Consider the following 57,431-nt stretch of genomic DNA (forward strand, 5'->3'; position numbering starts at 1 on the left):
CAGACATAAAGGCGATGATCACTGTCACTATTGCAACAAGGTAATCGCCCAAAATAGCTTGGATAGATTTAGCAAGGACGGCAACTGGAATGGTTAAGTCACCTTGGTAGCTAATTGGCGCCATAAACAAAAATAGACCAATTAACGAAGGGATGAAAAACATCCAAAAGCTACTTTGTGTTGGTGCTACAGGAGCTTCAATAGTTTGAGCGTTATCTTGCATGTCGTGTCTCGTATTACTGCGGGTCAATAGTCACCAACTGGTGGCATAAAAATGCACTAAATAGCTCTATTTAGTCATTGCAGGCAAGAATATCTATTTTTAAGATGGCTTGCAATACTATTCATTAATCAAGGTTAAGTATTCAAACAAAAGCGCTGTTATTCTCAGATAACATGGTCATTTGTTTTGTTATTGTTGCATTGGTTAATAATCTGTTAGTGATTGAGGCGTGCGTTTTAAAAAGAGTTAAGGAGGGCTGCGGAAAATTGGGCGGTTAAGGTAAGAGGGACGGGTCAGTCAAAGGCCTTTAACCGTAGGCTAAAGGCCAAAAATGTATAGGTCCAATGAGCTTTATTGAGCTGTACTGATATTCAAACGTTGTAGGCTAACGCTGAGCGCATCATCGAATTGACTAAAGAAATTATCTTCACCGACCAAATCAACAATCCCCGCTTTTTTCAGTTTCATTGCAACACGAGTATTTGCACCAGAGATCAACACTTGCACATTCTTTTTATGGAAGTTTTCGATCATTTCCTCAATGGATTGCAGGCCAGTAATGTCCATAAATGGAACCCATTTAAGGCGAATAATTAAAATTTCTGGCTGCTCTTGAATGCTGCTCATCACACGCTCAAAGGTTTCAGCCGCAGCAAAGAAAAATGGGCCTTCTAAGGCATAAACGGCGAGCTCTCTTGGTAACTGAGTTTGCCCATGACGAAGCAGCTCAGCACTGAGCTCATGGTGTGTACTGGCTTTTACCTCAACACTAGATGCCATACGTTTTACAAAGTGAAGGGTAGCGATGATCACCCCGATGTTGACGGCGACAACTAAGTCAGCAAACACGGTTAATCCAAATGTTAGCAACAAAATAACCACATCGGCTTTGGGTGCACGTTTAACCAATTTAATAAAGTGGGGAACTTCACTCATGTTCCATGCTACGACGAACAAAATCGCACTGAGTACTGCCAGTGGAATATTGACGGCTAATGGTGCAAGTGCAATAAGGATAATGACCAGAGTGAGCGAGTGCACCACGCCCGAAAGTGGGCTTGTCCCCCCGTTGCGTATATTGGTTGCAGTACGTGCAATGGCGCCTGTTGCTGCAATACCACCGAAGAGAGGAGCAACGATATTAGCGATACCTTGGCCGACTAATTCTTGGTTTGAGTTGTGTTTGGTGCCCGCCATACCATCAGCGACCACCGCCGAAAGTAATGATTCAATCGCACCTAGCATGGCAATCGCAAAAGCAGGGCCAATCAATAGAATAATTTGAGAGAAGCTAACTTCTGGAAGCGAAAACTCTGGCAGTCCTTGAGGTATGCCTCCAAAAGCCGATCCAATCGTGCGGATCCCTTCAAAGCCAACAAAATATTGCAACACGGTAACGGTGACGAGAGCAAGCAGCGGCCCTGGTACTTTCGAGAGCTTCGGGATCTTAGGACCGAAGATAACCAGCGCGAGTGAAAATAACGAAAGGCCTGTTGTGGCCCAATCCATCTGCGGAAAGGCATGGAAAATAGACACTAATTTTTGATGAAAATGCTCACCTTCGATCTTGGGGAGGCCGAAGAATTCTTGCCATTGCCCAACCCAGATGATGACACCGATACCGCTGGTGAAGCCGACGATTACGGGGTCAGGAATATAGCGGATGATGCTACCGAGTTTTGCGACCCCCAGAACCAATAGAATCACACCGGCCATCATAGTGGCTATCTGCAGCCCACTGACCCCATACTGGCTAACAATTCCAGCGAGTATCACGATGAAAGCGCCCGTTGGGCCGGCTATCTGCACTCGCGAGCCGCCAAACAGTGAAACGATAACGCCTGCAATAATGGCGGTGTATATCCCTTGCTCCGGTTTCACGCCAGAAGCAATAGCGAATGCCATCGCCAGTGGCAGAGCGACAACCCCTACAATCAAACCTGCACTGATATTATTTAGCCACTGTTTTGGTCGTAGCAGACCGGCTTTATAGGATTCATATACGGCAAACATAATTGATAACCTTATTGAAAATAGGGGAAAATAGAAAGCGCGGTGGATTCTACGCTCATTTAAAATGCTGTAAAGAGGGGTGAATATTCAACGGAGGTTATAAATATAGTGGTTCGGCGGCGGAATTTTTACTATTTAGAGTTGTGGATGTGAGTCTATTTTCTTATGATTCACTAGGTAGGATGTTTTTTATACAGAGATGGAGTTTGTGATGATTAATAAACGTTTTTTTAAAACAAAAGAAGAAGTCGAAGTGACCTTTGAAGTGGACGTCCCAGATACGGCTGGCAATGTTGCGATAGTAGCGGACTTTCTTGACTGGCAACCAGAACCAATGAAAAAGGTGGCGAAAAGTAATAGTTTTAAATTTAAAACCCGTTTACCTAAAGATGCTGAATTTCAATTTCGTTACTTGTTGGATGACCAACAATGGGTTAACGATCCTAGCGCTGACCAGTACATTGCCAATGGTTTTGGCGAGGAAAATAGCCTAGTAACGACTTATCAATAGGTTGTTGATAAATCTTGTGAAAGCGTGAAACATGATTAGGACAGTACTCATTTTTACGTGTAATTGTTGATTTGTTATAAGGCACTCCGGTGCCTTTTTTGACCATAGAATCACACGATATAGGTGACTTTTGAAACAGAAAGTCTTAATCTTGAGGCTCTTTTGACTTAATCCACAGGATAGATAGTGCTTCCTCGTTCTCTCATTCTGCGCTTTTCTGAGCTTTCACTTCCAAAAAAAGCGTCGATTATTGGCCTACCGATTGTCGCGGCCATCGCATTTTCCTCGTCTATTCAGGATAGCTCCTTACAGCGCCAAATTGAGCTCTCTATTACCGAAACTCAAATTGTTCAGTCGATTTTATCTGATGCTATTGAGGTAAAAAATCTTCCGGATTTTGAATATGAGATTAAATCTGGTGACAATTTAAGTACTATCTTTAATCAACTTGGCTTTGGTTACCAAGACTTGATGAAGATTATGGAAACCGATTTAAACTACCTCGCATTGGATACGTTAAAACCTGGCAACATCCTCAGGTTTTGGAAAGCGCAAAATGGAAATGCGCTTTCCAAAATGGAGCTAGAATTTAGCCTAGTCGAGCGCGCGGTATATTCACGTTTAGATGATGGTACCTATGAGTTTCAAGATGTTAAAATACCGGGTGTATGGAAAGAGTTCGCCATGGTTGGCGAGATCCAAGGCAGCTTTTCTCAGTCGGTCAATTCGATAGGGTTAGGCAGCGCTGAGATAGAACAGATCGTCTCTTTACTTAAAGATAAACTCAATTTCTCTCGTGATCTTAGGGTTGGCGATCGATTTGAAGTGGTTCAATCTCGTCAATTTGTCGGTGAGAAATTGACGGGTAACCGTGAAATCCAAGCGATTAAAATCTACAGTCGAGGCAAAGACGTTTCTGCTTATTTACACCGTGATGGGCAGTACTATGACAAAAATGGCGATAGTTTACAGCGCGCATTTCAACGCTATCCGACGACAAATAAACGCATTACCTCCAACTTTGATGCGCATCGCCTGCACCCAGTCACAAAAAGAGTGGCTCCGCACAATGGTACTGATTTTGGTGTACCAGTCGGTACTCCGGTATTCTCGACTGGCGATGGTACGGTGATCATGACGCGTAAGCACCCTTATGCGGGTAATTACGTGGTGATACAACATGGCAGTACTTACAAAACACGCTATTTGCATTTGAGTAAAATTTTAGTGCGTAAAGGTCAGAAAGTATCGCGAGGTGAGCGGATCGGTTTATCTGGGCAATCGGGCCGAGTCACTGGACCTCATCTGCATTATGAGCTGATGGTTCGAGATCGCGCAGTGAATGCCATGACAGCCAACATACCAATGGCAAACTCAGTGCCTAAAAAAGAGATGGCGGGGTTTGTTGCAAGGCGTAATGAACTCGATTCTATGCTTCAGCAGCAAGAACTGCGGTATGCCACCAGTGAGTCTTCGGCTGACCAAGAGTCTTAATGTGATAGCATAATGGATATTAGTAATCCCTCACTTTCAGAGTGAGGGTTTTTTATGCGCGCCGTACATGGCTCATGTTGTTCCAGTGAGTCACGATAGAGTGCGGTGTTTCTGGCTTTGAAAAATAGTAACCTTGGATCTGTTCACAGCCCATAGCATAGAGTTTTTCCAGAGCTTCTTGGTTCTCCACCCCTTCTGCGACGAGATCAACTCGAAGTTGATTTGCCAATTGAATAATCAACCAAACTACGCGCTCCGCTGTTTCGTTACACACCATGTTTTTGATAAAAGTGGCATCAATTTTAATGCAATCGATGGGGTAGCTATGGATGTAATTCAAGCTCGAGTAGCCAGTGCCAAAGTCATCAAGCGCGATGGTAAAACCAAGTAGTCTGAGCTTATCTAAGATGTATCTAACTTCACTGGTTTGTGAAAGTAGTACTGTTTCAGTGAGCTCAATTGTGAATTCATTGGGCTCAAAGCCGTATTGAGTAATGGTTTGCATTAAGTGTTCGAGATAGCGCTTGGAGTTGATCAGTTCATGTGCCGAACAGTTAAGCCCTAATTTTACCTTGTAGCCTAAGCCCTCCTCTAGCTCAACTTTTGCTAGGCATGCCAGCTCAACAATGCGTTCTCCTAATTCCACAATTAAACCTGACTGCTCAGCAGTATCGATAAACTCAATCGGTGAAATCGCACCCAGAGTTTCGCTATTCCAGCGAGTGAGAATCTCAAAATAGTTCCACTGTTCTTGGTGACGACTGACGATCGGTTGCGCCACCACAAATAGCTCACTATTTTTACTGGTTAACTTATTGAGTTCACGGCGTAGAGCTTCTGTGATTTGGGTTTGACGATGGTATTGGTCACTCAGATGGGTATCATAGCAACGGATATTACTGCCGCGAGTTTGCTTACACTCTTTGAGTGCTAAACAGGCATTGAGTATCAGTTGATCGGCCGTGATTGTCTCTTGAGTTTTCCTTGAAATGCCAATGCTTAAGCTAATTTTAATGCGATGTGATGCATCGACATAACCTGTATTTAGCTTATCCAATATACAGCGGCAGATTTGCAACGGATCATTAGAGAAGGTGATAAACGCATATTCATCCCCTGCGATTCGAAATGCCAAATTCTCTTCCGGAACGCTTTTAATGATGGCATTAGCCACAAACTTAATGATTTGGTCGCCAATATAGTGCCCATATAAGTCATTGATCGATTTAAAATTATCGATGTCTAAATAAGCAAGAGTGAACGGTTCATTGGTTGTTTCAACTAAGCGTTCTAATTTGTCAGCTAGATAACTGCGGTTCATTAAATCAGTCAGGTTGTCGTGAGAAACTTCATAGCTAAGTTGATTAACCAAGCTGTCAGAGCGTTCGCTCAACCACTTATTACGCAGGCTGTGAACGACTATGTTCGCAATGATTCGGTGGTAGCCAATCACGAATTCCTCATCTTCGATGGGAGAATAGAAGGTAGACACGAGCATTCCGAGTATTTCGCCATTCTTGGCACGTAGGGGAATACCGATATAGGCATCAATCTTATTTTCAATTAGAAACTTGTCATCAGGAAAAATTTTGGTCACTTGTGATGGAAACAGACAGTATTCCTGTTTTGATTTCCACACTTGCTCACACGGTGTTCCCCTGAGCGGATAGCCCGTGTCGTTGTTGTCTGGCGTCTCACCAGCATGAGATAAGGTGTGAGCTCTGTAATGCCATTTGTCTAACTCGACGATGCATGTACAGCAGGTTTGAAAATGTGTATGCAGCACCAATGTGGCTCGATCATGTAACTCAGAGCCATCGAGCAGCATGAGCTCGTTAATGGTGTTTAGACTAACTGCATCCCTAGCCAATGATGTTTTAGTCATATGTCGTACTCTGTTTTTTTAGAATATGCACTTAGTGACTATGGTCGACATTGCGCAGTTTTGCCACTCGCAATGATGGGTACTTGAGACGTAAAAAAGTAAAATATTGGTTATTCAGCGGCTTAGTTGCAGAGTTTTATGAGTACTTTTTTGTCTAGGGTAAATTTGCTCTGGTGGACAATTTTGTGATGGAAATAGACGTAACCCCAATTTAGTTACCTAGCTTCATTCGTTAATTTTTCTTTTAAGTAGTTGAGAAATAAATGAGTTCGAGTGTGTTGATAATCAAGTTTAGGGTAATAAGCGTAAACCGTTGCTTGATCAACGGTGATATCGGGTAGCAAACGTACCAGATTGCCCAAACGTAGCTCTTCTTTGACCATCACGTCGTTGGTGACAATCACTCCCATGCCATTTTTGCCTGCATAGAAAAGTGCTTCTGGATTGGTTGTCGCGAAATTACCCGATAACGATAGGCGTTTGCCCGTTGAGGTTTTTAATTCGCGCGTTGTGTGTTCTCCCCAAATCAAGACATTGTGCTGCTGAAGCTGTTCGGCAGATTTGGGCATACCATATTTTTCAATATAGTTAGGAGAAGCATAAAAGCCGGCCCTATGTTCAAATAGGGGTGAGGCTTTAAAACTGAGGGAGTTGAGTTGGTCAATTTCTCGGCTGATGAATAAATCAAGGTGAAGTCCGGGCAATTGCCCCGGAGTTGTTGTGGTCAGTTGGATTCGAATGTCAGGGTAGCGCTGTAGAAATTCATCTAAATACTGCACCAAAAATTTTGAGCCCACAGAGAGTGTCGCCCCAATTTTTAGCAGGCCAGCGGGAGTTTGGCTGACAGATCGTGTTTCATCAACCACCGATTGCCAACTTTCAAGTTGTGCTTTTGCTCGCTCATAAAAGAGAGCACCCGCTTCGGTTTGTGTCACCGTTCGTGTGGTGCGCTTAAGTAACTGCACGCCAATTTTCTCTTCCAGCCAATGTACTCGTTTACTGATGGCTGAGCTGGTAGTATTGAGCTTACGTGCCGCGCCGTTAAAGCTGCCTTCTTCAACCACTCGCATGTATGTTTTAACATTTTGTATCCAATCCATCGTTACCCTACTCATTCCTCATTGGAACTAATTCATTTCCTGAGTGCTTTATTATCAAATCTGAGTTGCCAATATATACTGAAAACGTATTTTGACACCACATCTACCGACGATAAGAGCTCACTTAGCAACCCATGAAAACTCTCGCTAGCACACCATTTAAAAAGACGCCGATGTTATTGGCGATGATGATCATTGCCACGGGCCAAGTTGGGGTGAGCATCTATTTACCTGCACTGCCGTTGATCAGCCGAGACTTAATGGTTGACCAAGCCAGTATTCAATGGCTCGTCACGCTCTTTTTAGTGGCGTTTGGAATGTCACAGCTTTTTTACGGGCCATTGTCTGATGCGGTTGGTAGACGCCCGACATTTTTACTCGGGCAGGGGATCTACTTGGCCGGTACAGTATTGTGTGTCTGTTTTTCGGATAATTTTCATGCGTTGGCTGCTGGTCGCCTACTGCAAGGGCTTGGCGCGGGAAGTGCTTCTGTTCTTGGCCGCAGTGTGCTGCGTGACAGTTATGATGGTCTGCAATTAACAAAGGCGCTTTCTTACATCGCCATCACCGCCTCAATTATGCCAATTATTGCCCCTGTGCTCGGTGGGTGGCTTGCCTTTCATTTAAGTTGGCAGTCCGTGTTTGTGTTCGTATTAGTGTATATCTGTACCATTTTTATTTTAGGTTGGTGGATATTGCCAGAAACGTTGCCATACGCGAAACATCGGTTTCAACCGAAGGCCGTATTGCATAACTACTTGCTACTCTTGAAAAATTCCCAAGTGCTGACAAGCGCCAGTTACAACTGGATCAGCTATTTATCTAGTTTAGTGACTCTGTCGGTGCTGCCTTTTCTCTTGCAAAACAAGCTGGGGTTAACGGCCGCCGATTATGGAACCGTAATGATCGTCCCTTCCGCGGGTTTGATGATAGGCAGTATTGCCGTTAACTTACTCAATGATCGTTTTTCATCCCAACGTTTACTTGCTTTGGCGATTGTCATTATGGCTTTTGCCGGTGTTTGGTTACTGATAACACCGATGAGCGTGTTCAATTTAGTGTGGGGATTTACTTGGTTAACGATTGCGCAAGGTATCTCATTTCCATTATCCACCAGCATGCTGCTCGGGCCACACAAAACTCAAGCGGGCTCCGTTGCGGCTCTATCTGGCTCCATTCAAATGTGTTTAGCTGGATTTTTAGGGGGATACTTGGTGGAAAGATGGATCACGAGTCAGATGTCGCTAGGCTGGTTCTATTTAGTAACCAGTTGCGCTATGTTTTTGGTGTTGTGTTCTTCCTATCGCTTACGTCAAACCAAATTCGCTTAATGCTGTTTATACCCTTCCGGTTTGAAGCGGTTTAAGTCTAGTGGTGCATTTACATCGTACATGTCGGCACAAGAGAAATAATTTGAGGTATAATCTCGGCGACATTAATTCGACGGAAAAATCAATGCAACAAGATGAATTTCAAGCATTAGTCAAAAGCTTGTGCGAGCAAAAAACACTTCCTCAAGCGTTAGATATGCTGAAAGTATTTGAAGATCAAGATATTGCTGAAGCAGCCTTATCGTTAGTGGGTCAGTTTGCTTTAGCCGAAGTGGATGGGGAGCAACGCATTTACCACGTCGTGTTGCAAGAAAATGAGCAAGGTGAAGAAGAAGAGTTTGTCGAACACATTATGAATGAAGGCGATGACGTTATTAAGTTTGTTGCTTGGTTTTTTGAAACCATGTTTGAAGTTAAGCAGAAAGAAACTTACTTGGCTGCTGGTAAAACCTATAAGCAGCCTAAACGCGGTTAACTGAAAATCAATTACTTTATTTTGTGACTCAAGTCTTGTTTTTGTTCTTTTTTGGACTAATATACACCTCGTCAGGTAAATAAATTACATGTTGAGGTGATTCATGGGTTATGAATTAGGTGGTGCTTACGTTGGTCAATTGATCGCAAAAAAAGCGATGTATGATGCAATGCATGGCAAACCACAAGCAAAGAAAAAGTCTTTCATTAAAACGCTAGTGAAGAAATTCAGCAAATAGTGAATGCCTAAGAATCAAAAAGCCCTAGCTTGGTAACAAGCTGGGGCTTTGCTTTATTTACTGGGGTAAAAATGACTGTGCAAATTCGTCCACCATTCGTCCACAAAGAGCCCGTATACCATTACTGACTAAAGAGTCGGCGGTTTCTGAGGCGTCAGTACTTTTTCTTCTAAAGTAACCAGATGCTCTGGGGCACTACTGACTTTTTTTGGTTAGCCAATCTTCCAATTTATCACACCCGCCGATATAGCGGCTTTCTAGCCAAATTTGTGGCACAGTGACGGGCGTTTTTTGACCGATTATAGCTTTAACTTCTGGGATCATCCGGTACAGCGCCGCACTTTCTTTGACGACATCATGATAGGTGTATTGAATTCCCGCTTCATCCAGCAATTTCTTTGCTTTTACGCAGTACGGGCAAGTGGCTTTTCCATACACAATATTGCCAGTTAACTCGTCACGTTGTGCCCACTCTTTGATCACCGATTGAACCAAAACACCTCGATTTAACGCTTCTCCTTGGCTGATCACTTTACCTTCAACGACCAATATTGGGGCGTGCCATGCGCCCAATTTCAAGGGTTCCCACCAGTACGATAGCCAGTCTTTGACTTCTAACTCGATGGGAATGCCCTCCAGTTCATTATTGAAGGTGTCAGTCAAAATGTCCTTGGTGAGCGTACACTCGCCGCAAGGGATGGTGACTTTAAATGGACCCCAACTTCCAGCCCATCGGTATAGTGTGATTTTTATCGGTTTTGCCATAGTGTTTTCCTCAAGAAGCATTGCTTAGAGAATAGGAAAGAGTTGAGTGACTTTTTATTTCAACGCGAAGATTTTTTTGTTTCCCAGTGAGTAATAAAGGCCACTGAAGCGATAATGATGGCAGCGCCAAGCCATAATCGCCCGGGTGGTGCCCAGCCAAACACTAACCAACCCGCCAAAACATTCAGTGGCAGCTTCGCGTGATCAAAAGGTTGCACAAAAGACGCATCTGCCACCGCATAGGCTTTAACGATCGCCCATTGAGCCAGTGCTGTCATCGCACCCGCAAAAAGCAATATGAGCCATAGAGTGCTCCCTTGAGGTGTTTGCCAATCTGGTAAAGCGAGCAGTAGATTGAACGGTGTGATCAGTACCAAAAGGTAGACCACCATAGTAGACGGTGAGTCATGGGCAGACAGTTTTTTCACCATCAAAGAGTAACAAGCCCAAAAAAATGCCGCGCCAACAGGCAGCAACGATGCCCAGTTGAAATCGTCAGCCCAAGGTTCAAGGATGATCATCGCCCCGACAAAGCCAGTTAATGTTGCTCCCCAGCGCGCTGTACCCACTTTCTCTTTTAAAAAAAGGCCTGAGCCAATCGTGGCAAACAGAGGAGAGGTCATCAGCAGTGCAATACCTTGCCAAATGGGTACGGGATAGGCGAGTGCCCATAACCAGAGTTGTATGCCAATCACAGATAAAAACACACGGAAAATATGCATGCTTAAATGCTCGGTGCGCAGCGAGTAGCGGATCCCTAACGTTGATAAATACGGCAAAATAACGACTAACGCGATGGCATATTGAACCAGTGCCACCGTGGTAGATGACAGGCCATAATTGATACTGGCGACTTGAGCAAGGCTATTGACTATCGCAAAGGCGAGGCCTGCGATTAGCATCCAACTTGCCCCTTGGATTGGGTGGTGAAGTATTTTGGTCATAGAGAAGAGGGTTATAGAAAAAGTCGTTGAATCATACTGACTTATCAGCGTTAAACCAATCTCTGAAATGAATGGAGTGGTTCAATAAATTTGAGCAAGTGTTATCCCTGCTGATTTCCACTTGTCTGAAACGCCAAACATTTTGCGTATGGGCTGTGGTGATGGGATAAAAAAAGCCCCCTAAAAAGAGGGCGAAAGAACATGAACGGCCAGTGCTCTGCCTTAGCACTGAAAAGAAGCACAAACGCTGCCATGCATTTGTACTTATTACATAGCAGGTTGTGTGCCACATTTAACTTATTGAAAAATAGTGAAATTATATTTTTGGCTCTATGAGGGATGGTCTAGCCTAGTGCGATGTGTTTCATTGTGGTGCAATGCCGTCAAATAAAAAAGGCCAAGCGAGTGCTTGGCCAAAAGGATGATATCCTTAGGGAGTATATGCGTTCGTATAATTGAAATTAGAAGTTGTAACGTAGGCCTAGGCGAATAGAATCTTTTGCATCATACGCAGTGTTGAGGTCTTTTTTATCTAGGTTGTTCATTTTGTAGGCAACGTAAGTGTAGATTGATTTATTGAAATCATAACGCCCTGTCAACTCAGCAAAATCACTTTTCGTCGTTGTGACGTTTGCAGTTTCATTTTCCGTTTTTTGATACACCCCAATCAAGCGGAAGTTACTTGTGATTTTGTATTGCGCAGCAAATTCAATCCCGTTGAATTCGCTCTTCGCTTTATCGTCCAAATCCCCTTGTGTATAGGTCAGGCCTAAGTACAAATCGTCCAACGTGTAATTTACACCGGCAATAATTTGATTCGCCGCACCTTGGCCTGTGCCATTATCGTTGCTTGCGTAGCCCAAACCGAAACTAAGGCCGATAGGTAAGTTATAAATTGCAGAAAGACCAAAGCCATCGGTGTCTTTTTCGTCGCCTGCAATAAAGCTTGCTTTCACATTGAGGGCATCAAATGTAGCTGCGTAGAGGAAGGTGTTGTTGATTTGCTCATTACCTGCGTTGATGAACTCTTTTTGAGCGCCAGTATAAGTACCGATGTCTGACATTTGAGAAATTTGCACGCCAGCTGTATCTTGGCGGCCGACAGAAATAGCACCAAAATCAGCTTGTAAACCTGCAAATAGGTAACGTTGGTTGAAATCAGAATTCTTATCGTTGCTGGCGGAGGAATTAACCGTTTGCTCTGCTTCATAGGTTGCAAAACCTTTCAAAGAGTCAGAGATTTCTGTTGAGCCTGTAATATTCAAACGCGCACGGCTTTTGTTTTTCATCGTGCCTTCAATTTCTTTGCCTTTGTCATCACCACCGAAATCGCCACGAAATTCTGCACGTCCACCAACTTTAAGCTCATTTCCATCCGCTTTGTAAACGGTCGCAGCAAAAGAAGAACCTGATACCAATGCTGTAAGAATTGCGGTTGCGATTGTTGCTTTTTTCATTTTATTTACCTTATCCATAATCAATGAGCTTCAGTGCTCGAACGGTTTGATGTGAGTAAAGTAGATGTTTTAAATGAATGTTTAATTACTGATTCATGATGTTTACATGTTGTTTTTATTGATGATTTATTAAAAAGAATGTTATTTAGTGATGTTCAAAATAGTCAAGGTGCCATGAATTTTGAGTCGAAGATCTTACTTTTATCTAATGAAGATGCAAATCCATTCACTCGCGCTGTAGATGAGGTAAACTCGACGATCTTAGTCATCTCAAGGAAGAGTATATGTATTCGGTTCGTTTGGATAAACAGAAGATAACCCCTTCTAAAGTGTTGTGTGTTGGACGGAACTATATTGAACATATTCAAGAGCTTAATAACACAATGCCAGAACAAATGGTGGTATTTAATAAACCCAATACGAGCATCACAACCACTCTATCCTCGTTTCACCAAGAGACGCTTCACTATGAAGCTGAAATTTGTTTTTTGATCAAAAAAGGTCAATATAGCGCGGTTGGTTTGGGGTTAGATCTGACTAAGCGGGTACTGCAATCTCAGCTTAAAGCAAAAGGTTTACCTTGGGAGAGGGCGAAAGCATTTGATGGTTCGGCTGTACTTAGCCGATTTGTGCCACTGCATGGTATCGATATCAATAAGTTGCAGTTAGAGCTATTCATCAACTGTGTTCGGGTTCAGTGCGGCGGTGTAAACCAAATGATCTATTCACCCGCCATCATTTTAGAAGAGCTGAAATCTTACACATCGCTGTGTGATGGTGACGTTGTGATGACCGGAACGCCACAAGGAGTTGGAGAAGTGCATTGTGGCGATCTCTTTTTAGGGCGTCTTAAATGTGGAGAGCAGACCTTAATCGAGATTGAATGGCTAGCGCAATAAAACTGATTTGCGCGATTCGGGCTGCGGTTATTATCAGTATTCACCGCAGCCTCTGTCTTTAATGGGCTAAGAGCGTTAAATTTAGCAAAAAGAAAGTCGCCATGCTGATGATCGTGGTCAGCAGGACATTCTTGGTTTTCCATGCAATCAGTCCCGCTAATGCTGCGGCCCACAAGTAGGGATTATGGCGATCAAGCCAAAGTGTTTGCTCTGGCAGGAACACAATCGGAGCCCAACTAGCAGTTAATACAGCAGGGCTAGAATAAGTGAGTAAGCGCTGGATAACTGGGTTGAGACGCAGCGGTAATTTAGGCTCTAAGAACAGATAACGGCTCATAAAGACCAAAGCGGTCATGGCGAGGATAGAAAGCAGAATCATCGTTGGTTCCTCCTGCTCGAACAGAGTAAAACTTCAGAAACATAACCTGCACACATTGCGCCAATGCTTGCTAGCATTAAGCTACCTTCAACTTGCCAAAGAGTCAGGCTTACCGATAACACTAGGGCACTGATGACAGCAACGAGTATCGGTATGTTTTTAATGTTCGGAATGACAATGGCGATAAAAGTAGCCGCGACTGCAAATTCCAACCCCAACTCGTTTAAAGCGGGGATGTAGCTGCCCGCAATAATGCCGACCAGTGTGGCCAAATTCCAAACTAAATAGAAGCTTAAACCTGCACCAAGCGCGTACCAACGGTTAAACTGTTTTTCATTTTGTTGTCCGCAGACCGCAAACAGCTCATCAGTGAGCAGAAAACCCAGAATTAAACGCCAACGTGTCGGGAGTGGGCTGATTTTGCTGCGCATGGAAACGCTGTAGAGAAAATGGCGAGAAGTGATGAAAAATGTGGTGATCAGCAGAGTCAACAGCCCTGCACCTGTTTTAAACATCCCCGTGGCGACGAGTTGCGCTGAGCCTGCAAATAAAACCGCAGAGAGTGCTTGGCTCTCTAATATGGTCAGGCCACTTTCAATCGCAAATGATCCTGCCAATAAGCCCCATGGTAAAACGGCAATGCTCAGCGGTAGCATGGCCAGTGCGCCTTGCCCAAAGAGGCGACGACCTCTAGGTTCCAAATGTACGTGGTTCAATAGTGTGCTATCCATAGTAATTCCTTTGCTGGAAGTGATGAATCTATCAAGCCACAAGGTTGGGTCAAGCGATTGTACAAAATTGCGCTTGCTATTTGGCTAAGAACTGTTTTGGCGTTAAGCCCATTGCACGCTTAAAGTGGCGATGTAGATGACTTTGGTCATGAAACCCAGATTCTTGCGCAGCATCTGAAATGGGATGACCACTTCTCAATAGTGTTTTAGCATAACGCAACCGCGCTTGAATTTGATAGGCATGCGGTGGGAAGCCATACATTTTTTGAAATGAACGAACCAAATGATAGGGGCTAACTCCAGCTAGTTTTGATAAATCTTCTAATGAGACATCGGCCTGAGGGAAGTCATCTAAGAATTCTTTAACCGTATAGAGCGACTGCTGAATTTTAGTTTTAGGTAGTGAGACAGGAGGACTTTTGGCATGACGTGCTACCAGTTTGGTTAGGGTCGCGTACACTAATGTTTCGCGTAATAGACGGTTACTCGACTGCTCTAACGTATCAAAAACTAAACGAAATTGGTTTGCTAATTCAGGATCGTAGACTACGGGTTCTGGAAAATAAGGAGCGCATGAGTTAAAAGAACCTAACTCTTGAAGCACGGTACTAAATTGTTCTGGAAGTGGGTACATGGCTTTATAGGCCCAACCACCTTCTACAGCAGAATGGCCATTATGGACTTCTTCGGCATTAACCAAAATAATGCTGTCTTGTGGAGCAATATGATGACCACCGGTGCGGTAAAATCGTTGAGCACCGCGTTCAATAACTCCCACCGTGTACCCTTCGTGGCTGTGGCGCGAAAAGTTTTGTGTTTCGTATTGTGCATCGAGAAGCTCAATTCCGCCAAGTTCATTAGCGATATGAAACTTGGCTAGTTCTCTCTTTTTGCTTTTCTGCTTGGGCATTTCATATCCTACCTTTTTGCAACAACCAGTGTAGCCGATTTATTCAGAATGGTTTTGTACAAAATTGCGCATACAACTGTCATCCATTGGAGGGAAAAGAGCGTTGTAGTCGCAGGCATTGTTCACCTAAACAGATGAAATAAAAATGCCGCCAACAATGAACTGAAGACGGCCTGTTATTTCGTTGTGCTTGTCCGGTAATGAGCGCTACAAGCTGTGTTGGTGTTCTGCGATGAGCATCGCCATTTGCTCGCCAGCTTTTTTCTCGGCGCTGGCGAAATCTTCTTCTGCTTCGAAGGCTCCGACGACCTCGTAATAGCATTTCAATTTAGGCTCGGTGCCCGACGGGCGCACAATCACTCTCGCTCCACCTTTCAAGTGATAGGTCAATACATCGCTAGCAGGAAGTTGAATCGCTTGCGTTGTTCCATCGGCAATATAACGTGTTAGTGATTTGAGATCGTCGGTCATGAGCACTTTTCTACCGGCGATTTCCGTTGGCGGTGTGGCGCGAAGCTTGTCACCGATAGGCGGTGAGTTAGGGTCTAACTTAATGCTACGTTGTGCATTAATGTAAAAACCGTGCTGGCGGTAAATGGTTTCGAGTTGATCCCAAATAGTCTTACCTTGGCTGTATAATTCGGCCGCTAGTTGTGCAAATGCCACCATGGCCGAAAGGCCATCTTTATCCCAAACGGTTTGCCCTATGGTGTAACCCAATGCTTCTTCATAGGCGAATAAGAACTGCTGTTCATCGCTTTGTTGTTGCATCGCCACGTTGGTCAACCATTTAAAGCCAGTCAAGGTTTGGTAGTATTTTGCACCTTTCGCCTGCGCAATATTACCGAGTAAACTGGATGAGACGATGGTGTTGCCAACCAACTGCTTTGAGGCATCGGTTTTGGAGAGCAAATAGTCCCCAAATAGTGTGCCAACTTGATCGCCAGTCAGCATTTGGTATTGACCATCCGCTCGTTGTACGGCAACGGCAAATCGGTCGGCATCTGGGTCGTTGGCGCAGGCCAGTTGTGCATTTTCAGCATGGGCTAACGCGATAACCATATCCATCGCCCCCGGCTCTTCAGGGTTCGGGAAGTTGACGGTCGGGAAACGGCCATCTGGTTCGCGTTGTTCCTTTACACTGATGACATGGGTAAACCCAGCGTCATGCAGCAAAGTTTCAGCCATCTCAGCGCCGACACCATGCATCGCGGTATACGCAATGGTAAGGCATTGCGGATCAGTGTGGTGGTTCAACAATGGGCTTTGATTGAGGGTACGACGGTAAGTTTGGTAATACTCTTCTGTTAGCCATTGCAAAAGGCCTTGTTTGTGCGCGTTGTCTAACGGCATCAGAGAAATAGCTCGCGTTGCCGCTAAGTCGATTTCTGCTGCAATACCTGAATCGTGAGGTGGGATAATCTGGGCACCATTTTCCCAGTACACCTTGAAGCCATTGTATTCGGGTGGGTTGTGACTGGCGGTGACTACGACTGCGGCGGCGGCATTAAAGTGTTTTACCCCAAAAGCGACTACTGGGGTCGGTGCCACTTTATGCGTGAGATACACTTTGATCCCCAGCGCGGCGAGTACTGAGGCGGTATCGTGTGCAAATTGCTGAGAATCTGGCCGGCCATCATAGCCAATCACCACCCCACGTGTTTTGGCATTGCTGACTTGTTGAATGAGATAGTGTCCTAAACCCGTCGCCGTTTCTTGAATTACCAGGCGGTTCATACGATTAGGGCCGCATCCCACCATGCCGCGTAAACCCGCGGTGCCGAACTCAAGGCGTGATTGAAAGCGAGCTTTTATCTCATCTAACTGATGCTGATCGACTAGTGCTTGTAGTTCTTGGCGAGTTTTAGGATCGGGATCTTTTTCTAACCATTCGGAAACGTGTTGCATCATGGTTTCACCTTCTTACATTCATGTTGAATTAATTCTAACTGATATTCATTCTCAATAATGGGGGCGCAATCGCTAAACATCGTTCTTATTTTGTTTCTCATCACGTGTTGATTCTCTTTGATTGGTTGCGTAACTGACGCTGACAAATTCCGTGTTATCTAGTTAGAGTGATGAAGCGAGAGATGGCGTAAACTGCGTAGCTCGAGCCGCCTAAACAGTAAAGAGAGGCTTAAACATAAACCCAAGTATGCACCGCCCACTAACAACCATATTTCAAAAATAAGCCCAGAAGAGTTAGCGATTTCTGTGCCAACAAACGTCATTTCTTGAATTGAAATTAGCGATACAATCGAAGAATCTTTGACCAAAGAAATCGCTTGCCCAGCTAAAGCCGGCGTGATCGCCGCCAATACTTGAGGGGCAATGACGTATCGGTATTTTACCCATCGAGACAGCCCTAAAGAGTGCGCTGCTTCCCACTGACCTTGAGCGATTCCGGCCAAACCTGAACGAACAACTTCAGCGATGTAGGCCGATGAAAGCATCCCAATACACACAATTCCAGAGAACAAATTTTCCCATAGATGAGAAGGACCAAACAGCCAATGCTGAATGACATTGGTTGGCTCATGGTGTTCCCGTAGTAGGTTTTCTAGGCCCAACAACGGGATCAGTTGATTGGAGACAAAAAAATAAAAAATGAACACGAAAACCAGCGGCGGAATGTTCCTAACTAATTGCACAAAAGCGTTAGCCGGAATTCTGAACCACGAAAACTGAGAGTGGCGTGCTACGCCAAGCAGTGTGCCTAACACAAGGGCCAGCACCATCGCCCAGACACTTAAGCGCAAAGTAGCAACTAACCCCTGAAAGAAATAAGGGATAGCACCATGGCTCGTTGGGGTGAAAATCAGAGCAAAAGCTTCTTGCCAACGCCAATTATAATTCACCCCAAGCTCGGCTCGGTGCGTTAACCAAATAACAAAGCCTAACAGTGCTACGAGTAACGCATAATCGAGCTTATTGAGCGATAATTGTAGCCATGGTTTAAGGTTCCGTTTTTCATACAGCACAGTTTTTGTTCTATTCACATCCGCCCCTCAGGCTATTGCCCTGAGACGATTTGGTTTTGCCAATCTAGCGTTGAGAACCAATATTCGTAGCGTTCACTTAACCAGCCGTCATTGGTTCGTTCAATAATCCATTGATCAAAAAAGGCTTTTTTGTCCTCTTCACCTAAGCGAACGGCAAACGCTTCGTTTCCTTTGGACAACCGTTCATTGAAAGGAATGAACAGTTTGTCACTGTGTTTCACTGTTTCATGTTCAGGTTTAGGGCTTGACGCAATCACGGCGTGTGCTTGGCCGTTTAATACTTCTTGAAAGGCTTGTGCATCGTCATCAAATTGCAGAATTTTGGCTTTGGGGAAGGTTTCACGAGCGACTTGAACGGTAAATGCTCCGCGTCGCGCTGCGATAGTCACTCGACGAGAGTTGAAGTCTTCAATGGTGGAAAAGCCATTAGCTAAGGATTGATTGGCAGCAAGCTGCACGCCTGAATGTGAGTAGGGGGTGGTAAAGAGCACGCTTTTCGAGCGTTCTGGCGTGATAGACATGCCGCCGATAATGACATCAAATTTCTGTGCTAAGAGTGCTGGAATAATGCCATCCCACGCGGTAGGTACAAATTCCACTTTCCAACCTGAATCTTCAGCAAGACGTTTGGCAACATCAATTTCAAAGCCAATTAGGTCGCCTTGCTTGTCGCGCATTGCCCAAGGCACAAACGTAGACATACCCACACGCAATGTGCCTCGTTCAGTGATTTTATCAAGGCTAGGCGTTTCACTGGCAAAGGCGGGTATGGAAATGGTTATCCCTAGTAACATGGTCAACCCGAGCGATAGAGCGGCGATAGCCTTCAACCCAGCGCGTTGCCACGCTTTTGGTGCAGATTGCTGCATGATGTTCTCCTTTTAAGGATGATTATTGAGCGCGCCATTGCGCCCCGAGTTTGTGTTCTAACCATGCTGAAAACCCTGATAAAGACAGAGTTAACAGTAAATAAATTGCAGCGACGGTAAACCATATTTCAAATGGCATCGCCGTTTCTGAGACAATATTTCTACCTTGAGTGGTTAAGTCAAAAATAGCCATCACACTGACGATAGACGAGTTTTTAATTAATGACACGACTTCATTGGTCAGTGGAGGTAATGTACGTTGGATAAGTTGCGGTAAGATCACATCAACATAGGTATAAAAACGAGAAAGCCCTAATGTTCGTGCCGCTTCAAACTGTCCCTTCGGAATGCTGTTTAAACCACCACGAAACACTTCGGCAGTATAAGCGCCTTGAAACAGTGCCAAAGCTAAAATGGCGGTAGAGAAGCGATCTAAGCCCAGCACTGGGCCAAACACAAAATAGAGCAGGTATATCTGCACCAGTAGCGGCGTGTTGCGGATAAGCTCAATATAAATATTGGCCAGCCAACGCCCTACCACTGAATTGGAAAGCTTCAACAAAGCGGTTGTTAAGCCAATGACTAGCGTAAAAAATAGGCTGACCGTTGAGATTTGCACCGTAACGGCTAACCCTTCGAGCAGTTCCGCGGGCCACCATTCCCCCTCGTCGTAAAAAGCGATGAAATCAGGCACACGATACCATTGCCACTGGTAACCCATAGCATGTGCGCCAGAATCAAGTAGCCATACCATCCCCGCAAGCAGTAGAACTATCTGTACTAGAGCGGAGAAGATTGGTTTTATCAGTACTTTTATCATCAATGGCTCAATATTTGGTTGAGAAACTGTTGAGTTCTTGGGTGTTTTGGCTGACGAAATATCTCTTCCGGCGTAGCGATCTCGAGAATTCTTCCTTCATCCATAAAAATGACGCGATCCGCTACTTTTCGGGCAAAACCCATTTCATGAGTGACGCACATCATGGTGATGCCATCTTGAGCAAGATCTACCATGACATCCAGCACTTCCTGGATGGTTTCAGGATCGAGAGCTGAAGTGGGTTCATCAAACAATAAAATTTCTGGTTGCATACAGAGTGAGCGTGCAATGGCAACACGCTGTTGCTGACCGCCAGATAATTGCACCGGATATTTGTCAGCTTGGTCAAGAATATTCACTCGCTGTAAAAAATGGCTCGCTCTTTGTCTTGCGGCTTGCTTACTCAATTTCAGTGTACGAATTGGAGCTAAAATAAGGTTTTCAATCACCGTCAAGTGAGGGAAAAGGTTGAAATGCTGGAAAACCATACCGATTTTTCCCGCAGGCTGTGTGATGTCGGAATGGTTAGAGTTCAGGGTGATCTTGCCCGCGGTGATAGCTTCTAACCCATTGACCGTTCGGATTAATGTTGATTTTCCTGAGCCTGAAGGGCCACAAACGACTAAGATTTCCCCTCGACGAACCTGAAGAGTAATGTCTTTCAAAGCGTGAAAATTATTGTACCACTTGTTTACTTTTTCAAACTCTATCGCATTCATGGTTGAATATCTTGTTGCTATTTTGTTATCACCTACCTTAGCAATATCAACGAGATAATGCACCTACGAAGCTCATATTAGCGTTAATTTGTGGGTTCCAGCTCAAGAGTGTAACTATTTTTTTACGCAATGATAATTTTGTAAAAAAGTAGCCAATATTGCCTTTTTTTGAAAATAATGATTGAAGTTGTGGTTTTTAGTAGATAAGTTACAGGGGAGAGCCGAAAGCAAGGCTGCGTATAGATCCAACCTGTCCGTTGTTCGGTAGGCAGTAGAAAAGAATAAGGAAGAAGTAAGCAATGTTTCAGACTGATGATGTAAAAATTAAACGAGTTAAAGAGTTATTACCTCCTGTTGCGGTTCTAGAAAAGTTTCCGGCAACAGAAGTTGCTTCTTCAACCACATTTCAGGCTCGAGAAGCCATTCATAATATTCTACAAGATAAAGATGATCGCTTATTGGTGATCATTGGCCCATGTTCAATTCATGATCCTCAAGCGGCTGTTGAATATGGAAAACGTCTTAAAGTGTTGCGCGATGAACTAGGTGATCGCCTTGAAATTGTCATGCGTGTCTATTTTGAAAAACCTCGTACGACCGTCGGATGGAAAGGGCTCATTAACGACCCTCATTTAAATGATACCTATAAAATTAACGATGGTTTACGCATGGCGCGTAAGTTACTGCTTGATTTGACCGATATGGGGATGCCGACAGCGAGCGAATTTTTGGATATGATCACACCGCAGTATGTGGCTGACCTTATCAGTTGGGGTGCTATTGGTGCTCGTACAACAGAATCTCAAGTTCACCGTGAGCTCGCATCGGGTCTATCTTGTCCGGTTGGGTTTAAAAATGGGACAGATGGCAATATCAAAATCGCTTCTGATGCGATTCGCTCTGCCAGTGCATCGCACCATTTCTTGTCGGTCACTAAGTATGGTCATTCGGCCATCATTCAAACGGCAGGCAACCCTGATTGCCATATCATTCTACGAGGTGGTAAAGAGCCAAACTACAACGCTCAACATGTCGCGGCTATCAAGCAGGAACTAGAAATCTCCGGTTTACCACAAAAAGTGATGATTGACTTTAGCCACGCAAACAGCTCTAAACAGTACCAGCGTCAACTGGTGGTATCACAGGATGTGAGCGAGCAGATTGCATCGGGTGAACATGCTATTTTTGGTGTGATGATTGAGTCTCATCTCGTTGAAGGACGTCAGGATCTCGTGGATGGTTGTGCGGCCACTTATGGTCAATCGATTACGGATGCATGTATTGGCTGGGATGACACTGAAGTGGTATTGCGTCAGTTGGCTGATGCGGTAGAGGCTCGTCGCGCACGCTAAATATGGCGTCACTCTATAATATAAAGTATCAACAGAGCTCCCGATTTGGGGGCTTTTCTATTTAGGCTTAGACTCAGCCCTGATCGCGTCACTTTAAGCACTATGGTTGTGAAAAGTGCTCAGATAATGCTGAACGACGATTTTTACTTGGGTCGCCGTTTTCATCGTTTTCCACCGTGCTTTCATAGCCTTGTTTGATAAAGCGTTGTAAAGGCATGACAGGTTCAATGCGCTTGAGTTGGGGGGAGTTTGTTGTCCCAGCAAGTTGGTAAATGGTCACGCCACTACCAGTGTTAATCACAATTTTATCCCCATCATATTCAAACTGAGTGCTGACTAAGCGATTATTTCGAAACACGCCATTTGAATTGAGAGTTAGGACCTCAGTGCTATAGCTGGGTGTACCGATTTCGATCCATGAACCATAGACATTTTTGGGGCTTGTATACTCTTGATAGCTCACTAAAAGTAAAGTGGCAAAACCAGCTGCGATAGTGAACAGCACTATCCAAAAAACACTTTTTAATACCCACTTTTTTTTCATAGGGTGACCTGAAGAGGCTTTATTTGCATGCGTGAAACCCTTAACTGCCATTCCCACTCCATAACGTAATCAATCAGCGACTAGTACCGGTAAGGCTAACCAATTAAAACAAGGTTAGAGAGTGGAATATGTCGTGTGGTTTAGCAAATGTCACACTGGAAAATATGATCTTTTTTCCAAAACTAGTACTAATGGATGACAAGATGAACATTGCATCATGAATTTTGTTGACTTACTGATCAGTATAGGTCGCGTTTCACTATTTGTTTAATCCCAATTGCTACTTGTGTATTTTTACGATTTCAGATAAAACGGCTTACAAACGTGTTATTCACCATATTTTGGTGGTTTATTTTACAAGGAAGAGAAATGATCAAAGAAAACACATACTTCGACGGGGCTGTTAAATCTTTAGGTTTTGCTCACCAAAGTGGTGACAGTTCGGTGGGCGTAATGGCTCCTGGCGAATACACCTTTGGCACGGCGGCTCCTGAGCGTATGACAGTCATCAAAGGTTCGTTAACGATAAAGCGTTTAGGGGATGAACATTGGTCTACATTTAAAGCGAATGAATCTTTTGAAGTCGCTGAGAATTCGTCCTTTGATTTGAAAGTTGCCGAAGCAACAGCTTATTTGTGCGAATATTTGTAGTTGAAATAGGGCTTAAAAGCCCTATTTCTTATTGAGCTGTTAAGCCAAATTTTGCATAGATGGCTTCGATCCTTCCACTTTTTACCATTTCAGACAGAGCGTTTTGTAATGCATCCGCTTGTGGATGGCTTTTAGGCATACCGTAATAGTTGCCGATAGTGTTTGGATAGTAGTAGGTTGCTACTTGGTAGTTACTAAAATTGATTGTTTTTAATTCCACTTCTAGCGCAGGTAAATCCAATACGATAACGGTATCTATTCTCTTTGCCTCTAGCATTCTTGCTAGGTTGAAGTCATCATTAACAACCGTTCTATTTATCTCTTTGTCTTGATCAAACGCTTCGAAATAAGCGGTACCTCTTTTCACACCGACATTCAGCTCTCGTAAATCTTGATAATTGTTGATTGCTGGCCCATCACTGCGAGTGACAAAAACAATATTCCGTGTTTGCTCACTTATAGGACCGATAAAGCGAACAAATGCTTCTCTGTCTGCTGTTCGTATGACACGTGGAACAATGTCAACAGTACCATTTTCTAAAGTAGCAAGGCTGCGAGGAAATGGAATGTTTCGCCACTCGATATCGAAGCCTATATTTTTTGCTGCTTCTTCAATGATTTCCTTTAATGGACCGCTGATTTTTTGACCATCTGGACTGATCACCATTTCTGGTGGTCGATGCCTAAAATCAGCTTTAAGGGTGTTAGCAAAAAGCGTTGAGCTGATCAGCACTGCTGCCAATGAAATGAGAATATTTCTAGTCAATACCCACATATTTCGTGCCTCTCGTCAAATTTACTACTTGAGTATAGGCAAACTTTCTGAGAACCCCAAAATGACACTTAAGATCAGCCGGATGGCTACCCTATGATTAATACTGTTCAAACAGACCTGAGTTGTAGTCTTTAATTGCTTGTTCTATCTCAGAAAATGAGTTCATTACAAACGGCCCATAATGCACTACAGGTTCATCAATGGGTTGCCCCATTAGCAACAATACTCCGCTCGTATCATTGGCTTTTAATGTTAAGAACTCACCTTTTGAGAGCAACGCTAGCTCGCCTTGCTTCAACACTTTACTGCCTAGCTGTGCATTGCCTTTGTAGGTAAATGCCATGACATTAAAGTGATTTGGAGTGGCGATCTCTAATTGGCTACCCGGTGTTGCTTGCCAGTCGGCTACACTCAATTTAACGCCCGTTTTTGTTAATGGGCCAGTTACTATCTGGTTGCCACAAGTGACATCACCCGCAAGTACTCTCAGCAGGCCAGCCTCTTGGGAGTGGTATTCGGTAATGGTTTCGGGTTGAAAGTCGTGGTATTGCGCTGGCGCCATTTTTTGGCTAGCAGGCTGATTGATCCAAATCTGAAAACCGTGCAACTGACCTTCAGTCATGATTGGCATCTCGCTATGAATAACACCTCTTCCTGCGGCCGTCCATTGGGCACCTCCAGAGCGTAATTCACCGACATTACCCATATGATCTTGATGTTGGAAATGCCCATTTAGCATATAAGTGAGAGTTTCGATTCCTCGGTGTGGATGAGGAGGGAATCCGCCAATATAATCGGCTTTTTGATCAGATTTAAATTCATCGAGCATTAAAAATGGTGAAAAATTAGCGTTATTAAAGCCAGCAACGCGGCTAATTTTTACGCCATCTCCATCCGAAGTGGGTTGTGCGGGGATTATCTGTTTTATTTCACGTTGCGTTAGCATAATGATTCTCCTTGTCGGTATAACATCAGTCTAAGACAAGGTGCTGATAAAGAAGAGCGCTGTGTTTTGAAGGTCTTCGTCGAGAAATTCGAACATATCTTGAGGGGGGCTATAATTAAAGTAGGTTGGATCACGAGGAGGATGCCCAATGTCTATGTTGCCCAAACATGAAGATCAGAATCCGCATTATGATCCCAAAGAGGATTTTACGCTTGAGCAGATGCACCGATTTACCAAGGTGGCTAATCAAGCGCAGAAAAATCGCGATACGCTTGAACAGCTCAGTGATAAAGACGTTTCCATTGTTGAAGCAGCAAGGCGTGCGGCAATGAGGCCAGTGATTCACCCTAAACCAAATAAACCTAATACAGCACGCTACGCCGCATGGATGGTGGTGGTATGTGCAGTAGGTTTGTGGATTATGTATATGACTCGCTAGCTTTCTTTATTGGTGTCACTGTTGCTGAATGGGTTGCAGTAGATGCTTCAGTATGGTCAAGTGAAATATGTTGGTAATACTGATATTGATTTTTGCCGTTGTGTTTTGCTGCGTACATCGCTTTGTCTGCGCACCGAGTCAGCTCGGCCAAGTTATCAGCATCAGAAGGAAACAAAGCAGCGCCGATGCTGACGGTGAGGTTATTGATCATTTCTGACCCTTGATATTTATCCTCAAACAGATAACAAATCCGGTTGAGAACACCATCCAAATCCTTAACCGTTTTGATATCGTAAAGTAGTAGCACGAACTCATCTCCGGCAAATCTCGCGATGGAGTAATCGTGTTTATCGGTCTTCCGGTCTTTATTTCGGACGTTGTTTTTTAAACGATTGGCGAAATATTGCAAGACTCGATCCCCGACCTCATGTCCGTAGCTGTCATTAATGGACTTGAAATTATCAATGTCTAGAAAGACGAGTGCGGTGATGGTTTTTTTATCAGTCTGCTGGGAGAGTTTTTCACGTGCCCAAGTTTCGAAACTCCAACGATTGGCGAGCCCAGTCAGTTGGTCGGTGTAGGCAAGGTCTTCAATTCCCTCTTGATAAAGATGCTGGATATAGCAAACCGCTTTGTTGTAGTAGTAAGAGGAAATATGACACATGCAACAGAGTGCGATGAGACTGAGAAAAAACCGATCTATGGGGAGATATTGAGGAAGAATATCGGCACCGGAGAGTTGTACTGAGACGCCAATTAGCATAAAGAAACTACAGCTAAAAACTAAGCCTATTCGAAAGTCATTAATGAAGATCACCGCCGCAATAATTGGAAACAACCACAGCACATTGCCGACCATATGCTGTCCATATAGTAGTAATATGACCCCTTTTGTTAACAAGATGGCACTGAGGAATAAATCGGCATAGGAGGTGTTATCAGAGTGATGGTAGAAATAAAGGTAATTAGAGGCAATGGCGATCAAGCATAATAAATTAAAAATGCTCAGGTAATATTGCTGTTCAAGAAAATGAAGAATGCCATAAAAGGCGAAAAGTAGCACAGACACAAATGAGCATAAGGCAACGACCCTACGCTTGCGTGACGCTCGCATATTGGCCATCTCTTCTAAATGTCTACCTACCAGTTCAGTCATACTCGATCTCGATGCTATCCTAAAGTATTAGATACCGAGTTAAGTCTAGAATAAATAACAGAGTTTTGCGGACGAAGTGCATGGAGTCAGTTAAAAAATACAATGGCTAATCATTTGGCGTTTTCGTTAAGTCATTAGGCTATTAATAATCGGTGATCAATGGTCTTATAACTTATTGTATTATCAGCATGTTTTGTCGATTATTTTAACGTTGTTCAAATAAGTCATTATTTAAGCCATTATTTTTTTATAAAAAAATGAATATAAGCAAATGTGGATATAGCAAAAAAATCTAAGCCGTCCTGTAGTTACATTACAAATTTAGTTACATCGCAAATTCTTTTTTGATCCAACTTCTTAACACTAAGATACTCTCTTGTTTCAGTTGCTCTTTGGCACAAACGAAGTAGTAGTCTTGATAGGGATTAGTCACTGCGGAACCGAGTTCTTGTAGTAGGCCTAACTTGATGTCATCTTTTACAAAGAGGCGATGGGTAACGAAAATACCTAATTGGCGGATAGTTGCTTGTACGGCTTGTGCTGAAGAGACAAATGATAGGTTTTTGCGACTTGCTGGCATGGTAAGTTGATAAGCATCGCACCAAATTTGCCAGTCTTTTTTGCGGCGCTCGTTCACAGCGATAATCGCTGGGTGGCATTTAAGTATGGATGAAAGCGTCTGCTTATCACCTTGCTTTATGAGGTCAGGTTTTATGAGTTCAGGGCTGCATACCAGCACCAATTCATCTTCGGCAAGTTTCTCACAATAGTAGTCTTGCCACTCATCTTGTTTACCATGAACAATCGCGATATCAACGTTCTCTGATGTTAGAGAAAAAGTGCCTGTTAAACTCGATATTCTCACGTCTATATGTGGCGCATGCTCTTGAAAGCGGTTAACTCGTGGTATCCACCAGTGCAGCGCTAATGAGTTGACCATGTTGAGTGTCAGTCGGTTATGGCGCTCATCTCTCATAAGCACTTCAGTTGCTTCAACGATTTGCTCCAAAGCAGGCGCAATTCTCCGATAGTATTTTTGACCAGCATTATTGAGTACGACGTGACGCCCAACGCGATTGAATAGCGGCTGGTTTAGCTGGTTCTCTAATGCTTTTATTGATTGACTGATGGCTGAATGACTAACATTAAGGTGCTTTGCTGCATCTGTCATGCTGCCTGTTTCTGCTACGGCAATAAATGAGTAGAGTGACTTGAGCGGAGGTAGTTTTCGCATTGGTAAGTTTCTCTTACAGGTTTGGTTAATATTACTCGTTATTTTTCCTTTCGTCATTGTTCTATGATGGCTGTACTAGAGGAGAGTTGTATGAACCCACGAATTTTGGCCCCATTATTTATGTTGTCCTCCACATTTAGCTTGTCATTGACAGGGCTACTGTCTAAGTTTCTTGCACATGAGATACCGCTACAAAGTCTCAGTTTTCTCCGATTTTTAGTCCCCGCGCTTATATTGTTGGGAGTAATGAGCTTGACTCATTTCCGTTTTCCTCCCAAAGGTATGAAACGGGCTCTGTGGGTTCGCTCAGTATGCATTGCAGGCTGTCAGCTCTGTTTTATTTACTCACTTCAGCACCTTTCTTTGGTGGAAAGTGTCGTATTGTTCAGCACTGGTCCACTGTTTATTCCTTTGTTAGAAAAATTAATATTTGGTGTAGTGATGAAAGCAGGCACGGTTGTGAGCTTGGCCATTACATTTATCGGTGTGTTACTGCTGGCTGGCGATGTTTCGGGCATCCATTTACGGATGGAGTTATTGGTCGGTTTACTTGCGGGAGCGCTGAATGCGGGATCGCAGTTAAGCTTATATCGAGCGACGAAAAGTGATATGCGATCTATTGATATCAATGCTTGGACGTTTGTATGTGCATCAATCTTATTACTACCTTTGTTATTTCTTCCTACCTCGGACGTGAATGTACTTCAACAAACCTGGGGCAGCTTGCAGCAGTTAGCTGTGGTTATTGCCTTGAGCGGAGTCTCTATATTAGTCATCAACACTCAAATTTTTCGAGCCAAAGCCTACCGTCTGGCACACTCTGGCTCGCAGCTCGCTCCGTTAATTTTTACCAATTTGCTTTTTACCGCTTTATGGCAACAGTTGTTTTTTAATGTGCAGTACTTGCCAACACAAATGGTAGGATTGGGCTTGATTGTGATGGCAACTTTTACCGGAATTCTTATCCCGAAGCTATTTAAATCCTCAGTATCGTCAAACCAGCTTAAATCAGCTTAACCCGCTTATTGCTACTGTCTGATGAGCCCATAAGGCAGGCTAGAAAATACCTTAGGATTATTTTTCACTGTGGGCGCTTGGTTGGTTTTCTGCCAGTCAAGTAACATAATGGCAAGTACATTGCGGTGCTCTCCGTCGGCAAGGTCAAACACACCTGAGGTAGAGGGGATCATCCCTTTCTTTTTATCAATCGCTTGTTGAATTGCGAGACGAGTTTTTTCTACAACAGGATCTTTTTCTAAACCTGCGAGTAGAAAAGTGATCCCAACTTCAGCAACCACATCTTCCTTCGCTCTTAGCAAAATGGTATCGATATTATTGCGAAAGTAGTCGAAGATCCATTGATGCTGCTGCTCTTTAATGGGATTTTGATAGTATTCCGAATCGGCAAAAATAATGTGTGTCATGCCATACAGTTTATTGCCATATTGTTGCGCGGAGAGTGCTTTATCAGCAGAATCTGGGTATGTTTTCCTAAAGCTATCAATGAATGGTTGTACGACATCTTGTTCACCTAACTGGCGTAACCAATAGACTTGGTTAGCAAGTTGTGCGGCCCACGCTTTAATCATTTCTTCATCAGTGGCGTACTTAGTAAAATCATAACGGCGGATCACTTGGCGCAAAAGCTGATCTTCTTTATGTTTCAAACCATATTCGTTGGCACGGGCCATAGAGCCTAATAGGTCGACGCCTAAGTAGAGGTATTCTGGCATATGTTTAGTGGCGATATAGCGTAATTGGCTGCGTTCATCTTCGTCATCGAGGTATCCAGCCAAACGTTGCTCAGAGTAGAGAAAAACCTGTTCAGCAGTTGAAACTTCTGCGGAAAATTGATTAAGTCGGCTCGCCACGCGAGCAAGATCACTCCACACCGCTGCTGAATATTTAGGGTCTAGAGTTTGGCGATACATCCGTAACCCATAGTGCCCCTCTTTGAATGCCGGCAATGTGAAAAGTTGCTCTTCATAGGTTTGACGAATAAGCTCCGCAGATTCAGAAAAAGTGTTATTCGTTGTTGACGCCGGCTCTGCATAGCCAGAGGCAGGCAACCACAATGTAATAGCTAATCCCAGAAATAGGCCACTCTTTTTTAATAACATGATGAAAACACACCTCTAAGCTAATATTCATAATAACATTAGCATTTCATAGATTTATTATTGTTGGTGATATGTCAGGTGTGCGTAAAATGACCGCTTTGAGCCGTCGTTAGGATAATGCGTTTAGCTGATTGTGCTTTTTACGCTATGCAAATTGATGAATTAAAATATGGCTATGTTAGCAAAAAGCTACGAGTTCATTTGGTTATATCAACAAATTTGTAATTAATTTGGGTATTCCCTCATTAATTACGTTAATCTTAAGTAAGAAGCACTATTCTAAATAGAGCAAGTAAAACCATACACATGTAGTGATCGCTACAGGCTAGTGAGGGAGAGTTGCATGAGACATATCTCAGGCAAACAGTGGTCTGTCAATTTGCTTCTCGTTGCCTTCATCATTTTTTGTGGAGGGTTGATCGAAATTATCAACTTCAATCAACGAAGTTTTATCCGAGATAATCTTCAAACCAGAGCAAAGGAAGAGCTTTCGATTATTCGAGCTCAGTTAGAAGCTGCCATTTTGTCTGACATCTATGTAGCAAATGGGCTAACCAGCTTAATTGCGATTAACGCCCATTCTCAGTTCGAAGATTGGGAAAAAATTGCGGCTAATATTTTACATGAAGGTAGACATTTGCGCGTGATTGGGCTTGCGCCTGATGATGTGATTCGTTACACCTATCCATTGAGCGGAAATCACAAAACGATAGGCTTAGATTACCGTACCGTTCCCAAACAATGGGCCACGATCTTAAAAGCAAGGGAGATCCAAGAGATCTTCATTGCAGGCCCTGTGAACCTGGTTCAAGGTGGGCGAGGCCTTGTTGCTCGGATTCCTATATTTACTGACCCTCCTGATAACCAACAATATTGGGGGGTATGCAGTGTCGTGATCGATTTAGATTCTCTACTACTTTCCACTGGCGTTGAACGTTTTACTCACCGCTTTAATTTGGCGATACGTGGGGTAGACAGTACTGGTTCGGAAGGCGAGGTATTTTTTGGTGAACAAGAGGTGTTCACGAAAGCTTTTGCAAAACAAAGTGTTCATTTTCCCTATGGCGGCTGGGAAATTGCTGTTGCGCAGAAAAGCGATGTTTTAGGTCAAGTGCCTTGGTATCAGGTTCACATTGTACGGTTGCTAGGCTATCCGATCTTAATCTTGTTGGTTGCGGCGTTTATTACGATATATCGCTTGTACTCTATTGCTAATGAAAGAGCACTTCATGACGAATTAACTCAGCTTCCTAACCGTCGGTACTTCATGTATACGCTTGATCGATATTTTGAGCAGGCTATCAAAATGGACCAATCGGCTGGTTTTGTGATCCTCAACATTGATATTGATAAGTTCAAATCGATCAATGACACCTATGGGCATGCGGCGGGTGACAAGGTGTTGATTGCTTGTGCGGAGCGAGTGAAAAGCGTATTGCGTTCTTCGGATTTAGTTGCACGCATTGGCGGTGATGAGTTTCTGGTTTTGCTGTCTCGAGTATCGGATAACGATGATATTGAGCGGATCAGTCTCAAAATAAAAAGTGCGTTGTGTAATGCGCCAGTCATTTATGAGCAGCACTTAATTAACCTACATGTCAGTGTAGGCGCAGCCGCATTTAGCCCAGAATTTGATAATGTGGATGCGATGTTGAAACTGGCTGATGAGCGGATGTATCAAGAAAAGAGGCAGCAGTACTACTAAATCGTTTATTCAGATTTGCATTTTGAAATTTAATTGCAAAATGCAAATTTATTATGCGACACGTTGTAATGAAACCGCTCATAAAGTAGACAGATAAGGTGTTTTTTGGCAGTTTTAAAGTTGGCATGCATCCTGCTATATAGTAAGTGACCCTTCTAAGCCGAGGGTCACCTAGCCAACTGACGTTGTTAGTGAACCTTATTTTTGTTCACACTTATTAATAGCCAATCATACTTTTTGTGATTGGCTTTTTTTATTTTTACGCTCTGCAACTAGCCAGCGCATTTCTCATAGCAGCTTGGTTTTCTTGGACAGACAGCACCGCGTGAGCAGATTAAGCGCGCATTATTTTCAATTCCGCGTTCAATCCAATTAATATTAAGAATTTTAGCAATAGTCGTGAGATCTTTTTTAATATGTCTTGGAATAAGAGAGCTTCCGCCGTTGCTGACGCATAACGCTTTGAGCTCCTCAGCAATTGAGTGAGCATCCCCACCTTGTGCATTGATGGCTGGATTCAAATCTATTCCAGCGCATAGCACTCGATTATTGCCTGCTGGATCGATCATATTGACGGATTCACAGCAATATATTCTCGGCTCATCACCTACATTCAAAATCGAAATTTGCGCAGAGCTGCCACTTTTCGGCTCTGAAAGACGTCTAAACACGGCCCAATGCTGGCAAGGGTCATTCACTTTACGCATATTCCCCCACGGTAGAGGGATCCCATTACCACGATAAACCGCTTTTAATTTGCCTTCACCATAAGCATCGAAATAGTGCCAATGCGGATAGGGTGACACGACCGTCATGCGTCTCATCGCAACGGAAGGAGAAACCCCTGCTTTCAAATGTACATCGATTTCGTAGCCGCTGCGATCAAGAAGTTGTCGATAAGGCACTTTGGGGCACAGTAGTGCGCCAGCAAAAAAACTCGATTCAAAATCTCGCCATGCCTGAAGGATATCTTGGGAATTTAATTCACAGGTGGCGGTGGCATCAGGCGTTTCCTCCCAACTGTTTGTGTGGCCAACCGTTAAGACACTTTTTAGTCCCTCTTTGCTGTGCAGAATATTGTGGCCAATATACACCGCGAGGTCGTACTTTAGGCGAGTTGGGTACTCACGTAGAATTTCATTGAGGTAGATCGTGCATGGTGGTTCAAAAAAAGAGGTAATAAGTTGTTTGGCGCTAACACCAAGCTCATCAACAACATCTTGCGGGGTTCTCGTGACCCAGCGGATAACCAAACCAAGGCTTTTGGCGATGTCGATCAGATCTTCAACAGCTAAGTTTAAGCGTTTTAAACCCACTTCTTCTGCTGCTCGCTCAAGATCTGGGAAGTGGTTTTGTAAACTCTCTTGGTGAGCACGGATCAATAGATGAGCAAACTGTTTGCCAGTGATCCCGGTTTGGGAAAGCATCTCTGGGATTGCGATTTGTAAAATATCATTTGAGAATAAAAAGCTAGGTTCAAGAGCCATACCGCTGATCCCACCTCTGTTACCCTTGTCAGGAGTAATATCCGTTTGACCTGGTTCATCATCTAAAAACCAAGCGGGATCTTTTTGGAAAACTTGGGCAATGACCTCCAACATATCAACACTAGGCACCCGTTTTCCACGCTCAATCATCGAAAGGTATGAAACGGAGGGGGCGTATTCTGGGTTGATACGAATACAGCGTGCCGATAAGTCTTCCATCGTTAGGTGATTGCGCTTTCTTAAGTTTCTGACTTTTGTCCCTAAGAAATGTGACTGACGAACTAAGCTTTTTGATAAGGCCATTTTGTAAAATTCACACTGTAAAATTTTTGTTGTGAAATTGTAGTAAAAAATTGGTTAATCTACCAAGTAAGCAAGGTCACAAATTTGCACAAAGGTTAAACGCAAGTTTGGAATAATTGCTCTAGAACACAAAATGTTGAGTTACCTATAAGGAAAAGACGATGAATATGCTGACATTCGATAAAACAGAAATCCAAAAACTAGATAAACCCTTTATCGCTGAAGCCGTCTTCGCCGTCGAGACTATCAGTGCTAATCAACAAAATGAAAAGCAGAGTAGAGCGAAGCAACTACTCGATAGATTGTTCCCTTTGGCGACGGGCTCTCATCAAGATGTGACCAGTTATGTGATCGATTACCGCCATGTGTTGGCTTATTTCAAGGATGGGCGTCATAGTGGTTTGAAGCATCCAAAACATTTTGTTGCCTTCAATGGTGAAAAGGAGTCACCATGTTCGATCTTGTTCCGTGATGGAAGTGGTAGCCATGTTGAAGTGATGTTAGGCTGCACTAAAGGGACTGGGCGCGTTGAACTGATAGAGATTAATGATATTCAGTTAGAAACGTGTACCACATTTACCCAATCGGTGGAAGAAATGCCCAGCGCCGCAATGCGCCACTGGATAAGCCTAGTCAAAGGTGATGAAAAGGGTAAGCCTCAAGCTTGTAGTGAAGATAAGGAGTACACCGCAAAAGATGGTGAAGACTACCACTTAAACTACAGTTTTAACCTTGCTTAGGTTATAGATGCGTATTGGGATTAAATGGGGCGTGGTGCCCCTTTTACTTTTCTATCCATAAATTGAGGTTTATGGAAATTGTGATTGCTTTTCAGCTACCCATAAGAGGTTGAAGCGATTAAAGCGGCATAACACGGTTGCGGCCTAATTGTTTTGCTTCATAGAGCAGTTTATCGGTTCTTTCTATCAAAGACTCGGGCGTATCACCTAGTTGTAATTCTGTCACACCAAAAGAGGCGGTAATATTACCAACTTGGTTTCCTGAGCGGCGATCCTTCACGCTCATTTTTTCTATCGAACGGCGCAGTGATTCTGCAAACTGTCTGGCAATGCGCAGTGTTTTATTTGGAACAATTAAAACGAACTCTTCGCCGCCAAATCGGTAGGCGGTAATGCCATCTCGACAGCTACTCTGAAGCTTTTTAGCGATGCCTTTGATGACGGTGTCACCAAATAGGTGGCCATAATTGTCATTAAAAGATTTGAAGTGATCGATATCTAATAAGATCAGGCTTATTGGTTGCTGCGCGCTTATTAGGGTAAAGAGATCATCATTGAACGAACGGCGGTTATATAAACCGGACAATCCATCGAATAAAGCCTCTTTTTGCACCTCGGCAAGCTGCTCTTTCAGTCGATGAATTTCTTTACTGGCACTATTAAGTTGACCATTTAGAAACTGAGTTGAATGGCGAATATCTCGCGATTCAGTGACCAATTGGCGAACCACTTTCATCACCTCTTCGATCGATAAATCATCGTTTTCGACTCGTTCTAATTCGCTAAAACTTTTATCAATCACTCTGGCAAATTCGCTGGTATCGGTTAGGGTATCTGACATTGAACTTGCGACTTCATTGACTAACACTTCAATGTTGTTGCGTAGCGTGCTTAAACTGGTTTCAGAGCGCGATGCGACATAGCTGTTATAGAGTTGAGAGCTTGCCGCGGGAGGACAAAGGCCAAAGTTTTCCAATACAGAATCGAGTTCTCGATTGAGTTGAGGTATGGCGTTGTCAACATAGGTATACCAAAGTGCATAGTTAGCAGGTGTTGCCGCCACATGATTTTTCATCATCAACGGTACTGCTTTTTTTAAATTGGCTGTAGATCTCTTAAAGTCGTCGCTGGTCATTATCGTAAAATTAATAGACAGTCACAGATATTCATACCGCTAAGATTAGCGGATATCCCAAAGTTATGCGCTAAAAAAATGCAACTAAAGTTTGAAGTTGAATTTTTATTTACAGTGAACAATCGATTCTTGATGTAGATCAAACACAACAGACAGACATAGTAGGGGGTTTTTTATATATTGAATCGCTGAATGATTAAAATAAGTTGGTTACTGAATCAAGGAGTAATAGATGGAGATGTATGATATTGAATCATTTTTGGATATTTTACCTCAGGTAGAAAGTAGCTATCCGTTTGGTCCTGACGCGTTGGTTTTCAAAATTCGCGGTAAAATGTTTGCCTATACTTCTCAGTCGAGAGAAGAGCCGTTTGTGACATTGAAGTGCACTCCCGAAGATGGTGAAGTTCTGACCAGTGCCTTTTCCGCTATTCGTCCTGGTTATCATATGAATAAAAGACACTGGATCTCCGTTAAGTTAAACGGAGATGTTGACCAGATGATGTTAGAGGAATTATGTGAACGCTCTTATCAGCTTGTAGTGAGTAAACTGAAAAAATCAGATAGAGAAGCGCTTCAGGCTCTGTTTGTGCAAGCAAAACTTGATTAAGCGGTATCCTTACGTTGTTCCAGTTTTTTTGCGCCACGCAGCATCGCTTCTATTAATTCTGTCGCGTTAAATTTTTCCAAAGCTTCGTGGGCTCCGACTTGGTGAGCTCTATCCAAACAGATCTCACTGGAAAGCGAGGTGTGAAGAATACAATAAGCATGGCTCAGCATTGGATCATTTTGAACCTCAAAGGCCAGTTCATATCCATCGAGGCCCGGCATTTCAATATCACTGACCAGCAAATCGATCGCACGTTGATGTTGAGCGTCTTGACGCATCAGTTCAATGGCATCAAGCCCATTTTTACAGATTTGGTAAGGGATGTTGATACTGTCTAAGGCATCTGACAATTGTTTACGTGCAATAGATGAATCATCCACCAGTAAAATACGCAGTGCTTTTAATCGCTCACGTTCAATATCAGTCAGCATCGGGATCTTAGTTGATTCATACTGTGGATAAATTTTTGAAAGTAATAATTCGACGTCAAGTAACTGCACAATCTGTTTTTGATAGCGGGTTATGCCAGTGATAAAAACGTCTTTTCCCGCCACTGCAGGTGAAGACTCGATTGTTCGCCAGTCACACTCGATGATTTTCTCAATGCTACGTACCATAAACGCAACTACAGTTCGCAGGCAGTCCGTCACGATTAAGTAGCATTGTTTATATTCGCTAGGTTGAATTGCTCTAAAGCCAATGGCGGCAGCCATATCAATGACAGGTACCGTCAAGTTACGGATAGTCACCGTTCCGATCACATGGTGATGAGAATATGGGATTTGTGTCATTGGCATGTAAGGGACAATCTCTCGTACTTTCAGAGTCCCGATAGCAAAAAGCTGTTTCTGAGCGTTCAATGTGAACATCAACATGCCTTGGGATTGGTTTGCCTTACTGGGGGTTTTAGCCATAACACCTTACTCAACGTTGTTTCTTATGCTTAATACTAAACGATCTCTTACTGACGGCAATGCGTTAAATGCAAATAAACAGTATAACCGTATGTTTATTGATCTTTTGCACTCTTACATTGGGGCTGGACTCTTGAAAAGCATCCGTTACACTATTTGCAGTAGCAAATTTATTGAGAAAAATGATGGCAAGAACGGCAGCGGCTCTTCACATTTTAGTGAAGCATAAAGAACAAGCTGAAGATATTATCGCTCAGTTAAAAAAAGGAGCGAAATTTCAAACATTAGCCAGAAAATATTCTACCTGCCCTTCGGGTAAAAAAGGGGGCGATCTGGGTGAGTTTCGTCAGGGGCAGATGGTACCTCAATTTGATAAAATCTGTTTCACTGGAGAGGTACTGACACCCCATTTGGTGAAAACCAAGTTTGGTTGGCATGTTGTAAAAGTTCTATATCGGACCTAGCCTCAATAGGGTGATTTTCTCATCGACGTTGATTTTTAAAGTAATGGCCAATGAGCAGTGAGTGCCACGCTTTTTCTCAAAACCAGAAGTGCGTGGTGCTTTTCATTCGTTAGGAATGACACTCGATTCTTTATCTTTTTATTCCATTACCTTTTATAGAATGGCCTACTACACCAAAACTACTTCAAGTAGTAAGGTATATAAATAAAACAGTCATTTGTTCTCATAAATAAGAATGCACAATAACTTCATGAATTAAATGGATTTATTCATGAGGTTTTTTATTAAAATGAGAGCGGGTTATTTTGAGATATTGACTTATAGTCGCTTAACGTTAGTTTTATCAAGTGAGCGGTATGATCTAGGAGTTTAAAATGAGTGAAGAAAAAAAAATTAACGTTCGATTGCTTTCTGATGTTTGTATGCAGTCTCGCTTACTTAAAGATTCGCTAGAGTCAAAGTTGCCGATTAGTATTGATATCTCTCCGCTTTGCGATACGTGGATGAATGATAACAGTCTATCATCCTATAAAATTCAATTGGTTATTATCGACTATTCTCGCGTTGATGAAAATAATTTTGCTGATTACTCAGCATTTAAACGCTTATCCTACCCTGATGCAAAAGAAGTGCTTATTAATTGCCCGCTAGATATTGAACCTAAAATGCTCTTTAAATGGCAGAATCTTGTGGGTGTATTTTATACCAATGATCAGCTTGAATCTTTAGTTAAGGGCATGGAAAAAGTGCTTGATGATGAAATGTGGTTTAATCGAAAATTGGCTCAGGAATATATACAGCATTATCGTGCAGGTAATTCATCTATTACCTCTCAAGCTTATGCTAAATTAACGAAAAGAGAGCAGCAAATAATTAAGCTACTTGGCTGTGGTGCATCTAATATGCAAATTGCAGATGAGTTGTTTGTAAGTGAAAATACAGTAAAAACACATTTACATAATGTATTTAAAAAGATAAATGCTAAAAATAGACTTCAGGCATTATTATGGGCAAAAGATAATATTGGCATTGAAGAGTTTAATTAAATTTTATTTATTTTTAAATAAGACAGCCCCTTTGATAGGGGCTGTCTTATTTTCTTAACTGAATTTCTTTTTATTCGGCTTCGATGCCTTTTTCTTTGTAAAGGCGGCGGCATGCACGTCCATCGCTGTGGAAGAGGTGGCAGCGATGCCCAGGAATACCAATTGTCAATGTATCACCTGTTTCAACGCCCAAAGTATCAGGCTGGCGGTAAATTACATCAGAATCAGAGCCTTTCAAGTTCATGTAGACTTGTGTTTCATTACCGAGTTTCTCAACCATCATCACCTTGCCTTCAATTTTCGCGTCGCCATCTTCAGCGCTCAGCAAGTGCTCTGGACGCACACCTAATGACATACGCTCGCCGCGAGTGATCGTGGTGCCATCGACCAAAATCCAAAATGAGGTTCCATTAGATAGTTGAACTTTCACGCGTTCGGCTTCGACATCTTCGATGAATACGCTCATGAAGTTCATTTTAGGAGAACCGATGAAGCCTGCGACGAAACGATTTTCTGGGTAATGATACAACTCAAGTGGTTTGCCTACTTGTGATACGAAACCAGCATCCAAGACCACGATTTTGTCAGCCATTGTCATTGCTTCGACTTGGTCATGGGTAACGTAAATCATAGTGCAGCCCAATTTGCGTTGCAGTTTGGTTATCTCTGAACGCATCTGTACGCGCAGCGCTGCATCTAGGTTAGACAGCGGCTCATCAAGCAAAAAGACATTCGGTTGTGAGACTAAAGTACGCCCAATCGCGACACGCTGACGTTGGCCACCTGAAAGAGACTTAGGTTGACGTTCAAGCAAATGGCTGAGCTGGAGAATATCGGCGGCGTGCTCAACACGTTGCTCGATCTCCTTTTTATCGGCTTTGGCCAACTTTAGGCCAAAAGACATGTTGTCGAAAAGATTAAGGTGCGGGTAGAGCGCATAGGATTGAAATACCATGCCGACGCCACGTTTAGAAGGTTCAACATCATTCATTCGCTTATCGCCAATAAACAAGTCACCCGAGGTGATATCTTCTAGGCCTGCGATGCAACGCAGTAGAGTGGATTTCCCACAACCTGACGGACCGACAAAGACGACAAATTCGCCTTCTTGAATTTCTAAGTCGACATTTTTAGAAATTAATACATCACCGTATGCTTTACATACATTTTTTAACGTGACACTCGCCATAGAGCTCGTCCTCGATCAATATTTTTTATAAATCACTGCCCATCATTATATGAGTTTTCTTGCAGGCAATGACAGCAGGAATTGGGTAAGGTGGTTAATAATGTAAGAAAAAGGGTGATGTCTTCAAATTAAGGGAGTTTGAAGAAAGCATCACCCATCCATGCCAATGATTTAGTTCACTTCCCCTGCACATTGAGCGTCTCCCCCGTTATAAAATCAATTACCACGAACGCTCATTTATGACAGCAAACCAATCTAGCGATGTAAGCCAGTAAACGATGAGTTACTGGAAAAGGCTCTTACTATCCACTCTGGGATGACTGTATTTTGTGTGATGTGTGTGTTTGATACATCCTCCTAATTGAGTTTTTTATAGGGGGGAGTAGCGATGGATGCGATGGAGGAGGGGTTTAAGGGCTGAGTTAGATCCAGTTCAAATAATTAATGGCTGTTAAGTGGAAGCATGTCACAAAAAGGTATTTTTTTGTGATTGAGCTCTCTAACCTTGAGCGATGATGATCACGAAAATAGTCCATAATATCGAGGGCGTAGGGCGTAGGAGGATGAGTCAAGTTAGGTTTTCTCTGATTATATATGACGAAATACGGCGAAACCTGTTGGTGAGCCCTACAACACAAAAATAAAAAGGATATGAACATGAAAAACGCCCTAAGCACAGTCGCGCTAAGTACTCTAGTTGCTCTTGGTTCGTTTGGTGCACATGCTGCTATTGAAGAAGGACAACTCACCATTTGGATTAATGGTGATAAAGGCTATAACGGTTTGGCTGAAGTGGGTAAGAAATTTGAGGCGGACACGGGCATCAAAGTGACCGTGGCTCACCCTGACGCACTTCAAGATAAATTCCCACAAACCGCAGCAACGGGTGATGGACCTGATATTGTGTTCTGGGCTCATGACCGTTTTGGTGGTTATGCAGAAGCTGGCTTGCTGGCTGAAATTAAACCTTCAAAAGCGATTCAAGAGGGTATCGTGGATTTTGCCTGGGATGCGGTGAAATACAACGGTAAAATCATCGGCTACCCAGTCGCGGTAGAATCCTTGTCTCTCATCTATAACAAAGATCTTGTGCCAAACCCACCGAAAAGCTGGGAAGAAGTGGAAGCGTTGAACGCCAAACTTAAGAAAGAGGGCAAAACGGCCATCATGTGGAATTTGAAAGAACCGTATTTCACATGGCCTCTTATGGCGGCTGATGGCGGTTACGCATTCAAATACACGATTGATGGCTATGATGTGAAAGATGCGGGTATCGCGAATAAAGGCGTAAAAGACGCGATGAACTTCGTGAAAGGCTTAGTGGACAAAGGCGTGATCTCTCCGGATATGGACTACTCTGTTTCTGAAGCTGCGTTTAACCAAGGTAAAACGGCAATGACGATCAACGGTCCGTGGGCTTGGGGCAACATTGAAAAATCAGGCATTAACTACGGTGTGACGACATTACCGAAATTTAACGGGCAATCTTCCAAGCCGTTCGTGGGCGTATTGACGGCTGGTATCAGCACCGCTTCTCCAAATAAAGATCTCGCGATTGAGTTTATCGAAAACTACTTACTCACCAATGATGGTCTGCGCATGGTCAATAATGACAAACCTCTTGGTGCGGTGGCTCTTAACTCTTTCCAACGTGAGCTTGATGCAGATACACGCATCGCCGCGACAATGGATAACGCAATGAATGGCGAAATTATGCCGAACATCCCTCAGATGAATGCATTTTGGGGCAGCGCGAAAAGTGCAATTATCAATATTGTAGATGGCCGCCAAACTGTCGATGCCGCACTGGCTGATGCAGAAAAACAAATGACTAAATAATTCGGTTTTGGTCCAGCCCTTAAGGAGAGGGTAACCTCTCCTTCATTTTACGTTTATATCGCTAGCAGGTTCTTCTATGCAGTCAGTTCAAGGTACAGATGTTTTGTCAGCACCCGAAACGGCACTTCCTTCCAGTAAAAATGTGCTCATTAAATGGGCATTATTAGGTACGGTTGGTATCGTTAACGGTTACGCCACTATTCTTATGTATTCTCGCGGTGAGCTCGCCTTTGCGCTGCTTACTCTCATTCTTACCGCTCTGGCCCTTTATATTTTCGGCAGTAAACATACTTACGCACACCGCTATATTTATCCGGGTATCGCGGGAATGATCTTATTCATCCTCTTTCCTTTGGCCTACACCGTTGGTCTGGCTTTTACTAACTACAGTGCTAAAAACCAACTCTCTTTAGAACGTGCACAAACCGTGCTGTTGGATCGAACTTATCAGGGCGGGGAAAGCTATCCTTTCACTCTATACAAAACGGAAAGTGGTTATCGAATTGCAATCGAAGATGGAGAGCAGACGCTCGCTACCGACGTGTTTTCCTTAAATGGCTTATCGGTGACCGATATGGACCTTCAACCTATTGAGGGTATTGAGGGCACCAAAGAGCCGATTAAAACCATTATTAATCACCGTGCTACGTTGAGCTCAATTGATCTGCATTTCCCTAGTGGTGAAGATGTACGCATGAGTGGCTTGCGCAAGTTTGCCGCCGTATCGCCGCTTTACACCATGCAAGATGATGGCGAAACGCTGGTCAATAATCAAACAGGCGAAATACTACGGCCGAATATGGATGTTGGCTTTTATCAACCAGTGGACGAAAGTGGTCAATTTATCGGTGCGACAGTATCGCCTGGTTTTGTGGTGAAAATTGGCACACATAACTTTGAGCGTGTATGGAAAGATGACGGTATTAAAGAGCCTTTCATCAACATCTTTATTTGGACGGTCGTTTTCTCGACTTTAACCGTGATTTTTACTCTCATGATTGGTTTGGTGCTAGCCAGTGTCGTGCAATGGGAAGAGCTTAAAGGCCGCGCCGTTTACCGAGTGCTATTAATCCTGCCTTATGCTGTTCCTGCCTTTATTTCTATTTTGATCTTCAAAGGCTTGTTCAACCAAAGCTTTGGTGAGATCAATATGGTGCTCAACAGTATTTTTGGCATTAGTCCTAGCTGGTTCTCAGACCCCTTTCTCGCTAAAAGTATGGTGCTGATCGTCAATACTTGGCTTGGTTTTCCTTACATGATGATTTTGTGTATGGGTCTTTTGAAAGCGATTCCAGAGGATTTATATGAAGCATCGGCGATTGATGGTGCAGGTTTTTTACACAACTTCACCCGTATCACATTGCCGCTCATGATCAAACCAATGACTCCGTTACTCATTGCGAGCTTTGCGTTTAACTTTAACAACTTTGTGATGATTCAACTTCTGACACAAGGTGGCCCGAATATGATTGGTACTTCAGAGCCAGCCGGTTACACCGATTTACTCGTAAGCTATACCTATCGTATTGCGTTTGAAGGAGCTGGTGGTCAAGACTTCGGTTTGGCTAGTGCCATCGCAACCTTGATCTTCTTACTTGTTGGTGGGTTAGCACTACTCAACTTACGTTTTACGAAGCTGTCACAGAATTAAGGAGTAATCGTTATGGCGATGGTACAAGGTCAATCTCTCAAATATCGCTTATGGGCGACTCATGTTGCTCTGTGGGCATTTTTATCGCTGATCATTTTTCCGCTATTGATGGTCATTGCGATTTCATTTCGTGAAGGGAACTTTGCCACGGGCAGTTTGATCCCAGATAACCCATCTCTAGAACACTGGAAATTGGCATTAGGTTTTGCTGTCACTAATGCTGATGGCTCTGTTACACCGCCGCCATTTCCGGTTCTGACTTGGTTATGGAATTCAGTGAAAGTAGCAGGCATTACTTCAGTGCTCATTGTGGCCCTATCGACAACGTCTGCTTATGCCTTTGCGCGCATGCGTTTTAAAGGTAAAGACACCATCCTAAAAGCGATGATGATTTTTCAAATGTTCCCAGCGGTACTGGCACTGGTTGCGATGTATGCACTGTTTGACAAATTAGGTCAATACATCCCATTTCTTGGCTTAAATACGCATGGTGGTTTAATTTTCTCCTACCTAGGTGGTATCGCACTGCACGTATGGACGATCAAAGGCTATTTTGAAACGATAGATAACTCATTAGAAGAAGCGGCTGCTTTAGATGGAGCTACACCATGGCAAGCCTTTAGACTGGTGCTGCTACCACTCTCTGTGCCGATTCTTGCGGTTGTGTTTATTCTCTCGTTTATTGGGGTGGTTGGTGAAGTACCAGTGGCATCTTTGCTACTTTCTGATGTAAACTCATATACATTAGCGGTGGGTATGCAGCAGTATCTTTATCCTCAGAACTATTTGTGGGGAGATTTTGCAGCAGCAGCAGTGTTGTCTGCTTTACCTATCACTGTCGTATTTTTGCTTGCACAGCGCTGGTTAGTCGGAGGACTTACGGCCGGTGGTGTGAAAGGATAATAACGATAGGGCGACCGTGAGGTCGCCCATATTGTATTAGCTTAACGTATTTGGTTTGGCCGCCGATCAGTTAAGTAATATGCAAATCTGGCGTTACGCATAGCTGGCTGTTAGCTTTATTCCTTACTATCCAACAAACTAACAGTTTTTGTAACCAAGACCCGAGCATTGCTTGGGTTTTTTTATATCTGCATTAAAGGGTGCTATTGGTAACGCACATGCAGTATATGATGAATTGAATGTCTCAAAAGTGAAATGGTGTTTGGATGCGACTCACATCTGAAATCTTCGTGTAACGTCGTAAAGGAAAGCTAAAAAATTAGAACTCACGGCTAGAAGGGGCGCAGCCTAAGTATTGCAAAAGGACATACAAACTCTCTTGTTGCAACGCAACGCGGCGAAACAGATCGGCGAAGGTATCATCTCCGCCAAAGCAGGCACGGATATAGTGGTTAATTTCTTGGGGCTGGTAGCCTTCAACGTAAAGCGTTCGGACCCAGTGATACTCAATTGACTTTGGGTCGACTAATGTTGATTCGCTCAAGGTAATCTCTCTGGGAGTCAAAGCCTTTTCCTATCATCGATGCAAAATTTCAGAGGGCTCGATTTAAGCAGATAAAGATGAAGAAAAAATGACAACTGAGCGCATCGTGGGTGGTTATTTTAAGTACTTAACGTGAGCTTCCATCTCTTCCCCTATCTCTTTACGCATGTTCATTAAGCGTATCGCTGATTGGCGTAGGGCAATATCTTCTGCTGTTTGCGGCACCCATTCGGGTATAGGGGTGGGCTTGCCTTGCCCATCGACAGCCACCATGATGACAATACAATGGGTAGTCAGCTGGTTTTTCAACTCTTTTGGATCGCTCGCTTGCACATCAATGGCAATATGCATTGAGCTCGTTCCCGTATAAATGACTTTTGCGCTGACTTCAACGAGGTTCCCTACGTGGATAGGAGCGACAAAGCGGATCCCTCCAGCATAAGCGGTGATGCAATATTTACCGCTCCAGCCTGCAGAGCACGCATAGGCCGCTAGATCTATCCATTTCATGACAGCGCCACCGTGGACTTTACCACCAAAATTCACATCACCGGGCTCTGCTAAAAAACGCAAAGTTATTGCACGTTGGCCACTACTCATTGGGGAATCCTTGTTTTTTATTAACGGAATCATAAATAACAAAGCGTTAACCAAACTGCAATATTATTTTGAATGCAGCAGATATAAAAAATCCTCTTAGTTGCCTAAGAGGATTTTTAAAGCCGAGCGGTACGAGTTATTTACTTTATGTTGTACCTTATTAAGCCAACTGAGCGTTAGTTATTCAGTTGCGTTAATAATAGTTTAAACAGTATTTCGACGTAACTGTTCGATCGAACAGGTTCTATCTCTTATGAGATTGTTTAGCGTGATTTCTCCAATAACCTAAGGAGAAGTCACATGACTATTTCAATTTATTCACATACCTTTCAAAGTGTCCCTCAAGCTGATTATGTGTCATTGCTGAAGTTACGCTATAAAGTTTTTTCGCAACGCTTGCAGTGGGAGCTAAAAACAAATCGAGGAATGGAGACTGATGAGTACGACGTTCCAGAAGCACACTATTTGTATGCCAAAGAGGAGCAGGGTCATTTAGTGGGGTGTTGGCGAATTTTGCCAACGACGTCGCGTTATATGCTTAAAGATACTTTTTCGGAATTACTCGGTGTGCAGCAAGCACCCAAAGCAAAGGAGATTTATGAGCTGAGTCGTTTTGCGGTCGATAAAGATCATTCGGCGCAATTGGGCGGCGTGAGTAATGTTACGCTGCAGATGTTTCAGTCGCTGTATCATCACGCCCAGCAATATCACATTAATGCCTATGTAACGGTCACATCGGCCAGTGTGGAAAAATTGATTAAGCGGATGGGGATCCCATGCGAAAGACTCGGTGATAAAAAAGTGCATCTTTTGGGAAGTACACGTTCTGTCGCTTTGCATATTCCAATGAATGAAGCATATCGTGCAAGTGTCAATGCATAAGCCTTATAAATAGGGATTGATATAGCCACCTAAAATAGCTTTAGTGATCGCTTGGTAGCGATTCGTCGCGCCAAGCTTTTTACAAGCATTACTGAAATGGAACTTCACGGTACGTTCTGACGTATTAATAATCGTGGCAATTTCCCAAGCGCTTTTGCCTTCGGCCGCCCAAGCTAAGCATTGTACTTCACGTGCGGTGAGCACCGCTCTCGGTTTTGCGTCTTTATGGTAACGGGTGATGTTGCCAATATTATGAGCCAGTAACGGTACAATGAGCTGTGAGGTATGGATACTTTGTTGATTCAAATCGTAAGACTTGGTATCTGAGGTTGCAAAACTTATCATGCCAAATTCCCCCCTAAGCCCATGGATTGGAATGCTAAATCCCGCTTTGAGTCCATTGCAACGCGCCTCTTCGAAAATGACTCGTCCATCATCATTGACTCGTTTAGCGTCATCCCAGCGAATGGGCAAAAAATTGGTAATACTGTATTTGACAATTGGATCGATATGCATGAAGCCTGATTCATCATATTGCTGTCGCCAGCTATTGGGGTAATTGTCCGTGACAAGCGTTTCACTGGTTTTTAACGTGGGTTGAAAAGATAGGCCAAAGAGGAAAAATTCATGATCAATTAAGTTATTGAGCCCATTGAGTACATTTTCCAAATCATCGTGGCTAGTGATTTGTTGGTTCTCTTGGATCAGTCTCAGAATTTTGTACATAAGCCGAAAGTTCTAGATTGCGTCGTACTATATTGGCATTTATATCAAAAAAAACCGTAACAGTACGAGCAAATAATGAAATAGTTTATCTATTTGGCGGGAAAATCTAGTTCAAATGTCGGTTTTGGCTGCAATCTATCTATACCACCTGAATGGTTACTTCATTTTCACGAGCGAATGCATCAATTTCTTCTGGTGGTTGAGCATTGGTAATGATCAAATCTACATCGGCAATTGTGCCTAGCTTCACCATGGCATTACGCCCGAATTTACTGTGGTCGACACCGAGATAAACACAGCGACTATTTTCGATGATCGCCCGTTTGACTCTCACTTCGTGATAATCGAAATCTAAAAGTGAGCCATCATAGTCAATGCCGCTAATCCCTAAAATACCGAAATCGAGACGAAATTGTGAAATGAAATCCAAAGTGGCTTCACCCGTCACGCCACCGTCTTTATTACGCACTTCACCGCCCGCTAAGATGACATTGAAATCCGGTTTGGCCATTAAAATCGTCGCCACGTTAATGTTGTTGGTGACAATGCGCAGATTTTCGTGATTGAGCATTAATGCCCGAGCGATAGCTTCAGGTGTCGTGCCTATGTCGATAAAGAGCGTTGCGCCATCGGGAATGTGTTTGACTAGCTCGGCAGCCACTTTCTCTTTTTCTTGCTGATAAGTTACTTGGCGAGTGTGGTAAGAGGAGTTTTCAGAACTAGACGCGATGGTAGCGCCGCCGTGATTGCGTCGTAACTTATTGGCATCTGCAAGTTCGTTGAGATCTCGGCGGATGGTTTGTGGGCTGACATTGAATCGCTCGACTAAATCATCAGTACTCACAAATCCGTGTGTTTGAACTAATTCGATAATTTCTTGATGGCGTTTAACTGCTTTCACCTTAAATATCCTTATTCATTGAAGCTTAAATAGGTCAATACCTTGAATGCTTACTTTGCGTAAGGCACTACGACTTTGTGAGTGTACGGTTTAATCGATCAAATTCAATCATTAGTGAATGGGATACGCGAGTATTTGCTCGTTTTAAGTGATAATTCACATTAAACGAACATTATAGGCTCTTTATGGAACATAGTTATGTTTCTTGGAATGTGGCACATTGATTCCGTCCAGCGAGCTTGGCTTTATAAAGTGCTTTGTCTGAGCGGCGATAAATTTCGAAAAAATCGGCATCGCTACCCGCAATTTCAGAGATACCACAACTGATACTAAAGTGTGCGCCGTTGTCAAAAAATGCGTATGCATAAAATTCTTTACGTAAACGATCTGCCACTTGAAAGGCCTCATGCACATTGGCCTTATGCAAAACAATCAGAAACTCTTCACCACCAATTCTGCCGCAGGCGTCGCCATGGCGTGTGTGCTTTCTCGCCATCTCTGCTAACTGCCAAATCACGTCATCTCCTCGCTGGTGGCCATAGGTGTCGTTTACTAACTTGAAGTTGTCGATATCAATGGCAATACAACTTATCGGATAATGATCACGCTGAGCCAACGTAAATTCATTACACGCTTCTCGCCACAACTTGCGGCGATTGTAGAGCTGCGTTAAGTCATCGGTATTGGCCAGAGTGTGAAGCTGTTCTCGTAATTCGACAATATCGGTAATCTCAGTAGAAACACCGATAAGGCCAATCACTTCACCGGTTTGTGTACTTAGAATCGGTTTCTTTATTGCGCGGTAGACGCGTACTTTGGCATCAAATTTTGCTTGCGCACGTTCTTCACTGGTGAAGGGCTGCTTGGTATCAAATACCATTTTATCGCTGTGTAAAATATCGGCGAGCAGTTCATCTTGAAAAAAATCGTGATCAGTTTTGCCTTTGAGTTCTTCCAAAGTTGTGCCGAACAGTTTTAGTGTTAGCTGATTTGCATACAGATACTCACCTTGACGGTTTTTTACGAACACGTATGAACCGAGCTCGTTTAAAACAAGCTCATGCAAGGCAAACAAATTATTGCTATACACATCTTCTATGTTATCAAGAATCATTATCTGGCCACCAAATTTGCTAGGTTGCCTAACGGATCTGACGTAAAGGATCCCTCAATACATTTCATTTTTGTTTATTTTTATTCTTCTTCCATAAACATAGCTCGAATCGATACTATATGCTCAATTTTATGGTTGTATTGCGCTCTCGATAGCTGTTGTACGGCTTTTTGTCAGTTTTATTTGGGATAAAATAACCCCGGAAATTACCATCGTTCCACCTAAAAGATGGTAGTTTTGCACTGTTTCACCTAACAGGGTTGTGGCAAGCGAAACTGCTACCACAGGTAACAGATTCATAAACATCGCACTAGAGTCTGCACCAATTAAATCGATCGCTTTTACCCACATCCACGGAGCCAATAAGGATGCAGCGACAGAAGCGTAAGCGATTAGGGGCAGTGAGCCTTCCGTGGGCAGGAGATGTTCACTGGTCAGCCATAATGGTGTCAGCATTAAGACAGCAAACAACCCTTGCATATAAATAAGCGTCCAATTGCTTAGCAACATTTTCCACCGTTTAAGTAACACACAATAAAGTGCGTAAACGGTTGCAGCCACCACCATTAACGCATCACCATGTGTAATATCTTGATGCAAGAAGAAGCTCATATCGCCTTGACCTAGCATAAAAGCAAGCCCTGCGAGAGAGAGGACTCCTCCGATAACACTCAAAGCTGAAATGCGCTTATGGAGCAGAGGGACGCTGATGAACACACTGAGCAGTGGTACCAGCGAAGTGATCAACGACATATTTGATGCAGTAGTCGTTAGCCCTGCGTAATAGCCAAGAGACTGATTCAGTACCATGCCTAACATGGCTAAAAAAGCCAGTTTAGTTAAATGGGGCTTGATGATTACCCATTGGCGGATCACGGTAGGTAAGCAAAAGGGGGTTAGCAACAGCATCGCGACAAACCAGCGATAAAAACTCATCGCACTTGGTTCAATGGTTTCTGCGGCGAGCTTGTTGATGATAGAGTTACCACCCCAAATTAGAACCGTGAATAGTGGAAGAAGATATACCATGTGAGCCTCGTCGCAAATTGTGCTTTGAAGTATAGTGTGGCAGGTCTCTATAATTATATATATCTCCAAAACGACATTGCGAGCGATAGGAAGACAAGTTTGAAAAAAGCGCCTAGAAATCTTCACCCTTCACTATCGATTGACAGTGCGCCATCGGATGTCTTTATGAATTTCGATGCGTTTTTGTCAAACACAGAAACGCGAACTCATAGCCATCCATGGGGACAAGTGCAGCTAATTTCCGGCGGGATTTTGGAAATGGAAGCGCAAGAAACGCGATTTCTCGCACCGCCTCATCTCGCGATTTGGGTTCCTGCGGGGGTGAAACACTGCAGCTATAATCGTAAGCCAATTGAATATTGTTCGCTCAATATTGATCGGGCTCTCACCCATGGTTTTCCCAAGCACACCAGTTTGATAAAAGTGACGCCCATCGTTTCTGCCATCATTGAGGATTTTCGATCGCGTGAAATCAGTGTGGCTCAAAACGCGCAAGATAAACGTTTAGTTCAAGTATTGCTCGACCAATTGGCAACGCAAGAAACGCAGCATCATTTTTTGCCTTCCACTAATCACAAATATTTAGCCCCGATTTTAGCGGCGGTAGAAGAAAATCCGACCGATGATACGACATTGGCTTTGTGGGCTGAAAAAGTACATACCACAGAGCGAACATTAGCGCGTCATTGCCAAACGGAACTCGGGATGAGTTTTACCGAATGGCGATTAAGAGTACGCTATCTCTATTCCATGGATTTACTGCGCACAGGACATTCAGTGAAAGAGGTAGCATTAACTCTTGGCTACAACCAAGCCAGTCCTTTTATTACTATGTTTAAAAAATACTCCGGTCAAACGCCGGAACAGTATAAAAATCGTTTGTTATAATATTGCTTAAGCGTATGTAGGCACTTCATCCTGATCAAACTATAAAGAAGTGCCTTAGACTTAATTTGGTAATTTTTTACAACGTCTATTATTCATGAATCCATGACATAGGGGGTTGGGTGTTTTATCGTTTTAGCGGCACACGTAGTCCAAAGCGCCAACAATGGCGGCGACTTGTGCGTCATTACACTCTTGCGCTGTGACTTTTGGGCTATCTGGATACACTTCGGTGGTGGTGCCGAAGTAGCAATTTGTGATGCCACCGCATAACCCTAACGCTTTCATGGGGTAGTTGATCACCCCTTCTTGAGTGATGGGAGAGCCGATGATCTCGCCTTTACTATCGGCTGGTGCAATGTGCGTGACTTTGCGTACCGATTCAATAATGGCTGCTTGGAATTCTGGCTGCGGATTTTCCGTATCGCCGACAGTATAAAACCCATCGGGAATCGTATCGGCTTCATATCCAATGCCATCGCGCGCTGCTAGTGCAGGGCGAAATTCGCTTTCATCACTGTCTGTAGTTTCATGCAAATCAATATGCACCAGCACGTCACCTAAGCTTGCGACCCAGCGCATTAAGCTTGCAGACTCTTCGGCTGGGCTATTGGCGTAAAATGAGCGATTAGGGTCAAGCGCTGATGGGTTCCAACGATTGATCGTTTCATAGCCCCAAGGGCTTATGCACGGGGCAACGGCAATGTTGAAATGAGATTGATACTGCTGTGCTTGAGTCGCTAAAAACTGCAACGCGCCGTGCACTCCGCTGGTTTCGTAACCGTGTACGCCACCTGTGATCAACACCGTTGGTTTGTCAGGGTTCCATGAGCGACTTTTTAAGGCAAATAATGGGTAGCGATCTTTGTCTATTGATAGTGCACCGTATTGCTCTATCTCAAAATCCGTTGCCAAAGCGTTAATTTTCGGCACGACTTCTTGCTGATATTCTCGTTTAATCGTCGTTTGCGCGAGCCACGCTTCGCGTTCTGCTGCTTGCCAAGGTGTGCCTGGCGTACCGATAGGATAAGTATAAACAGAGTACATGAGGGTTCCTTTCTGACTAGTTGCCCACAGAGTAAGAGGTGTGAGTGTCAAGAGCAATCAAAAATACCAAGCTGGATTTACCACAGCCCGTTAACAGGGTTCATTACCTCAACCTGTTTTTGGGGCAATGCAGGTTTGTTAGAGCAAGGAAATAGTCCAACTCTGGCCTGATAACTGAGGTAAATCATTGGCTAAACCGAACGGTCACATCTAAACTGCAACCAGACCAATGCAATTGAGTGAGAACACGATTGGAGAATAGTTTCCCCCTTTCTGAACTAATGATTTCGCTAACGACCGCCTTAGACATGACGGAAGGCCAACCACCGGAGCACTGCATTCGTTGTTGCTGGGTTGGTATGCATATTGGCATGCAATTAGAGCTCGATCAGGCTGAGCTGCATGATCTGTTTTTTACCTTGCTATTGAAAGATGCGGGCTGCAGTAGCAACGCCGCGCGAATTTGCGAGTTGTATGCCACTGATGATCTCGCTTTCAAACGGCGTTATAAAACCGTCGGAACCAGTCTATCGAGTGTGATTAACTTTATCGTCAAAAATACCGGTTCAGAGCAGAGCTGGGCAGAACGTATTTTAACTACCATCGACATTTTGAAAAATGGTAATGATTATGCACAAGAGCTTATTCAAACTCGTTGTACTCGTGGGGCTGATGTGGCGCGAGAGTTGCGATTTAGCGAAGTCGTCGCGCAGGGGATCCACTCACTGGATGAACATTGGAATGGTCAAGGGCGTCCTCAACAGCTAAAAGGTGAAGCCATCCCCCTTTTCTCGCGGATTGCGTTATTAGCTCAAGTGTTTGACGTTTTTCAAATGGAACATGATTTGGACGAAGCAATACGCGAGGTTACAGAGCGTAGTGGTGTATGGTTTGACCCACAATTGGTTGAGATTATTGAGCAGTTGGTGGATAACCCGCACTTTGTGGCTAGCCTCAAAGCCCCTGATATCAGCCAACGAGTGATGCATTTACCACCGGCACAAGCGCATCAGCCTTTGGATGAAGCGTATTTAGACTGTATCGTCACGGCATTTGGCAAGATTGTTGATGCAAAAAGCCCCTATACCGCAGGGCACAGTGAACGAGTGGCTGTGTATACTGATTTAATCGCACGACAATTAGCCATTTCGGAAACTGATCGATCTTGGTTGAGACGCGCGGCATTACTGCACGACATTGGTAAGTTAGGGGTCAGTAATGCCATTTTAGATAAACCCGGTAAGTTAGACGATATGGAGTGGAAAGCCGTTCAGGCGCATGCCGCGTTTACTGAACAAATCTTGCGGAAATTATCGCCCTTTAAGACGTTGGCACGTATGGCAGGGGCGCATCATGAGAAACTCGATGGTACTGGCTATCCGCGTGGTGTAAACGGTGATGAGATCAGCGTGATGACTCGAATCATCACGACGGCCGATATTTTTGATGCTCTCAGCGCGGAACGTCCTTATCGCTCCGCGATGCCAATTGATAAAGCACTTTTGATCATGCAAGAGAATCTACATACTGCCATTGATCCTGACTGCTTCGCCGCGTTACAGAGCGCTCTGGCTCAATTGCCAGCCGAATATACTCAGTCACTGAGCTAGTGTTCTTTACTGCTTTACTGCTTTACTGCTTTACTGCTTTACTGCTTTGCTACTTGAAGCGTCAGCACTGTTGGTGGGATTCTTATCGCTGTGTTTCCCTTCATCAGCGCTTGGTGTTACATTTTGTCACGCTTTGAATAATGAAAATGAATAAGAGAGAATTTGCATGGCAGGCGCGAGCTTACTTACCCTTCTTGATGATATTGCAACCGTGCTCGATGATGTGGCGTTGATGTCAAAAATGGCCGCGAAAAAAACGGCAGGCGTATTGGGGGATGACTTGGCGCTCAATGCTCAGCAGGTGTCTGGTGTTGCCGCTGAACGAGAGATCCCAGTGGTGTGGGCAGTGGCTAAAGGCTCATTTCGCAACAAATTAATTTTGGTTCCCGCTGCCTTGCTGATGAGCTCATTAGCCCCTTGGTTGATAATGCCGCTCTTGTTAGTCGGTGGACTTTTTCTCTGCTTTGAAGGGGCAGAAAAAATCTTAGAAAAAGTGTTTCATACCAGCCATCACAGCACCGCTGACGCGGATGAGCGCATGCTCACTGACGTATCGATTGATGACTATGAAAAACGTAAAGTCGCTGGGGCGATTCGGACCGATTTTATTTTATCGGCCGAGATCATCGTGATTGCGTTGGGGACAGTGCAAGGCCATAGCATGGTGACACAAATTTTGGTGGTGAGTTTGATTGCAGTGGTCATGACCATCGGCGTTTATGGTTTGGTGGCAGGCATTGTGAAATTGGACGATTTAGGTTTCTACCTAGAGCGCACTTCAGATGGCGCAGGGCTGCGTGCTCGCTTTGGTAAAGGGTTGATCAGTTTCGCGCCTAAGCTCATGAAAGCATTAACTGTAGTGGGTACCGCCGCGATGTTTTTAGTAGGCGGTGGCATTGTGGTGCACAACGTCCCTTTTATTCACCACGTGCTTGAACCTGTGATTGCAGCCGTTGCTGAACTCTCTTTATTAACAGTAGTGATGCCAACCTTGTTTAATGGTTTCGTTGGCTTACTCGCCGGGCTGGCTGTGGTTGCAGTGTGGGGGATGGTGAGTAAATTGAAACCGTCCCATTAATTTTTTTTATGGTGATGATAATCATATTGAATGGTGATTTACCCGCAGACGAATAGACTAGCGCTTTTCGTTTTTGGCAGTTCCCATTATGCAGTGTGCGTTTTTTGATCAACAGCTGTGCCGTTCTTGTACTCATTGCGCGGTTTCTTATTCAGAGCAGGTGAAGCGCAAAGATTTGGCACTAAAAGCGCTGTTTTCAACGCAGATGCCACAGCAGTGGCTAGAACCTGTCATAAGTGAAGAGACGGGTTTTCGTAACAAAGCGAAAATGGTGGCTCTTGGCGCGGCTCATGCACCGATCTTGGGTGTTGAATCCATGGTTGATGGGCAATCAACGCCCGTGTCGTTAGTGCAATGTGCTCTCTACCCACAAGAGACACAAGCGCTATTAACTTATCTACAAGATTGGATCCGTAGCTCGGGTATTCCTCCCTATAATAAAGCGAAGAAGAAAGGCGAACTCAAATACATATTGCTCACACGCAGCGAATATTCAGGTGAGTTTATGCTGCGTTTCGTACTGAGAAGCCGCGAAGCTTTAGGCCGAGTTGAGCAAAACCTCGCGCGGCTTCAGGCGCAGTTTCCAACCATTCGCGTCGTCTCAGTTAACCTTCAACCCATCCACATGGCGCGCCTGGAAGGTGAAGAAGAGATTTTTTTAACCGAGTGTGAGTATTTGATTGAGCAGTTTAATCAGGTACCTATGGTTATCCGCCCGAAAAGTTTTTTCCAAACCAACCCGCATGTAGCGAAGCAGTTGTACGCGGCGGCGCGTGATTGGGTGAGAGAGATAAACCCAAGTCATATGTGGGATCTGTTTTGTGGCGTGGGCGGTTTTGCCCTACATTGTGCCAGCTCAACCACGGCAGTCACAGGCATTGAAATTGAACCAGAAGCGATTGCCAGTGCTAAACGCTCTGCCAAGACGATGGGCATTACCAATTTAGACTTTGCTGCGCTGGATTCTGCCCAATTCTCACAGGCTCAATCAATCGCGCCTGAGCTGGTGCTAGTCAACCCTCCGCGTCGTGGTTTAGGAGCTGAATTAGTTGAGCGATTGGTGGCTTTATCACCCAAACACATCATTTACTCAAGCTGTAACCCGCAAACGCTAATCACTGATATGCAAGGTATGTTGGGCTACTTACCCAAAAAACTGCAATGGTTTGATATGTTTCCACATACCGATCATAGCGAAGTGATGGTGCTGTTAGAGCGTCAGCCTAAGCTGAGATAAGCGCTGTGTGGTGCAAAAATGATAATGATAAAGAGAGGGAAGCCGCGGCTTCCCTTTTTGATGCATTAATGAGCTATTTTACTGCCCACGCGACCGTTTCACCGGCGCGGATCGGCACCACAATATCTGAGCCAAATGGCATACTTTCAGCAACTGGCCACTCTTCTTTGACCAAAGTAACGGTGTCGTTATTACGGGGTAGGCCGTAAAAATCAGGGCCATTGTGACTGGCAAACGCTTCAAGGTTGCCAATTTTACCAACTTGCTCAAACACCTCTGCGTATAACTCCAAGGCTGCGTGCGCTGTGTACGATCCAGCGCAGCCGCAAGCGGCTTCTTTTTTGCCTTTGGCATGAGGCGCAGAATCAGTACCCAAGAAAAATTTCTTATTGCCCGATGTCGCTGCCTGAATCAGCGCAAGCTGGTGGGTGTTGCGCTTAAGGATTGGCAAACAGTAAAAATGAGGGCGAATACCACCAGCAAGCATGTGATTGCGGTTATAAAGTAGATGATGCGCCGTGATCGTTGCCGCTACATTCTGGTTCGCATTTTGTACAAACTCGGCAGCATCGGCGGTGGTGATGTGTTCTAACACTATTTTCAGATTTGGGAAATCATTAACAATAGGAGCAAGCACTGTATCGAGGAAGGCTTTTTCTCGGTCAAAAATATCCACATCGTGAGCGGTTACTTCGCCATGAATCAGCAGCAGCATGCCAACGTCTTGCATCGCTTCTAATACTGGGTAAATATTTTGAGCGCAGGTTACGCCAGAATCTGAATTGGTGGTCGCCCCAGCCGGATAAAGTTTGGCTGCCACGACAGCGCCAGAAGCTTTGGCTTTGCGGATCTCATCAGGTGTCGTGTTATCGGTGAGATAAAGCGCCATGAGTGGCTTGAAAGAATCACGTGGTTTTTGCGCCATGATGCGCTTTTGGTACGCTAATGCTAATTCTGTGGTGGTGATCGGCGGGACCGTATTGGGCATGATCAGTGCGCGGCCGTTGTAGCGACTGATGTCTCGTACTGTATCGGCCAACACATCACCATCACGTAAGTGAACATGCCAGTCGTCTGGACGAGTAATCGTTAATGTTTTCATTGGTTGCTCCCACCGGAAAATAAATTGATTGGAGCTTAAACGGGCTTCGCTTTTAATGTGCGCGCAATCGCTTACGTTTAAGCGACAGGATGATAGAGGAAACAGGGGTGAATTTCATCCTTTTATTTTCCATAGGGTTAGCCAGCTTTGGCGATTTCCATTATCATCGCGTTATAAAAATACCTTCAAAAAAGCATAAGGATAGGCCATGTCGTCAGCTCAACTCTCACAAATTAACGTTTACCCAGTCAAATCGATAGGTGGCCTCTCGCAGTCCACCGCTTGGGTTGAAAAACAGGGGCTGGCTTTTGATCGGCGCTTTATGATCGCGTTAGCTGATGGTTCAATGGTCACTGCACGTAAGTATCCAAATATGGTTAAGGTGAATTCAATACTGGTTGCGGATGGTTTGATCTTCACGGCGGCGAACCAATCTCCATTAAAACTGCGTTATGCAGATTTCAAAATGCAACCTTCCCCAGCGCAAGTGTGGGATGACAACTTTACCGCTTACACCACAACCGATGAAGCGGATGATTGGTTTAGCCAAGTGTTAGGCCAGCGTGTTGAGTTGCTGTTTACCGGAGAGCAATCAAACCGAATGCGTGAAAAAGTGGGTCACAATGTTAGTTTTGCTGATGGCTATCCAGTGCTGGTCATCAGCCAAGCTTCACTTGATGAACTTAATCGCCGCAGCCCTGAAGT

At 43.9% G+C, this 57,431-nt stretch carries 57 protein-coding genes (2 of these 57 cut by a window edge); 24 read left to right on the forward strand and 33 right to left on the reverse strand.

From position 1 onward, the window contains the following. Positions 1-223, reverse strand: the 5' end (the start) of a protein-coding gene (locus AACQ75_RS01620) for a YjiH family protein (protein WP_026027937.1). Its footprint begins 1,154 nt before the window's first position; the window shows 223 of its 1,377 coding nt (coding positions 1-223); the start codon lies at positions 221-223; the stop codon falls past the left edge of the window. A gap of 351 nt (positions 224-574) precedes the next feature. Further along, positions 575-2,236, reverse strand: coding sequence for a SulP family inorganic anion transporter (locus AACQ75_RS01625; protein WP_019281935.1), 1,662 nt, complete (start codon positions 2,234-2,236; stop codon positions 575-577). A gap of 211 nt (positions 2,237-2,447) precedes the next feature. On the opposite strand from AACQ75_RS01625, the gene AACQ75_RS01630 reads away from it, so the two are divergent. Continuing rightward, entirely contained in the window at positions 2,448-2,747 is a 300-nt protein-coding gene (locus AACQ75_RS01630) for an isoamylase early set domain-containing protein (protein ID WP_026028657.1), read from the forward strand. A gap of 186 nt (positions 2,748-2,933) precedes the next feature. After that, positions 2,934-4,241 (forward strand): peptidoglycan DD-metalloendopeptidase family protein, encoded by a 1,308-nt coding sequence (locus AACQ75_RS01635; protein WP_017050287.1) that lies wholly within the window; start codon positions 2,934-2,936, stop codon positions 4,239-4,241. A gap of 52 nt (positions 4,242-4,293) precedes the next feature. Here the strand turns inward: AACQ75_RS01635 and AACQ75_RS01640 are convergent, their stop codons facing one another. Continuing rightward, complete coding sequence (locus tag AACQ75_RS01640) at positions 4,294-6,126, reverse strand: putative bifunctional diguanylate cyclase/phosphodiesterase (RefSeq protein ID WP_013868105.1); 1,833 nt, start codon at positions 6,124-6,126, stop codon at positions 4,294-4,296. A 215-nt stretch (positions 6,127-6,341) separates the two neighbouring features. After that, positions 6,342-7,226, reverse strand: coding sequence for a LysR family transcriptional regulator (locus AACQ75_RS01645; protein ID WP_170889365.1), 885 nt, complete (start codon positions 7,224-7,226; stop codon positions 6,342-6,344). Positions 7,227-7,360: 134 nt separating this feature from the next. On the opposite strand from AACQ75_RS01645, the gene AACQ75_RS01650 reads away from it, so the two are divergent. The 3 genes from AACQ75_RS01650 (at position 7,361) to AACQ75_RS01660 (ending at position 9,270) form a co-directional block, all read left to right on the forward strand. Then, positions 7,361-8,557: a multidrug effflux MFS transporter gene (locus AACQ75_RS01650; RefSeq protein ID WP_064626468.1), complete on the forward strand. Its 1,197-nt coding sequence runs from the start codon at positions 7,361-7,363 to the stop codon at positions 8,555-8,557. Positions 8,558-8,681: 124 nt separating this feature from the next. Next, positions 8,682-9,032 carry a hypothetical protein gene (locus AACQ75_RS01655; protein WP_026027570.1) on the forward strand — a complete coding sequence of 117 codons (351 nt, stop codon included), beginning with the start codon at positions 8,682-8,684 and terminating at the stop codon, positions 9,030-9,032. Positions 9,033-9,135: 103 nt separating this feature from the next. Further along, complete coding sequence (locus tag AACQ75_RS01660) at positions 9,136-9,270, forward strand: hypothetical protein (RefSeq protein WP_013868100.1); 135 nt, start codon at positions 9,136-9,138, stop codon at positions 9,268-9,270. Between the two features lie 195 nt (positions 9,271-9,465). Here AACQ75_RS01660 and AACQ75_RS01665 read toward each other — a convergent pair whose 3' ends face one another. From AACQ75_RS01665 to AACQ75_RS01675, 3 genes are all read right to left on the reverse strand, one after another. Further along, positions 9,466-10,035, reverse strand: a complete 570-nt coding sequence (locus AACQ75_RS01665; RefSeq protein WP_010320515.1) for a glutaredoxin domain-containing protein — start codon at positions 10,033-10,035, stop codon at positions 9,466-9,468. 59 nt (positions 10,036-10,094) lie between these two features. Then, a complete protein-coding gene (locus tag AACQ75_RS01670) occupies positions 10,095-10,979 on the reverse strand; it encodes a DMT family transporter (RefSeq protein ID WP_013868098.1) in 885 nt (294 codons plus the stop codon). Between the two features lie 461 nt (positions 10,980-11,440). Further along, positions 11,441-12,436, reverse strand: a complete 996-nt coding sequence (locus AACQ75_RS01675; protein ID WP_170889366.1) for a porin — start codon at positions 12,434-12,436, stop codon at positions 11,441-11,443. A 284-nt stretch (positions 12,437-12,720) separates the two neighbouring features. On the opposite strand from AACQ75_RS01675, the gene AACQ75_RS01680 reads away from it, so the two are divergent. Continuing rightward, a complete protein-coding gene (locus tag AACQ75_RS01680) occupies positions 12,721-13,335 on the forward strand; it encodes a fumarylacetoacetate hydrolase family protein (protein ID WP_019281942.1) in 615 nt (204 codons plus the stop codon). Between the two features lie 58 nt (positions 13,336-13,393). Here the strand turns inward: AACQ75_RS01680 and AACQ75_RS01685 are convergent, their stop codons facing one another. From AACQ75_RS01685 to AACQ75_RS01720, 8 genes are all read right to left on the reverse strand, one after another. Continuing rightward, on the reverse strand, positions 13,394-13,714 hold the full coding sequence (locus AACQ75_RS01685) for an AzlD domain-containing protein (protein WP_170889367.1): 321 nt from the start codon (positions 13,712-13,714) through the stop codon (positions 13,394-13,396). After that, positions 13,711-14,445 (reverse strand): AzlC family ABC transporter permease, encoded by a 735-nt coding sequence (locus AACQ75_RS01690; RefSeq protein WP_170889368.1) that lies wholly within the window; start codon positions 14,443-14,445, stop codon positions 13,711-13,713. The genes AACQ75_RS01685 and AACQ75_RS01690 overlap by 4 nt, the downstream gene beginning before the upstream one ends. 76 nt (positions 14,446-14,521) lie before the next feature. Then, positions 14,522-15,355: an AraC family transcriptional regulator gene (locus AACQ75_RS01695; protein WP_170889369.1), complete on the reverse strand. Its 834-nt coding sequence runs from the start codon at positions 15,353-15,355 to the stop codon at positions 14,522-14,524. 207 nt (positions 15,356-15,562) lie between these two features. Next, positions 15,563-17,266 (reverse strand): phospho-sugar mutase, encoded by a 1,704-nt coding sequence (locus tag AACQ75_RS01700; protein ID WP_170889370.1) that lies wholly within the window; start codon positions 17,264-17,266, stop codon positions 15,563-15,565. A 158-nt stretch (positions 17,267-17,424) separates the two neighbouring features. After that, a complete protein-coding gene (locus tag AACQ75_RS01705) occupies positions 17,425-18,339 on the reverse strand; it encodes an amino acid ABC transporter permease (protein WP_170889390.1) in 915 nt (304 codons plus the stop codon). 32 nt (positions 18,340-18,371) lie between these two features. Next, a complete protein-coding gene (locus AACQ75_RS01710; RefSeq protein WP_170889391.1) occupies positions 18,372-19,154 on the reverse strand; it encodes a transporter substrate-binding domain-containing protein in 783 nt (260 codons plus the stop codon). Positions 19,155-19,251: 97 nt separating this feature from the next. After that, positions 19,252-20,049, reverse strand: coding sequence for an amino acid ABC transporter permease (locus tag AACQ75_RS01715; RefSeq protein ID WP_029189977.1), 798 nt, complete (start codon positions 20,047-20,049; stop codon positions 19,252-19,254). Further along, entirely contained in the window at positions 20,049-20,768 is a 720-nt protein-coding gene (locus AACQ75_RS01720; RefSeq protein WP_047687789.1) for an amino acid ABC transporter ATP-binding protein, read from the reverse strand. Before AACQ75_RS01720 ends, AACQ75_RS01715 begins: the two co-directional genes overlap by 1 nt. A gap of 299 nt (positions 20,769-21,067) precedes the next feature. On the opposite strand from AACQ75_RS01720, the gene aroG reads away from it, so the two are divergent. Next, positions 21,068-22,120, forward strand: coding sequence for a 3-deoxy-7-phosphoheptulonate synthase AroG (gene aroG, locus AACQ75_RS01725; RefSeq protein ID WP_170889371.1), 1,053 nt, complete (start codon positions 21,068-21,070; stop codon positions 22,118-22,120). Between the two features lie 100 nt (positions 22,121-22,220). Here the strand turns inward: aroG and AACQ75_RS01730 are convergent, their stop codons facing one another. Beyond that, on the reverse strand, positions 22,221-22,664 hold the full coding sequence (locus tag AACQ75_RS01730; RefSeq protein WP_170889392.1) for a DUF2850 domain-containing protein: 444 nt from the start codon (positions 22,662-22,664) through the stop codon (positions 22,221-22,223). Between the two features lie 369 nt (positions 22,665-23,033). Between AACQ75_RS01730 and ppnP the strand changes: the two genes are divergently transcribed. Then, on the forward strand, positions 23,034-23,315 hold the full coding sequence (ppnP, locus tag AACQ75_RS01735; RefSeq protein WP_026027338.1) for a pyrimidine/purine nucleoside phosphorylase: 282 nt from the start codon (positions 23,034-23,036) through the stop codon (positions 23,313-23,315). A gap of 28 nt (positions 23,316-23,343) precedes the next feature. Here the strand turns inward: ppnP and AACQ75_RS01740 are convergent, their stop codons facing one another. After that, entirely contained in the window at positions 23,344-24,090 is a 747-nt protein-coding gene (locus AACQ75_RS01740) for a substrate-binding periplasmic protein (RefSeq protein ID WP_013868084.1), read from the reverse strand. Between the two features lie 97 nt (positions 24,091-24,187). Continuing rightward, positions 24,188-25,036 carry a pirin family protein gene (locus AACQ75_RS01745; protein ID WP_170889372.1) on the reverse strand — a complete coding sequence of 283 codons (849 nt, stop codon included), beginning with the start codon at positions 25,034-25,036 and terminating at the stop codon, positions 24,188-24,190. Positions 25,037-25,184: 148 nt separating this feature from the next. On the opposite strand from AACQ75_RS01745, the gene AACQ75_RS01750 reads away from it, so the two are divergent. Next, a complete protein-coding gene (locus tag AACQ75_RS01750) occupies positions 25,185-25,475 on the forward strand; it encodes a hypothetical protein (RefSeq protein ID WP_013868082.1) in 291 nt (96 codons plus the stop codon). Here the strand turns inward: AACQ75_RS01750 and AACQ75_RS01755 are convergent. Both AACQ75_RS01755 and AACQ75_RS01760 read right to left on the reverse strand, forming a co-directional pair. Then, the gene (locus AACQ75_RS01755) at positions 25,456-26,631 is read right to left on the reverse strand and encodes a GGDEF domain-containing protein (RefSeq protein WP_017047428.1); all 1,176 of its coding nucleotides are present in this window, start codon (positions 26,629-26,631) and stop codon (positions 25,456-25,458) included. The two genes, AACQ75_RS01750 and AACQ75_RS01755, sit on opposite strands and share 20 nt — an antisense overlap. Before the next feature lie 325 nt (positions 26,632-26,956). After that, entirely contained in the window at positions 26,957-27,865 is a 909-nt protein-coding gene (locus AACQ75_RS01760) for a LysR substrate-binding domain-containing protein (RefSeq protein ID WP_017045988.1), read from the reverse strand. A gap of 90 nt (positions 27,866-27,955) precedes the next feature. Here AACQ75_RS01760 and AACQ75_RS01765 point away from each other — a divergent pair, with 90 nt between their 5' ends. Further along, complete coding sequence (locus tag AACQ75_RS01765; RefSeq protein ID WP_170889373.1) at positions 27,956-28,882, forward strand: DMT family transporter; 927 nt, start codon at positions 27,956-27,958, stop codon at positions 28,880-28,882. An 11-nt stretch (positions 28,883-28,893) separates the two neighbouring features. Here AACQ75_RS01765 and AACQ75_RS01770 read toward each other — a convergent pair whose 3' ends face one another. After that, complete coding sequence (locus tag AACQ75_RS01770) at positions 28,894-29,985, reverse strand: DUF3541 domain-containing protein (RefSeq protein ID WP_094124469.1); 1,092 nt, start codon at positions 29,983-29,985, stop codon at positions 28,894-28,896. A 328-nt stretch (positions 29,986-30,313) separates the two neighbouring features. Between AACQ75_RS01770 and AACQ75_RS01775 the strand changes: the two genes are divergently transcribed. Next, positions 30,314-31,690 (forward strand): diguanylate cyclase, encoded by a 1,377-nt coding sequence (locus AACQ75_RS01775; protein WP_017045991.1) that lies wholly within the window; start codon positions 30,314-30,316, stop codon positions 31,688-31,690. 272 nt (positions 31,691-31,962) lie between these two features. Here the strand turns inward: AACQ75_RS01775 and AACQ75_RS01780 are convergent, their stop codons facing one another. Beyond that, positions 31,963-33,480, reverse strand: coding sequence for a DUF3612 domain-containing protein (locus AACQ75_RS01780; RefSeq protein WP_013868076.1), 1,518 nt, complete (start codon positions 33,478-33,480; stop codon positions 31,963-31,965). 161 nt (positions 33,481-33,641) lie between these two features. On the opposite strand from AACQ75_RS01780, the gene AACQ75_RS01785 reads away from it, so the two are divergent. Next, on the forward strand, positions 33,642-34,220 hold the full coding sequence (locus tag AACQ75_RS01785) for a hypothetical protein (RefSeq protein WP_170889374.1): 579 nt from the start codon (positions 33,642-33,644) through the stop codon (positions 34,218-34,220). A gap of 118 nt (positions 34,221-34,338) precedes the next feature. On the opposite strand, the gene AACQ75_RS01790 is transcribed toward AACQ75_RS01785, so the two are convergent. Then, a complete protein-coding gene (locus AACQ75_RS01790) occupies positions 34,339-35,355 on the reverse strand; it encodes a GGDEF domain-containing protein (protein ID WP_170889375.1) in 1,017 nt (338 codons plus the stop codon). A gap of 232 nt (positions 35,356-35,587) precedes the next feature. On the opposite strand from AACQ75_RS01790, the gene AACQ75_RS01795 reads away from it, so the two are divergent. After that, complete coding sequence (locus AACQ75_RS01795; protein ID WP_017045994.1) at positions 35,588-35,965, forward strand: MmcQ/YjbR family DNA-binding protein; 378 nt, start codon at positions 35,588-35,590, stop codon at positions 35,963-35,965. On the opposite strand, the gene AACQ75_RS01800 is transcribed toward AACQ75_RS01795, so the two are convergent. Beyond that, complete coding sequence (locus tag AACQ75_RS01800) at positions 35,962-36,879, reverse strand: chemotaxis protein (protein ID WP_170889376.1); 918 nt, start codon at positions 36,877-36,879, stop codon at positions 35,962-35,964. The genes AACQ75_RS01795 and AACQ75_RS01800 overlap by 4 nt on opposite strands. 185 nt (positions 36,880-37,064) lie before the next feature. Between AACQ75_RS01800 and ppiC the strand changes: the two genes are divergently transcribed. Then, a complete protein-coding gene (gene ppiC / locus AACQ75_RS01805) occupies positions 37,065-37,343 on the forward strand; it encodes a peptidylprolyl isomerase PpiC (protein WP_026027858.1) in 279 nt (92 codons plus the stop codon). A gap of 374 nt (positions 37,344-37,717) precedes the next feature. Then, positions 37,718-38,389, forward strand: coding sequence for a LuxR C-terminal-related transcriptional regulator (locus AACQ75_RS01810; protein ID WP_170889377.1), 672 nt, complete (start codon positions 37,718-37,720; stop codon positions 38,387-38,389). Positions 38,390-38,459: 70 nt separating this feature from the next. Here the strand turns inward: AACQ75_RS01810 and malK are convergent, their stop codons facing one another. Beyond that, positions 38,460-39,578, reverse strand: coding sequence for a maltose/maltodextrin ABC transporter ATP-binding protein MalK (gene malK / locus AACQ75_RS01815; RefSeq protein WP_017045996.1), 1,119 nt, complete (start codon positions 39,576-39,578; stop codon positions 38,460-38,462). A 657-nt stretch (positions 39,579-40,235) separates the two neighbouring features. Between malK and malE the strand changes: the two genes are divergently transcribed. The 3 genes from malE to malG all read left to right on the forward strand — a co-directional run bounded on the left by malE (position 40,236) and on the right by malG (position 43,971). Beyond that, complete coding sequence (malE, locus tag AACQ75_RS01820; protein WP_026027705.1) at positions 40,236-41,417, forward strand: maltose/maltodextrin ABC transporter substrate-binding protein MalE; 1,182 nt, start codon at positions 40,236-40,238, stop codon at positions 41,415-41,417. Positions 41,418-41,493: 76 nt separating this feature from the next. Beyond that, a complete protein-coding gene (gene malF, locus AACQ75_RS01825) occupies positions 41,494-43,068 on the forward strand; it encodes a maltose ABC transporter permease MalF (RefSeq protein ID WP_088733512.1) in 1,575 nt (524 codons plus the stop codon). 12 nt (positions 43,069-43,080) lie between these two features. Continuing rightward, positions 43,081-43,971: a maltose ABC transporter permease MalG gene (malG, locus tag AACQ75_RS01830; RefSeq protein ID WP_010317575.1), complete on the forward strand. Its 891-nt coding sequence runs from the start codon at positions 43,081-43,083 to the stop codon at positions 43,969-43,971. A 319-nt stretch (positions 43,972-44,290) separates the two neighbouring features. Here the strand turns inward: malG and AACQ75_RS01835 are convergent, their stop codons facing one another. Both AACQ75_RS01835 and AACQ75_RS01840 read right to left on the reverse strand, forming a co-directional pair. Further along, entirely contained in the window at positions 44,291-44,536 is a 246-nt protein-coding gene (locus AACQ75_RS01835; protein ID WP_017045998.1) for a hypothetical protein, read from the reverse strand. Between the two features lie 93 nt (positions 44,537-44,629). After that, positions 44,630-45,115, reverse strand: coding sequence for an acyl-CoA thioesterase (locus tag AACQ75_RS01840; protein WP_026027856.1), 486 nt, complete (start codon positions 45,113-45,115; stop codon positions 44,630-44,632). Positions 45,116-45,415: 300 nt separating this feature from the next. Between AACQ75_RS01840 and AACQ75_RS01845 the strand changes: the two genes are divergently transcribed. Further along, complete coding sequence (locus tag AACQ75_RS01845; protein WP_013868065.1) at positions 45,416-45,997, forward strand: acyl-homoserine-lactone synthase; 582 nt, start codon at positions 45,416-45,418, stop codon at positions 45,995-45,997. Positions 45,998-46,000: 3 nt separating this feature from the next. Here the strand turns inward: AACQ75_RS01845 and AACQ75_RS01850 are convergent, their stop codons facing one another. The 4 genes from AACQ75_RS01850 to AACQ75_RS01865 form a co-directional block, all read right to left on the reverse strand. Further along, on the reverse strand, positions 46,001-46,723 hold the full coding sequence (locus tag AACQ75_RS01850) for a helix-turn-helix transcriptional regulator (protein WP_017044271.1): 723 nt from the start codon (positions 46,721-46,723) through the stop codon (positions 46,001-46,003). Between the two features lie 139 nt (positions 46,724-46,862). Further along, positions 46,863-47,624, reverse strand: coding sequence for a DeoR/GlpR family transcriptional regulator (locus tag AACQ75_RS01855; protein WP_013868063.1), 762 nt, complete (start codon positions 47,622-47,624; stop codon positions 46,863-46,865). 196 nt (positions 47,625-47,820) lie between these two features. After that, entirely contained in the window at positions 47,821-48,738 is a 918-nt protein-coding gene (locus AACQ75_RS01860) for a sensor domain-containing diguanylate cyclase (RefSeq protein ID WP_170889378.1), read from the reverse strand. Positions 48,739-48,867: 129 nt separating this feature from the next. Further along, the gene (locus AACQ75_RS01865) at positions 48,868-49,767 is read right to left on the reverse strand and encodes a DMT family transporter (RefSeq protein WP_170889379.1); all 900 of its coding nucleotides are present in this window, start codon (positions 49,765-49,767) and stop codon (positions 48,868-48,870) included. Between the two features lie 99 nt (positions 49,768-49,866). Here AACQ75_RS01865 and AACQ75_RS01870 point away from each other — a divergent pair, with 99 nt between their 5' ends. Further along, positions 49,867-50,655, forward strand: a complete 789-nt coding sequence (locus AACQ75_RS01870; RefSeq protein WP_026028665.1) for an AraC family transcriptional regulator — start codon at positions 49,867-49,869, stop codon at positions 50,653-50,655. Between the two features lie 132 nt (positions 50,656-50,787). Here the strand turns inward: AACQ75_RS01870 and AACQ75_RS01875 are convergent, their stop codons facing one another. Further along, positions 50,788-51,699, reverse strand: a complete 912-nt coding sequence (locus AACQ75_RS01875; protein ID WP_170889380.1) for a M14 family metallopeptidase — start codon at positions 51,697-51,699, stop codon at positions 50,788-50,790. Positions 51,700-51,980: 281 nt separating this feature from the next. Here AACQ75_RS01875 and AACQ75_RS01880 point away from each other — a divergent pair, with 281 nt between their 5' ends. From AACQ75_RS01880 to rlmC, 3 genes are all read left to right on the forward strand, one after another. After that, positions 51,981-53,309 carry an HD-GYP domain-containing protein gene (locus AACQ75_RS01880; protein ID WP_094149319.1) on the forward strand — a complete coding sequence of 443 codons (1,329 nt, stop codon included), beginning with the start codon at positions 51,981-51,983 and terminating at the stop codon, positions 53,307-53,309. A gap of 166 nt (positions 53,310-53,475) precedes the next feature. Beyond that, entirely contained in the window at positions 53,476-54,387 is a 912-nt protein-coding gene (locus AACQ75_RS01885) for a DUF808 domain-containing protein (RefSeq protein ID WP_088733508.1), read from the forward strand. A gap of 88 nt (positions 54,388-54,475) precedes the next feature. After that, complete coding sequence (rlmC, locus tag AACQ75_RS01890; RefSeq protein WP_170889381.1) at positions 54,476-55,624, forward strand: 23S rRNA (uracil(747)-C(5))-methyltransferase RlmC; 1,149 nt, start codon at positions 54,476-54,478, stop codon at positions 55,622-55,624. 73 nt (positions 55,625-55,697) lie between these two features. Here the strand turns inward: rlmC and pyrC are convergent, their stop codons facing one another. After that, positions 55,698-56,726 (reverse strand): dihydroorotase, encoded by a 1,029-nt coding sequence (pyrC, locus tag AACQ75_RS01895; RefSeq protein ID WP_170889382.1) that lies wholly within the window; start codon positions 56,724-56,726, stop codon positions 55,698-55,700. A 208-nt stretch (positions 56,727-56,934) separates the two neighbouring features. Between pyrC and AACQ75_RS01900 the strand changes: the two genes are divergently transcribed. Next, positions 56,935-57,431, forward strand: the start of a protein-coding gene (locus AACQ75_RS01900) for a hybrid-cluster NAD(P)-dependent oxidoreductase (protein ID WP_170889383.1). 1,321 nt of this gene lie beyond the right edge of the window; the window shows 497 of its 1,818 coding nt (coding positions 1-497); its start codon is at positions 56,935-56,937; its stop codon lies off the right edge, out of view.

The sequence above is a fragment of the Vibrio sp. B1-2 genome (assembly GCF_963888445.1).
GTDB lineage: Bacteria > Pseudomonadota > Gammaproteobacteria > Enterobacterales > Vibrionaceae > Vibrio > Vibrio anguillarum.

Excerpts from the sequence above, each read along its gene's own strand:
- AACQ75_RS01625 (WP_019281935.1), bottom strand. The coding sequence starts at position 2,236 with ATGTTTGCCGTATATGAATCCTATAAAGCCGGTCTGCTACGACCAAAA.
- AACQ75_RS01630 (WP_026028657.1), top strand. The coding sequence starts at position 2,448 with ATGATTAATAAACGTTTTTTTAAAACAAAAGAAGAAGTCGAAGTGACC.
- AACQ75_RS01640 (WP_013868105.1), bottom strand. The coding sequence starts at position 6,126 with ATGACTAAAACATCATTGGCTAGGGATGCAGTTAGTCTAAACACCATT.
- AACQ75_RS01645 (WP_170889365.1), bottom strand. The coding sequence starts at position 7,226 with ATGGATTGGATACAAAATGTTAAAACATACATGCGAGTGGTTGAAGAA.
- AACQ75_RS01650 (WP_064626468.1), top strand. The coding sequence starts at position 7,361 with ATGAAAACTCTCGCTAGCACACCATTTAAAAAGACGCCGATGTTATTG.
- AACQ75_RS01655 (WP_026027570.1), top strand. The coding sequence starts at position 8,682 with ATGCAACAAGATGAATTTCAAGCATTAGTCAAAAGCTTGTGCGAGCAA.
- AACQ75_RS01660 (WP_013868100.1), top strand. The coding sequence starts at position 9,136 with ATGGGTTATGAATTAGGTGGTGCTTACGTTGGTCAATTGATCGCAAAA.
- AACQ75_RS01665 (WP_010320515.1), bottom strand. The coding sequence starts at position 10,035 with ATGGCAAAACCGATAAAAATCACACTATACCGATGGGCTGGAAGTTGG.
- AACQ75_RS01670 (WP_013868098.1), bottom strand. The coding sequence starts at position 10,979 with ATGACCAAAATACTTCACCACCCAATCCAAGGGGCAAGTTGGATGCTA.
- AACQ75_RS01675 (WP_170889366.1), bottom strand. The coding sequence starts at position 12,436 with ATGAAAAAAGCAACAATCGCAACCGCAATTCTTACAGCATTGGTATCA.
- AACQ75_RS01680 (WP_019281942.1), top strand. The coding sequence starts at position 12,721 with ATGTATTCGGTTCGTTTGGATAAACAGAAGATAACCCCTTCTAAAGTG.
- AACQ75_RS01685 (WP_170889367.1), bottom strand. The coding sequence starts at position 13,714 with ATGATTCTGCTTTCTATCCTCGCCATGACCGCTTTGGTCTTTATGAGC.
- AACQ75_RS01690 (WP_170889368.1), bottom strand. The coding sequence starts at position 14,445 with ATGGATAGCACACTATTGAACCACGTACATTTGGAACCTAGAGGTCGT.
- AACQ75_RS01695 (WP_170889369.1), bottom strand. The coding sequence starts at position 15,355 with ATGCCCAAGCAGAAAAGCAAAAAGAGAGAACTAGCCAAGTTTCATATC.
- AACQ75_RS01700 (WP_170889370.1), bottom strand. The coding sequence starts at position 17,266 with ATGATGCAACACGTTTCCGAATGGTTAGAAAAAGATCCCGATCCTAAA.
- AACQ75_RS01710 (WP_170889391.1), bottom strand. The coding sequence starts at position 19,154 with ATGTTACTAGGGATAACCATTTCCATACCCGCCTTTGCCAGTGAAACG.
- AACQ75_RS01715 (WP_029189977.1), bottom strand. The coding sequence starts at position 20,049 with ATGATAAAAGTACTGATAAAACCAATCTTCTCCGCTCTAGTACAGATA.
- AACQ75_RS01720 (WP_047687789.1), bottom strand. The coding sequence starts at position 20,768 with ATGAATGCGATAGAGTTTGAAAAAGTAAACAAGTGGTACAATAATTTT.
- aroG (WP_170889371.1), top strand. The coding sequence starts at position 21,068 with ATGTTTCAGACTGATGATGTAAAAATTAAACGAGTTAAAGAGTTATTA.
- AACQ75_RS01730 (WP_170889392.1), bottom strand. The coding sequence starts at position 22,664 with ATGAAAAAAAAGTGGGTATTAAAAAGTGTTTTTTGGATAGTGCTGTTC.
- ppnP (WP_026027338.1), top strand. The coding sequence starts at position 23,034 with ATGATCAAAGAAAACACATACTTCGACGGGGCTGTTAAATCTTTAGGT.
- AACQ75_RS01740 (WP_013868084.1), bottom strand. The coding sequence starts at position 24,090 with ATGTGGGTATTGACTAGAAATATTCTCATTTCATTGGCAGCAGTGCTG.
- AACQ75_RS01745 (WP_170889372.1), bottom strand. The coding sequence starts at position 25,036 with ATGCTAACGCAACGTGAAATAAAACAGATAATCCCCGCACAACCCACT.
- AACQ75_RS01750 (WP_013868082.1), top strand. The coding sequence starts at position 25,185 with ATGTCTATGTTGCCCAAACATGAAGATCAGAATCCGCATTATGATCCC.
- AACQ75_RS01755 (WP_017047428.1), bottom strand. The coding sequence starts at position 26,631 with ATGACTGAACTGGTAGGTAGACATTTAGAAGAGATGGCCAATATGCGA.
- AACQ75_RS01760 (WP_017045988.1), bottom strand. The coding sequence starts at position 27,865 with ATGCGAAAACTACCTCCGCTCAAGTCACTCTACTCATTTATTGCCGTA.
- AACQ75_RS01765 (WP_170889373.1), top strand. The coding sequence starts at position 27,956 with ATGAACCCACGAATTTTGGCCCCATTATTTATGTTGTCCTCCACATTT.
- AACQ75_RS01770 (WP_094124469.1), bottom strand. The coding sequence starts at position 29,985 with ATGTTATTAAAAAAGAGTGGCCTATTTCTGGGATTAGCTATTACATTG.
- AACQ75_RS01780 (WP_013868076.1), bottom strand. The coding sequence starts at position 33,480 with ATGGCCTTATCAAAAAGCTTAGTTCGTCAGTCACATTTCTTAGGGACA.
- AACQ75_RS01785 (WP_170889374.1), top strand. The coding sequence starts at position 33,642 with ATGAATATGCTGACATTCGATAAAACAGAAATCCAAAAACTAGATAAA.
- AACQ75_RS01790 (WP_170889375.1), bottom strand. The coding sequence starts at position 35,355 with ATGACCAGCGACGACTTTAAGAGATCTACAGCCAATTTAAAAAAAGCA.
- AACQ75_RS01795 (WP_017045994.1), top strand. The coding sequence starts at position 35,588 with ATGGAGATGTATGATATTGAATCATTTTTGGATATTTTACCTCAGGTA.
- AACQ75_RS01800 (WP_170889376.1), bottom strand. The coding sequence starts at position 36,879 with ATGGCTAAAACCCCCAGTAAGGCAAACCAATCCCAAGGCATGTTGATG.
- ppiC (WP_026027858.1), top strand. The coding sequence starts at position 37,065 with ATGGCAAGAACGGCAGCGGCTCTTCACATTTTAGTGAAGCATAAAGAA.
- AACQ75_RS01810 (WP_170889377.1), top strand. The coding sequence starts at position 37,718 with ATGAGTGAAGAAAAAAAAATTAACGTTCGATTGCTTTCTGATGTTTGT.
- malK (WP_017045996.1), bottom strand. The coding sequence starts at position 39,578 with ATGGCGAGTGTCACGTTAAAAAATGTATGTAAAGCATACGGTGATGTA.
- malE (WP_026027705.1), top strand. The coding sequence starts at position 40,236 with ATGAAAAACGCCCTAAGCACAGTCGCGCTAAGTACTCTAGTTGCTCTT.
- malF (WP_088733512.1), top strand. The coding sequence starts at position 41,494 with ATGCAGTCAGTTCAAGGTACAGATGTTTTGTCAGCACCCGAAACGGCA.
- malG (WP_010317575.1), top strand. The coding sequence starts at position 43,081 with ATGGCGATGGTACAAGGTCAATCTCTCAAATATCGCTTATGGGCGACT.
- AACQ75_RS01840 (WP_026027856.1), bottom strand. The coding sequence starts at position 45,115 with ATGAGTAGTGGCCAACGTGCAATAACTTTGCGTTTTTTAGCAGAGCCC.
- AACQ75_RS01845 (WP_013868065.1), top strand. The coding sequence starts at position 45,416 with ATGACTATTTCAATTTATTCACATACCTTTCAAAGTGTCCCTCAAGCT.
- AACQ75_RS01850 (WP_017044271.1), bottom strand. The coding sequence starts at position 46,723 with ATGTACAAAATTCTGAGACTGATCCAAGAGAACCAACAAATCACTAGC.
- AACQ75_RS01860 (WP_170889378.1), bottom strand. The coding sequence starts at position 48,738 with ATGATTCTTGATAACATAGAAGATGTGTATAGCAATAATTTGTTTGCC.
- AACQ75_RS01865 (WP_170889379.1), bottom strand. The coding sequence starts at position 49,767 with ATGGTATATCTTCTTCCACTATTCACGGTTCTAATTTGGGGTGGTAAC.
- AACQ75_RS01875 (WP_170889380.1), bottom strand. The coding sequence starts at position 51,699 with ATGTACTCTGTTTATACTTATCCTATCGGTACGCCAGGCACACCTTGG.
- AACQ75_RS01880 (WP_094149319.1), top strand. The coding sequence starts at position 51,981 with ATGATTTCGCTAACGACCGCCTTAGACATGACGGAAGGCCAACCACCG.
- AACQ75_RS01885 (WP_088733508.1), top strand. The coding sequence starts at position 53,476 with ATGGCAGGCGCGAGCTTACTTACCCTTCTTGATGATATTGCAACCGTG.
- rlmC (WP_170889381.1), top strand. The coding sequence starts at position 54,476 with ATGCAGTGTGCGTTTTTTGATCAACAGCTGTGCCGTTCTTGTACTCAT.
- pyrC (WP_170889382.1), bottom strand. The coding sequence starts at position 56,726 with ATGAAAACATTAACGATTACTCGTCCAGACGACTGGCATGTTCACTTA.